The following is a 56699-nucleotide window of genomic DNA, read 5'->3' on the forward strand; positions in this document are numbered from 1 at the left end:
GGGCTTCGATGAACTGAAGCAACTCGCTGTCGAATTCTGCGTAACTCTTTGTTTACCAAGGAGTTTTCCGTTTCGACTGCGCCGGAAGTGGGGCGAATTATAGACTTCCAGAATCTGCCGTCAACCCTTAATTTTGCTTTTCTATCAATTAGTTACGATCGTTTAAAAAACAACCAGCCTTTATATATAGAACCCCCCTCTATATAGAAGAAACACCTCAAATGACCCCCGCCTCCTTTAAAGCCGCCACATGGGCCGCCCCCAATCCCAGCACCTGGCTTAGCACCTGAGCCGTATGTTCGCCCAGCAGAGGCGGCGCACTGCGATACTCCACCGGCGTCTTGGACAGCCGCATAGGGCTGCCCACCTGCGGCACCTTGCCTGCCAGCGGATGCGGCAACTCGATAGCCAACCCGCGCGCCTGCACTTGAGGATCGGCAAACACCTGCGCCAGATCATTGATCGGCCCACAGGGCACACCGACCTGCTCCAGCTGGCTCACCCACTCGGCAGTGGTCTTGAACACTGTGGCCTGGCGAATCAATGGAATGAGCACCGCCCGATTGGCCACCCGCAGCTTATTAGTAGCAAACCGCGGATCATCAGCCCACTGTGGCTGCCCGGCAACCTGGGCAAACTTGCGAAACTGACTGTCGTTACCCACGGTCAGGATGAAATCGCCGTCAGCGGTGGGAAAGTCCTGATACGGCACGATATTCGGATGCGCATTGCCCAACCGCTTGGGCGATACACCCGTCGTCAGGTAATTCATCGCCTGATTAGCCAGGCAAGCCACCTGGACATCCAGCAACGCCATATCAATATGCTGGCCGCCACCATCATGGTCGCGGTGCGCCAACGCCGCCAGAATCGCCACCGTAGAGTAAAGCCCGGTCAAAATGTCGGTCAGTGCCACACCCACCTTGACCGGACCTTCGCCCTCATCACCCTCGGGACGCCCCGTCAGACTCATCAGCCCGCCCAACCCCTGGATCATAAAGTCATAGCCCGCGCGCGCCGCATACGGCCCGGTCTGGCCAAACCCTGTGATAGAGCAGTAGATCAGCTCCGGGTTGAGCTCCTTGAGCGACTCATAGTCCAGGCCATACGCCGCCAAACCGCCAACCTTGAAATTCTCGATCAAGATATCCGACTTCGCCGCGAGGTCCCGGACCAGCTTCTGCCCCTCCGGCCGTGTGAAGTCGATAGTCACCGACTCCTTATTACGGTTGGCCGATAAGTAGTAGGACGCCTCAGTGGTGTTCTCACCATAAGCATCCTTAAGGAACGGCGGCCCCCAGGCGCGCGTATCGTCGCCACTGCCAGGTCGCTCGACCTTGACCACCTCGGCCCCAAGATCCGCAAGAATCTGCCCGGCCCAGGGCCCTGCCAGCACCCGTGACAAATCCAGTACCCGCAGATGCGATAGCGCGCCCATGGTCACACTCCTATTAATAGAACGCCTGGATACCAGTCTGTGCACGTCCGAGGATCAGCGCATGGACGTCATGCGTGCCTTCGTAGGTATTCACCACTTCCAGGTTGACCAGGTGCCGGGCGATCCCGAACTCATCGGAGATACCGTTGCCACCCAGCATGTCACGAGCCATACGGGCGATATCCAGGGATTTGCCGCAGGAGTTACGCTTCATGATCGAAGTGATCTCCACCGCCGCCGTTCCTTCATCCTTCATCCGCCCCAGACGCAGGCAACCCTGCAGGGCGAGAGTGATCTCGGTCTGCATATCGGCGAGCTTTTTCTGGATCAATTGTGTGGCAGCCAATGGACGCCCGAACTGCTGGCGATCAAGGGTGTACTGGCGCGCCGTGTGCCAGCAGAACTCCGCTGCCCCCAACGCGCCCCAGGAGATGCCGTAGCGCGCCGAGTTCAAGCAGGTGAACGGCCCTTTCAAGCCGCGCACATCGGGGAAGATGTTTTCTTCGGGAACGAACACGTTATCCATGACGATTTCGCCGGTGATCGAAGCGCGCAGGCCGACCTTGCCGTGAATCGCCGGGGCACTCAGGCCTTTCCAGCCCTTCTCCAGGACAAAACCACGGATATCGCCGGCGTCGTCCTTACCCCAGACCACAAACACATCGGCAATCGGGCTGTTGGTGATCCACATCTTGCTGCCGGTAAGGCTGTAGCCGCCATCCACCTTGCGCGCACGGGTAATCATCGCGCCCGGGTCCGAACCGTGGTTGGGCTCGGTCAGGCCGAAACAACCAATCCACTCACCCGAGGCCAGCTTGGGCAGGTACTTCTGTTTTTGCGCCTCAGTACCGAACTCATTGATCGGCACCATGACGAGGGACGACTGCACGCTCATCATCGAGCGGTAGCCGGAGTCGACACGCTCCACTTCACGGGCAATCAAGCCGTAGCTGACGTAGTTCAAGCCACTGCCACCGTACTGCTCGGGGATCATCGCGCCGAGCAGGCCGGTCTCGCCCATTTCACGGAAAATTGCGGGATCGGTCTTTTCATGACGGAAGGCTTCCAGCACACGCGGCGCCAGCTTGTCCTGGGCAAATTGCTCAGCGCTGTCGCGCACCATGCGCTCTTCTTCTGTGAGCTGTTGATCCAGCAGCAGTGGATCGATCCAGTTGAAGCTTGCCTTACCGCCCATGAGTGAGTCCTCGCGAAGTAAATCAAAAGTCGTGCATGGAGCCTAGGCCGGACAGGCGAGGAGGGCAAACGAGGTTTTTGCATAGGCTTGTGCTAATTTCTCACTTCGTAATGATCGAAAAGGGCAAAACTGCTCTTTATTAGTGAGGCGACGGTACATGCGCAGGAAGATCCCCAGCACCACGGCCCTGGTCAGTTTTGAAGCGGCAGCCCGCCACGAGAGCTTTACCAAGGCCGCGCAGGAGCTATCCATTACCCAGGGCGCAATCTGCCGACAGATCGCCAGCCTCGAGGAGTTTTTGAGTGTCGAACTGTTTCGACGCTCGCGACGTGGGGTAAAGCTCACGGAAGCCGGGCTTTCCTATAGCCGGCGGGTCGCGACGCAACTAGATGCCGTGGAGCGCGACACTCTCTCAGTGATGGGCCAGCAGGGCGCTAATGTCATCGAGCTGGCAGTAGTGCCCACGTTCGGCACGCAGTGGCTGATCCCGCGCCTCAAGGACTTCCAGCAACAACACCCCGAAGTCACGGTGAACCTGACCAACCGCACTCGCCCATTCCTGTTTGCCGATACGCAATTCGATGCCGCGGTCTATTTCGGCGATGCCGACTGGTCCGGGACCGAATCCCACCGACTGATGGGCGAAAACCCGGTTCCCGTTTGTAGCCCGCGATTGCTGGAGAACCGCTCGCACTTCAGCGCAGAGGAAATCGCCGAACTGCCGCTGCTACAGCAAACCACAAGGCCCTACGCCTGGCGCCAGTGGTTCAATGCCCAGCAACTGAATATCCCCCGGGACATGACAGGCCCGCGTTACGAACTATTCTCCATGCTGTCCCAGGCAGCCATGCATGACATGGGCATTGCGCTGATCCCACCGTTCCTTATTCAACGCGAACTGGGCGAGAAACAGTTGGTGATCGCCAACCCGCAGGCGCTGACCAGCAGCAAGGCTTATTACTTGATGATTCCCGAGAGAAAGGTCGAATCCGCGTCGCTGCGCGCCTTTCGAGACTGGCTGGTTGATCAGGCACAACGCTACAGCCACCAGTTCTAGACGCCTGCGATATTTACTGACCTTGTAGTCAGATAATTTATAGCACTACAGATATAAATATATGTCGCCTTTAGACAGACTGTACCGATCAATGCAAAAATGACCTGAAAGCCAATAGCTATCAGCGCTACAGGGGTTATTCACCCCCCATGACCCGCTATTCATGACGACAATTGCAAAAATTGTCTTTTTCCGCCGGAAGCCTTTAAACACCTGTATTCAAAGAGGTTATTTCGGCACGTTGCGACAATCAGTCACAGGGTGACTTGTAGTTAATTTTTCGTCACCCGTCATAATCCCTTGAAGGCCGTAAAGTTCGCCTGCAAAATGCCGCGCCCTGCTGTCATTTCAGCGGGGTCGTGCTGATCGGCCGCCCCAGTTGCGCCACTCGCGGTGCACTGGCCTTTTTACAAAAATCAAAAGCAAAAAGATCATGCAGGAGATTTGACGTGCACATTGGTGTTCCTCTCGAAACCCAGACCGGTGAAACGCGGGTTGCTGCAACCCCGGAAACCATCAAGAAGCTGATCGGCCAGGGCCATAAGGTCACTGTACAAAGCGGCGCAGGCATCAATGCCAGCGTCGTCGACAGTGCCTATGAAGCGGCAGGCGCAACCATTGGCAGTGCCAGCGACGCGTTTGGCGCCGAGCTGATTCTCAAGGTGGTCGCCCCCAGCGACAGCGAACTGACGCTGATTAAAAGCGGCACCGTGTTGGTGGGCATGCTCAATCCGTTCAGCAACGAAACCATCACCCGCCTGGCCGAACATGGCATCACTGCCTTCGCCCTGGAGGCCGCCCCGCGCACCTCCCGTGCGCAGAGCCTGGATGTGCTGTCGTCCCAGGCCAACATTGCCGGCTACAAGGCGGTGTTGCTCGCGGCCCATCACTACCCGCGCTTCATGCCGATGCTGATGACTGCCGCCGGTACGGTGAAAGCCGCCCGTGTGCTGATCCTCGGTGCTGGTGTGGCCGGCCTGCAGGCCATCGCTACGGCGAAACGCCTGGGTGCCGTCATCGAAGCGTCCGACGTCCGTCCGGCCGTGAAGGAACAGATCGAATCCCTCGGCGCCAAGTTCGTCGACGTGCCCTACGAGACCGATGAAGAGCGCGAATGCGCCGTCGGTGTCGGCGGCTACGCACGCCCCATGCCCACCAGTTGGATGCAGCGTCAGGCCCTGGCCGTGCATGAGCGCGCCAAGCAAGCCGACATCGTCATCACCACCGCCCTGATCCCGGGTCGCAAGGCCCCGACGTTGCTGAGCGCCGAAACCGTCGCCCAGATGAAGCCAGGCTCCGTGGTGATCGACCTGGCCGCCGCCCAAGGTGGCAACTGCCCACTGACCGTCGCCGACCAGGTGGTGGTGGAGAACGGCGTGACCATTTGCGGCCCGACCAACCTTGCCGGTGCCGTCGCTGCCGACGCTTCAGCCCTTTATGCGCGCAACCTGCTGGACTTCCTGAAGCTGGTCTTCACCAAGGAAGGGCAGTTTGAAATCAACCTCGAAGACGACATCGTCGCCGCGTGCCTGATGTGCCGCGACGGCCAAGTCATCCGCAAAAACGCCTAAGCAGGGATTCAGACGATGGAAGAGCTTATCTCCCCCGGTATCTACAACCTGATCATCTTCGTGCTGGCGATTTATGTCGGTTACCACGTGGTCTGGAACGTCACCCCCGCGCTGCATACGCCGTTGATGGCCGTGACCAATGCAATCTCGGCGATTGTGATCGTCGGCGCCATGCTCGCCGCCGCACTCACCGTCACGCCACTGGGCAAGACCATGGGCACCCTGGCCGTGGCCCTGGCTGCCGTTAACGTGTTCGGCGGTTTCCTAGTTACCCGTAGGATGCTTGAGATGTTCAAGAAGAAAGCGCCCAAGGCTAAAGAAGAGGTGCAGAAGTAATGAGCATGAACCTCGTGACGACGCTCTACCTGATCGCGTCGATCTGCTTCATCCAGGCCCTCAAAGGCCTGTCGCACCCAACCACGTCCCGACGCGGCAACCTGTTCGGCATGCTGGGCATGGCGCTGGCGGTACTCACCACCGTTGGCCTCATCTATAAGCTCGGTGCAGAACTTGCCACTGCCGGCATCGGCTACGTGATTGTCGGCCTGCTGGTCGGCGGTACCGCCGGCTCGATCATGGCCAAGCGCGTAGAAATGACCAAGATGCCGGAGCTGGTCGCCTTCATGCACAGCATGATCGGCCTGGCAGCGGTGTTTATTGCGATCGCCGCAGTGGTCGAGCCGCAATCCCTGGGGATCGTCAAGCAACTGGGCGATGCGATTCCTGCGGGCAACCGCCTGGAGCTGTTCCTCGGTGCCGCTATCGGTGCCATTACCTTCTCCGGTTCGGTGATTGCCTTCGGCAAGCTGTCAGGCAAGTACAAGTTCCGTCTATTCCAGGGCGCACCGGTACAGTTTGGCGGCCAGCATAAATTGAACCTGGTGTTGGGCCTGACCACCCTGGGTCTGGGCCTGGTGTTTATGTTCACCGGCAACCTCAGCGCCTTTGCCCTGATGCTGGCCCTGGCCTTCGTGCTGGGCGTGCTGATCATCATCCCGATTGGCGGCGCGGATATGCCGGTAGTCGTGTCGATGCTCAACAGCTACTCCGGCTGGGCTGCGGCGGGTATCGGCTTCTCGCTGAACAACTCGATGCTGATCATTGCCGGCTCCCTGGTAGGTTCGAGCGGCGCGATCCTCTCGTACATCATGTGCAAGGCGATGAACCGCTCGTTCTTCAACGTGCTGCTCGGCGGTTTCGGCAATACGCCGGATGCGGCAGGGCCGGCCGGTTCGAAAGAGGCACGCCCGGTGAAGTCCGGTTCGGCTGACGACGCCACCTTCCTGCTGACCAACGCCGACACCGTGATCATCGTCCCAGGCTATGGCCTGGCGGTAGCGCGGGCGCAGCATGCACTTAAAGAACTGACCGAGAAGCTGACCCATCGCGGCGTCACCGTGAAATACGCGATCCACCCGGTCGCCGGGCGCATGCCTGGTCACATGAACGTGCTGCTGGCCGAGGCCGAAGTGCCGTATGACCAGGTGTTCGAGATGGAAGACATCAACTCCGAGTTCGGCCAGGCCGACGTGGTGCTGGTGCTCGGCGCCAACGACGTGGTCAACCCGGCCGCCAAGAACGATCCGAAATCGCCGATCGCCGGCATGCCGATTCTCGAAGCCTTCAAGGCCAAGACGATCATCGTCAACAAGCGCTCGATGGCCAGTGGTTATGCCGGCCTGGATAACGAACTGTTCTACCTGGACAAGACCATGATGGTCTTCGGCGACGCGAAGAAGGTCATTGAAGACATGGTCAAGGCTGTCGAATAAACACTGCTCCAGCGCAATACCCAAAACCCCGGCCTCCCGTAGGCTGGGGTTTTTTATTAACGGGAAAAACCCGACCAAAGGCTCTAAATCGCCACCTGGCATTCGACCATGGTAGCGGGACGAACGCCTTTGAAATCACTAGACTGCCCACCTTGCCTCCGTTGCCCGAGATAACAATCCATGTACCGTGATCGTATTCGCTTGCCTTCGCTGTTGAACAAGGTCATGAGCGCCGCCGATGCTGCCGCCCTGATCGAGGACGGCATGACCGTCGGCATGAGCGGCTTTACCCGCGCCGGTGAAGCCAAGGCTGTGCCCCACGCCCTGGCAGAACGCGCCAAGACCTCGCCCCTGAAAATCACCCTGATGACCGGCGCCAGCCTGGGCAACGACCTGGACAAGCAACTTACCGAAGCCGGCGTGCTGTCGCGCCGCATGCCGTTCCAGGTCGATAGCACGCTGCGCAAGGCGATCAATGCCGGCGAAGTAATGTTTATCGACCAGCATCTGTCGGAAACCGTCGAGCAGTTGCGTAACAACCAGCTCAAGCTGCCGGACATCGCAGTGATTGAAGCCGTGGCCATCACCGAGCAAGGCCATATCGTGCCCACCACCTCCGTGGGCAACTCGGCCAGCTTCGCGATTTTTGCCAAGCAAGTGATCATCGAGATCAACCTGGCACACAATCCGAACCTCGAAGGCCTGCACGACATCTATATCCCGACCTACCGCCCGACCCGCACCCCGATCCCGCTGGTCAAGGTGGATGATCGCATCGGCAGCACCGCGATCCCGATCCCGCCAGAGAAGATCGTCGCCATCGTCATCACCAACCAGGCCGATTCCGCCTCCACGGTTACGCCGCCCGACAGCGACACCCAGTGGATCGCCAATCACCTGATCAACTTCCTCAAGCAGGAAGTGGACGCCGGGCGCATGACCAACAAACTCGGCCCACTGCAGGCCGGTATCGGCAATATCGCCAACGCGGTGATGTGCGGCCTGATCGAATCACCGTTCGAAGACCTGACCATGTACTCCGAAGTCCTCCAGGACTCGACCTTCGACCTGATTGATGCCGGCAAGCTGAGCTTTGCCTCCGGCAGTTCGATCACCTTGTCAGAGCGGCGCAATGCCGACGTGTTCGGCAACCTGGAGCACTACAAGGACAAGCTGGTGCTGCGCCCGCAGGAAATCTCCAACCACCCGGAAGTGGTGCGCCGCCTGGGCATCATCGCCATCAACACCGCGCTGGAGTTCGATATTTACGGCAACGTCAACTCCACCCACATCTGCGGCACGCGGATGATGAATGGCATTGGCGGCTCGGGGGATTTCGCCCGCAACGCGCACCTGGCGATCTTTGTTACCAAATCCATTGCCAAGGGCGGGGCGATTTCCAGCGTGGTGCCGATGGTCAGCCATGTCGACCATACCGAGCATGACGTCGATATCCTCGTGACCGAGATCGGCCTGGCTGACCTGCGCGGCCTGGCGCCACGGGAGCGGGCACGGGTGATCATCGATAACTGCGTGCACCCAGACTACCGTGACGCCCTCAATAAATACTTCAACGCCGCCTGCGCCATCGGCGGGCATACCCCGCACATCCTGCGCGAAGCCTTGAGCTGGCACATCAACCTGGAAGAAACCGGGCACATGCTCAAAGGTTGATCAATACAGATCCGGGCGGATGCAAACACAGTTGCATTCGCTCGGAACTGAGCGCGGCACCTTTTAAAAAAACTGTACTACTGTACCGGTCATTTCCTACCGAAAAACCCTACGCCCTCTCTCCAAAATGCCTAAAACGCACCAAATAAGTGCCGACAGGTACAGTTGCCCCATTTCCGTACAGTACAGCCGCTATAAACAGTTAACTGGCCCCTCACAATACAGGTGAACTGTATCTAGAGAGTCTTGCGCCGGAGGAGGATCATTGGCATCAGTTAAACCACTACCTAATCCCGCCACAAGCGGAAGGATGTCATCATGGAACGTACACTCAGTTCCGAACTGTTCTTCGAAGATAAAGCTGTAAACACCCAGGCTTCCCTGCCTCTGCGCGTTATCGCCAACCTGATGTTGTGGCAGCGCCGCATCTCCAGCCGCCATCAACTGGCTCGTCTGGACTCGCGTCTGCTGGCCGATGCCGGGATCAGCGAAGCTCAACGCTACGAAGAGCTGAGCAAGCCGTTCTGGCGCTGATTTAGCGCCCGCTGGCCCTGACCTAACAGGTCCACAGCCAGCAACCCGAATTGTTGTAGCAGAACCCGCCCCGGGTAACCGGAGGCGGGTTTTGTGGTTTCTGGGAGGCTGAAAAGTCAGTGCTCAGCCTCGCAACAAGTACAGTTTCATTGGTTTAAGAGTCGACCAGTACAATTTTATAACGATCGTTTTGTACTACCCCAATAGCCTTTCCGGGCAACGACTTCTCACTGCGTACTACCCGAACAGATAGGCGCCCGCTACTATCGCGTCATTAGTTCGTCCCATACACAGGAGTCACCCCATGTCCCGTCTTCGTTTGCTGAGCGCTGCAGCCCTGCTTGCCGTCGCCGCCAATGCCAGCGCCACCAGCCTGATTGTGACCACCGACTCGATTGTGGGCGCGCTTAAAGCCACGTCCGATGCCAGCTCCGATGCCACATCGTCCCTGCGCGACAACAAGGTCGTACGTGCTGCCCGTGACGATGCCGCCAGCTTCGTCGCCAGTGAAGGCGCGATCCGTGGCGTGAAGCTGGAAAGCGCCCTGGCGCAGATCCGCCAACAGGCGCCACAACTCAATGCGGCCACGGATGTGCAACTGGCCCAGGCGATCCTGGCCATCTGAGCCGGAGCTGTTTTGTAGGAGCCGGCAAGCCAGCTCCTACATAGAGGTGCCCGCGCTGGCTCTCGCCCAGGCATTACGCTAGCCTTGGCGCTCGTTTTCAGTTGTCGAGTCCCATGGCTTTTTCATACCGTTTGTTGATTGTTCCTACAGTGCTTGCCGTGTGCGGGGCCGGGCCTGCCCAGGCCTTTGATGTGTCCACGCAAGGCCTCGTCGCCAGTGCCTATGCCACCAGCAAAGTGACCTCGGCGCCGTTCGACCGTAAATTGCTACTGGCCGCCCAGGATGACGCTGCCGCGTTTATTGCCACTGACGGCCAATGGCGGGGCGCCCGACTGGAAAGTGCACTGGATTATCTGCGTCGCACCCAACCAAAACTTAAGTCCAGTGACCTTGAACTGGCCCAGGCAATTCTCGTCCAATAATCATCCTTTCTCTTTGGAGTCATTCCATGCGTCGCCCGTTGATCGCTGCTGTTCTCGGCCTGTTCCTGCTGGCCGATATCGCCCAGGCTCAAACCCTCGTGGCTACTAGTAACATCATTGTTCGTGCCTTCGGCCGCACCATTGATTTCACCTCGGACACAACCACCTCCATCCGTGACTCCAAAGTCGTGCGCGAAGCCCACGACGATGCCGCCAGCTTTGTCGCCAGCAATGGCGATATCCGTGGCGCGCAACTGGAAGCCGCCTTCGACACCCTGCGCACCCGCGTGCCAGAAGCCCGCGACGCCAGCGACCAGGTCCTCGCCGAAGCCATCCTCGCATTGTGAGGCGCTTCACCGCCTGGCTATTGGCTGCGACGGTACTGCTGGCAGGCAGCGCCGCCCAGGCCAGCCTGCAACTACGGCTCAAGACCGACGGCTTGAGCCCAGCCCAACAGCAGGCCAGCCAGGCATTGCTTGATGAAGCCATGCAGGCGCTGCCGCCGCGCTTCATCGAGCAACTGGACCGGCGCATCGACGTCGGCTGGACCGACGAGATGCCCGCCAATGCCTATGGCCAGGCGTCACTGGTCTCGGAGCTGGACCTCAACCGCAAGCTACTGGCCAGCCTCACGGACGGCACCGCCGCCACCCAGCAGACTCAGCGCCCCCATGGCACCGTGCGCCGGGAACTGCTCGCCACTGTGCTACATGAGCTGACCCACATCTATGACCGTGCGCGCCTGTGGCCCAAGGACCAGCGCTCGCTGATCCAGCGCTGCAGCCGCCAGAACAACATCACCGGCCTGATTGGCCTGCCCGATCAATGCCGTGGCCAGAATGACCGCCGTTTCACCCTCAGCGACGACCCGCGCTTGCTCGACCTGGCCGGCTGGCCGCAATACGTCGGCCGCCGTGGCGAGCGCGAGCAACACAATCGGCAAGTGGCTCGTAGTCCGGACCTGTACGAAATCACCAACCCCAAGGAGTTCGTCGCGGTCAACATGGAGTACTTCCTCCTCGACCCGAGCTACGCCTGCCGCCGTCCTGCGCTGTATCGCTACTACCAGGCACACTTCGGCTGGGCCCCGCCGGCCAAGGACACCTGCGCCAACACTTTCGCCTTCCTCAATGCCGGTAACGATTTTGCCAAGACGCCTTTGGGCCAGGTCGATCCCGAGCGCGTGTACGCCATCGACTACCTGCTGGCCGAGGCCAACCAGAACCTGGTGAGCCGCTGGGGCCACAGCATGCTGCGCCTGGTGATCTGCGCCCCGGGCCGCCCTCGTGGCCCGGATTGCCGCCTGGACCTGGACCAGCACTTGGTGTTGTCCTACCGCGCATTCGTGGGCGACGTGCAGCTATCGAGTTGGGACGGACTGGTAGGCAAGTACCCCTCACGCCTGTTTGTACTGCCCCTGGCCCAGGTGATCGACGAATACACCAAGACCGAACTGCGCGGCCTGGCATCGGTGCCCTTGATCCTCACGCGCCAGGAGATCAACGACACCGTCGAACACGCCGCCGAAATGCACTGGAGCTACGATGGCAATTATTACTTCCTCTCCAACAACTGCGCGGTCGAAGGCCTGAAACTGCTGCGCAGCGGCAGCGCCAACCCGCAACTGACCACCCTGGACAACATCACCCCCAACGGTTTGCTCGAAGTGCTCAAGGCCCGTGGGCTGGCCGACACCAGCGTGCTGGATGACCGCCGCGAAGCCTTGCGCCTGGGCTATCACTTCGACTCCTTCCGCGAGCGCTACCAGGCGATGTTCGAGGTGCTGAAGAAACACCTGCCGATCCCGCAGACCCAGGTCGAAGACTGGCTGGCCTTGAGCGCCGAGCAACGCAGGACCTGGTTCGACAAGGCTGACCTGCGCACCAGCGCCGCCTTGCTGCTGCTGGAACAGGCCAGCTTTCGCAAACAGCTGATGCTCGCCCAGGACGAGGTCAAGCAACGCTACCTCGGTGCCCGTGAGCTGAAGAACGGCGGCATGGCCAAGGCCGATGCCACCTTGCAGCAGATCCTCGCCAACAGCGGCTTCCTCAGCCGCCCGGCGGAGCTGCTCGGCAGCGGCGGCTATGGATTGCCCCAACCCAAGGAGTGGCAACGCCTGGAGTCGGAAAGCGCATCACGCCAGAAACAGCTGCAATCGTTGACCGGCGACCTGGACAAAGAGGTGAGGGCACTGCTGGAGCCTTCGCGGGCTGCAGAGATTGCCGCCTGCGAGGCCAATCTCAAGCAGGTGGGCGAACATCTGCGGGCCTTGCACAAGGCGGCCGGTGGCCTGCAACTGCCTTAAGGTCAACAGCATCGCGGGCAAGCCCGCGATAGCGCCCTTACAGACATCAAAACCAGACCAATCCCACGAAGCATCTGTTCATCGCCTGTTTACCCAGCGAAAGCTGGCTGAAAGCTTTCGCGATTAGGATCGCCCTCACTACCGGCAATAGACCGGTTGGCCAACCTGAGCTTTTCTACGCCCAGGGGCCCAATTAACAACAACAATGGTGATTCTGATGTCCGCTCCTACCCGCCTGTTTTTCCCGACTCCCCCCGTACGCCTCGCGCTTTTCGTTCTGCGCTGACCCCAACCCGGTTCGCCATTCCCTAGCCGCGCTACGCCTGGAGTATTCCTATGCTGACTTTCCTTGGCTTTGCCATGGTCATCACGTTCATGTTCCTGATCATGACCAAGCGCCTGTCGGCGCTGATCGCCCTGATCATCGTGCCGATCCTGTTCGCGCTGTTCGGTGGCTTTGCGCCAAAGATCGGCCCGATGATGCTCGAAGGCATCACCAAGCTCGCGCCCACCGGCGTGATGCTGATGTTTGCCATCCTCTACTTTGCCTTGATGATCGACTCTGGCCTGTTTGACCCGGCCGTGCGCAAGATCCTCAAGCTGGTCAAGGGCGACCCGCTTAAAGTCGCCGTCGGTACTGCCGTACTGGCACTGGTGGTGTCCCTGGATGGCGACGGTGCCACCACTTACATGATCTGCGTGGCCGCCATGCTGCCGCTGTACAAGCGCATTGGCATGAGCCCGCGGATCATGGCCGGCCTGATCATCCTCGCCGGTGGCGTGATGAACATGACGCCCTGGGGCGGCCCGACCGCCCGCGCCGCCAGTGCGCTGCACGTGGACCCCTCGGATATTTTCGTACCGATGATCCCGGCCATGGCCGCCGGCGTGGTCGCCATTCTGGTAATCGCCTATATGTACGGCCTGCGCGAGCGTGCTCGTCTGGGTGTGCTGCACTTGCAAGGCGATGAAGTCGACCATAGCGAAATCAGCGTCTCGCAGTTCCCCGATGCCCGTCGCCCGAAACTGATCTGGTTCAACGGCGCCCTGACCCTGGCCCTGATGTGCACCCTGATCGCCGGCCTGTTGCCGCTGCCTGTGCTGTTCATGGTGGCCTTCAGTATCGCGATGATCGTCAACTACCCGTGCCTGCAGCAGCAGAAAGACCGCGTTGCCGCCCACTCGGGCAGCGTGCTGGCAGTGGTCGGCCTGATCTTCGCCGCGGGTATCTTCACCGGCATCCTGTCGGGCACTGGCATGGTCGACGCCATGTCCAAGAGCCTGCTGGCGGTCATCCCTGAGGCTCTGGGCCCGTACCTGGCGGTGATCACCGCGCTGGTGAGCATGCCGTTCACCTTCTTCATGTCCAACGATGCGTTCTACTACGGCGTACTGCCGGTATTGGCCGAAGCCGCCAGCCACTACGGAATCACCGCCGCAGAAATGGGCCGTGCCTCAATCGTTGGCCAGCCGGTACACTTGCTCAGCCCGCTGGTGCCCTCGACTTACCTGTTGGTCGCCCTGGCCGGTATCGAATTTGGCGATCACCAACGCTTCACCCTGAAGTGGGCAGTATTGGTATGCCTGTGCATAATGTTCGCTGCATTGTTGTTGGGCACATTCCCGCTGTTCAGCACTCTATAATCGTAACAACCCACTGCGCCGGTCCTACTGCCGGCGCGGTCTAACACTCGCGCAAAGGAACACATATGGAATGGCTGACCAATCCGGAGATCTGGATTGCCTTCTTCACCTTGACGGCTCTCGAGATCGTCCTGGGCATCGATAACATCATCATGATTTCGATCCTGGTCAGCCGTATGCCCAAGCATATGCAGGCGCGCACCCGGATCTTCGGCCTGGCCCTGGCCATGGTCACGCGGATCCTGTTGCTGCTGTCGATCACCTGGGTCATGCAATTGACCGCCGACTTGTTCACCATTGCAGGCCAGGGTATTTCCGGTCGCGACCTGATCCTGTTCTTCGGCGGCCTGTTCCTCCTGTGGAAAAGCTCCCAGGAGATGTACCACGCCCTGGAAGGTGAAGACGAAACCCACGAAGAGCCGAAAGGCAAGGGTGGCAAGTTCATCTACACCATCATCCAGATCGCGATCATCGACATCGTGTTCTCCCTGGATTCGGTGATTACCGCCGTGGGTATGGTTTCCCACGTTCCGGTCATGGTCGCGGCGATCATCGTAGCGGTACTGGTGATGATGCTGGCAGCTGGCACCATCAGTGAGTTCATCGACAAGCACCCGTCGCTGAAAATGCTCGCGCTGTCGTTCCTGTTGATCGTGGGTACCGTGCTGATCGCTGAATCCTTCGACGTCCACGTGCCAAAAGGCTACGTGTACTTCGCCATGGCGTTCTCCCTGGCGGTAGAAGCGGTCAACATCAAGATGCGTAGCGCCATCGCGAAGAAGAAAAAGCAGCAGGATCCAGTGAAACTGCGCAAGGACATTCCGGGCCAGTAAACCTGCGATGACCGAATGAGGGGCCCCATGCGGGCCCCTTTTTTTCGCCTGCAAAAAGCTGATTTCATGACAGTTTTGTTTCAAAGCCGACTTTAGCTATGCGATGCTGGCGCACAGGCCGTTCGCCAACTACAGCTTAAGTACACAACCCAAAACGGCACACGGCACTTTTTGCTCCACTTCGAGCACGACTCAATACAGGGGGCCGAGTATGCTGACCCTGCTCAATCTTCTTTCTGCGGTAACCCTGCTGATCTGGGGCACGCATATCGTCCGTACTGGCATCCTGCGGGTCTACGGTTCCAACCTGCGCCAAGTCATCGGGCAGAACATGGCCAGGCGCTGGCTGGCGTTCATTGCCGGGATCCTGGTGACCGCCATGGTGCAAAGCAGCAACGCCACGGCGATGCTGGTGACCTCGTTTGTCGGCCAGGGCCTGATGGGCCTGACCCCCGCCCTGGCGACCATGCTCGGTGCCGACGTCGGGACCGCATTGATGGCGCGGGTGCTGACCCTGGATCTGTCGTGGCTGTCGCCGCTGCTGATCTTTCTCGGGGTGATCTTCTTCCTGTCGCGCAAGCAGACACGCGCCGGGCAGATGGGGCGGGTGGGGATCGGCCTGGGCCTGATCATTCTCGCCCTGCAACTGATCGTTGAAGCCGCCGGGCCGATTACCCAGGCCCAGGGCGTCAAAGTGCTGTTCGCCTCGCTGACCGGCGACATTCTGCTCGATGCCCTGGTGGGCGCGCTGTTTGCGATGATTTCCTACTCCAGCCTGGCCGCCGTGCTGCTGACCGCGACCCTGGCCGGCGCCGGGGTGATTGGCCTGCATGTGGCAATCGGCCTGGTGATCGGCGCCAATATCGGCAGCGGCGTGCTGGCCTTCCTCAGCACCAGCATGCAAAACGCCGCCGGCCGCCAAGTGGCCCTGGGCAGCCTGCTGTACAAGCTGATCGGCCTGTTGCTGATCATTCCCGTGCTTGACCCGCTGGTGCAGTGGATGGACACCCTGGACTACAGCGCCCAGGGCATGGTCATCACCTTTCACCTGCTCTACAACGTCACCCGCTGCCTGATCCTGCTGCCGACTATCGGCCCCATGGCACGCCTGTGTGCCTGGCTGCTGCCGGAGCGCCCAGAGGCCAATGGCCTGGCCAAACCCCGCCATCTCGACCCCACGGCGTTGACCACGCCGAGCCTGGCCCTGGCCAATGCCGCGCGGGAAACCCTGCGCCTGGGCGACCTGATCGACAACATGCTGACCGCCACGCTGGAAGTGCTGCGCGGCAAACAAACCGCGATCACCCAGGAAATGCGCAGCCTCAGCGATGATGTCGAGGCGCTCTACAGCGCGATCAAGCTGTACCTGGCGCAAATGCCTCGGGAGGACCTCAGCGAGCACGACAGCCGGCGCTGGGCCGAAATCATCGAGCTGTCGATCAACCTGAAGCTGGCCGGCGACTTGATCGAGCGCATGCTGCGCAAGGTCCAGCAGCAGAAAACCTCCCAGCGTCGCTCGTTTTCCGAAGTCGGGCTGGAGGAACTGGCCGACCTGCACAGCCAGTTGATCTCCAACCTGCGCCTGGGCCTGTCGGTATTCCTCAGCGCCGACCCGGAAAGCGCCCGCCAATTACTGCGCGAGAAGCGCCGCTTTCGCGCCCAGGAACGGCGCCTGGCCCACGCCCACGTCAGCCGCCTGCAACGCAAGATCGTGCAAAGTATCGAGACCAGCTCCCTGCACCTGGAGCTGATTGCCGACATGAAACGCCTGAACTCGTTGTTTTGCAGCAGTGCTTATGTAGTGTTGGAAACCTCCGAGACCGGCGCGCTGGCAGCGGACAATATTGCCGACATCACCCATTCGCCCTGAACGAACCGCACGCCCGGGGAGTCAGTTAAAAACACCGCCCAACCAATGTGGGAGCGGGCTTGCCCGCGATAGCGGTGTGTCAGCAGAAAAATGCATGCCTGACACACTGGCTGCTCCCAAAGTCATCACCCGCCAGGAACCCCGTTATGCGTCGCCTGTTATTCGCCTGCCTGCTCATAGGCTCGGCCCACGCCTTTGCCTTTGACCGCTTGCAGGTCGAAGGCTATCTGTTGCCCAACGGCCTGCAGTTGCTGCTCAAGCCGGGCACCGAACGTGGGCACGTGGCGATCCGCCTGGTGGTCGGTGTAGGCCTGGACGACTTCAGTTGCGCGGACAAGGAACTGCCGCACCTGCTGGAGCACCTGCTATTCAGCGGCATCAATGGCGGCGGCGAGGGCGAGCTGGAAGAACAGATGCAGGCCCTGGGCGGGGAGTGGAACGCCTACACCAGCAATGCCGACACCACCTTCGTCATCGAAGCCCCGGCGCGCAACCAGCGCAAGGTGCTGGACCTGCTGATGGCAATCGTGACCCGTACCGAGCTGAGCGACGCCGCAATCAACGCGGCCAAACAGGTGGTGGAGCGCGAAGACGGCGGCCACTCTTCGCACCTGCAACGCCTGCTGGATCGCCAGGACCTGGGCCACAACGCCAGCAATCAACTGGCAGTGGAACTGGGCCTCAAATGCGCCGAGCGTGCCGAAGTCGAGCACCTGACCCGCGCCCAGTTGGAAAAGGTACGCCAGGACTGGTACGCCCCCAACAACATGACCCTGATCATCGTCGGCGACCTCGACAAACTGCTCCCGGCCTATCTGGAACGCACCTATGGCCAGCTCGAGCCGGTAGACCCCAGTGAACACCGGGCCTTACCGCAAACCCTTAAGGCCGCAGCGACCCAGCGTGACCTGGTCCGTGGCTGGGTCGGCGATGGCGCCAAGCTGCACTGGCTGTTTCCCGAGCCGATACTGGACGACCAGCACGACGCGACCTACGACCTGCTCAAGGACTATCTGGATTGGACGTTGTATCGCCAGTTGCGCCTGCAGCATGGCCTGTCCTACGGCCCGCGGAGCGAGCGCGAAGTGCTGGGCGGCGTGGGGTTCATGAGCCTGAACGCCGACCTGGACCGCGACAACCTGCCTGAAGCCGAACACGTCCTCGAAAACCTCAAGGCCAAGCTGCTTGAGGATGGCCTCGACCGAGTCACCTTTAGCCGCCTGCAACAAGCCGCCATCGACCGCCAGGCCTGGGCCGTGCAGGGCAACAGTGGCCTGGCCGACTATTACTGGGGCGCCTTGGCCGACTACGCCGATGGCCGCTTCAGCGACCCGGCCAAGCGCATCAAGGCCGTAAGCCTGGCGCAAACCAACCAGGCCATGCGCCAGTTGCTCAACCAGCCCGGCTACTGGCGCATCGAAAAGCCGTTGCTCAGTTACGACGCCCTGGGCTGGATCGCCGCAGGCGTGCTGGGGCTGATTGCCATTGGGCTGATTGGCGTGCTCCGTTATCGCAAAGCAGTTGCGTAATCGCACGCCACTCAGAGGGCTAAGACGTTATTCTGTCTGGGATTTTTTCCTACAAAGACTGCGAACCGCCGAATGCCAAACCTGACCCATCTCATCCAGCGCATCCTCGAACTGATGAAGCGCTACCCAGGGGTGATCGCACTCGGCGGTTTTATCTCGGGGGTGGGCAGCTTTATCCTGGTGGACCGCCAGCAAGGCATGGCCAGCTGGATCGCGATCATCATGCTGGTGAGCTGGCTATGGCTGATGCTGGAGAACAGCTTCACCCAGTTGTTCAGCAAGGTCTTCAAGCGGGAAATCCCCGAGCCGCTGCTGCGCTACGCCACGCAAATGATCCACCAGGAAAGCCTGTTTTTTGTCCTGCCGTTCTTTTTTGTCACCACCACCTGGAACAGCAGCCAGGCAATTTTCACCGGTTTGCTGGGCGCCGCCGCACTCGTCTCGATCACCGACCCGCTGTACTACAAATGGCTGGCACCCAAGCGCTCGCTGTTTCTGGCGCTGCACACCCTGACCCTGTTTGCCGCCTTGCTCACCGCGTTGCCGATCATCCTGCACCTGACCACCGCCGAAAGTTACAAACTGGCCCTGGGCGTGGCGATGGTCTTGTCGATCCCCAGCCTGGCAGTAAGCCTGCCACTGCGCAGCGTCAAGGGGTGGCTGATGCTGCTGGGCGTGACGGCGGCGATCGGTTGTGCGGGCTGGTTCCTGCGCAGTTGGGTGCCGCCGGCGACCCTGTGGATGACCGAAGTGGCAATCAGCACCCAATTGCAGGACCGTACCCCCGGCGATGACCTCAAGGAAGTCAGCGCCAGCCAACTGCGCAGCAGCGGCCTGTACGCCTACACCGCGATCAACGCACCGCGCGGGCTGGACGAGCGCATCTACCATGTGTGGAAGTTCAACGGCAAAGAGGTCGACCGCATTGCCCTGGACATCCATGGCGGGCGCAAGGAAGGCTATCGGGCCTGGACGCACAAGCAGAACTTCCCGGCGAATGCCGCGGGCCGCTGGCAAGTGCGGGTGCTGACCGAAGATGGCCAGGTGATCGGCGTGTTGCGCTTTAAAGTCACGGACACAGCACCAACGGACACGCCAAAGTAGGATGGATCGTGCTATTACATAGCAATTGTGGAATAGCCAAACAAGCTCGGAGCTTATGACCAGTAGCACAACGGCAGGCAATGCCCACCTGGACGCGTCCACCCAACCGCCCCAACTCAGGGTCACCGGGGACTGGACGCTGGCCCACTACAGCGCCCTCAAGCGGTTGTCGGCGAGCCTCGACGGCCAGTACGACGCTAGCACCCGCGTCGACCTCAACGGCCTGGGCGCGCTGGACACTGCCGGCGCCTCGCTGCTGGTGGAACTGTTGGGGCCCGAGCGCATCGAGCACTCCGCCGAACAATCCGACTGCAGTCTGCCCGCCGCCGACCGCGCGCTGCTCAAGACCGTCTACCGCTCCCTGAATGATTTCTGTGTGCCAGTCAAAGAGCCGCAGGAAAGCGCCGGCATCCAACTGCTGGCGCGCATCGGCGGCGCGGTGGATACCGTCTGGCAAGATGCCATGAAGCTGCTCGGCTTTATCGGCCTAATCCTCGAAACCCTCGCCCGTGGCGTGTTCCGGCCCAAGCGCTGGCGCCTGACGCCGATGGTGGCGCATATCGAACAGACCGGGCTCGACGCCGCGCCTATCGTCGCCTTGCTGACCTTTCTGGTGGGCGCCGTGGTTGCGTTTCTCGGCGCCACGGTGCTGGAAAGTTTCGGCGCAAGTATTTTCACCGTGGACCTGGTGGCGTTCTCCTTCCTGCGGGAGTTTGGCGTCCTTCTCACGGCAATCCTGATGGCCGGCCGTACCGCCAGTGCCTTCACCGCGCAGATCGGCTCGATGAAGGCCAACGAAGAAATCGACGCCATCCGCACGCTGGGCCTGGACCCCATGGAGTTGCTGGTGCTGCCCCGCGTTCTCGCGTTGCTGGTGGCGCTGCCGATGCTGACCTTCCTCGCCATGATCTCCGGAATTATCGGCGGCGGCGTGGTGTGCGCCGTGGCCCTGGATATTTCGCCGGCGATGTTCCTCTCGCTGCTGCAATCGGACATTGGCGTCCAGCATTTGCTGGTGGGCCTGGTCAAAGCGCCGTTCTTCGCCTTCCTGATCGCCGCCATTGGCTGCCTGGAAGGCTTCAAGGTCAGCGGCAGCGCCGAATCGGTCGGTGCCCACACCACCTCTGCGGTGGTGCAATCAATTTTTGTGGTGATCGTGCTCGACGCAGTGGCCGCATTGTTCTTTATGGAGACGGGCTGGTGAGCCGTTTACAGCGAGCGCCCAGCGAGGCGGTGATCGAAGTCCGTGGCCTGTGCAACCGCTTTGGCCCGCAAAGCGTGCATGAAAACCTCGACCTGGACCTGTACAAGGGCGAGATCCTCGCCGTGGTCGGCGGCTCGGGCAGCGGCAAGTCGGTGCTGTTGCGCAGCATCGTCGGCCTGCGCCAGCCCAGTGAAGGCCAGGTGCGGGTCTTCGGGCAGAACCTGCCGAGCCTGGCGGAGCACGAGCGCTCCCTGGTGGAGCGGCGTTTCGGCGTGCTGTTCCAGAAGGGCGCGCTGTTTTCTTCGCTGACGGTCACGGAGAACGTCGCCCTGCCATTGATCGAACACGCCGGCCTCAGCCGTGCCGATGCCGAGCACCTGGCAGCGGTGAAGCTGGCCCTGGCCGGGCTGCCGTTGTCGGCGGCCGACAAATACCCGTCGTCACTCTCGGGCGGGATGATCAAGCGTGCGGCCCTGGCCCGCGCCCTGGCCCTGGACCCGGACATTCTGTTTCTCGATGAACCGACTGCCGGCCTCGACCCCATTGGCGCAGCAGCCTTCGACCAGTTGATCCTGACCCTGCGCGATGCCTTGGGCCTGAGTGTGCTGCTGATCACCCATGACCTGGACACGCTCTACACCATCACCGACCGTGTGGCGGTGCTGGCGCAGAAAAAGGTATTGGTGGCCGGAGCCATAGATGTTGTTTCGGAAACGGACGACGCCTGGATTCACGAATACTTTCATGGCCCACGGGGCCGTGCGGCACTGGATGCCGCTCAACAGCTTAACGAGGTATGACATGGAAACCCGAGCCCATCATGTGATGATCGGTCTGTTCAGCGTGATCGTTGTGGTCGGCGCCATGCTGTTCGGCTTGTGGCTGGCCAAGTCCAGCGTCGACAGCGCGTTCCAGGATTACGAAGTGATCTTCAACGAAGCGGTCAGCGGCCTGTCCCAGGGCAGCGCGGTGCAGTACAGCGGGATCAAGGTCGGTGATGTCACCAGCCTGCGCCTGGACCCGAAAGACCCACGTCGCGTCCTGGCACGCATCCGCCTGGCCGGGCAGACGCCGATCAAGGAAGACACCCAGGCCAAGCTGGCGCTGACTGGCATCACCGGCACCTCGATCATTCAACTGAGCGGCGGCACTCCGCAAAGCCCCGAACTCAAGGGCAAGAACGGCAACCTGCCGCAGATCACCGCCTCGCCATCGCCCATCGCCCGGCTGCTGAACAACAGCAATGACCTGATGACCAGCATCAACCTGCTGCTGCACAACGCCAACCGCATGTTCTCGCCCGCCAACGTCGATCGCCTGAGCGGCACCCTGGCACACCTGGAGCAGACCACCGGGGCCATCGCCGAGCAACGGGGCGATATCAAGGTGGTGATGCAGCAACTGGCCCAGGTCAGCAAACAGGCGGGCGCCACCCTGGAGCAGACCACCGCGCTGATGCGCAACGCCAACGGCCTGCTCAACGACCAGGGCAAACAGATGTTCGGCAGCGCCGAAGGGGCCATGCGCTCCCTGGAGCAAAGCACCGCGACCATCAACACCTTGTTGAGCGACAACAAAGAATCCCTGAACAGCGGCATGCAGGGCCTCAATGAACTGGCGCCGGCCGTGCGCGAACTGCGCGATACCCTCGGCTCCCTGCGGGCCATTTCCCGTCGCCTGGAAGCCAACCCCAGCGGGTACCTGCTGGGCAGTGACAAGAACAAGGAGTTCACGCCATGAAGCGTGCTTACCAAATGATCCTGCCAGTGGCCCTGGCCCTGGTCAGCGCCTGCTCGATCCTGCCCAAGGCCGATCCATCCAACGTCTATCGGCTACCGGCAGCCCAGGCCTCAGCCCATGGCAACCCGGGCACCTGGTCATTGCGCCTGGCCAAGCCGCAGGCCAGTGAATTCCTCGACAGCCCGCGCATTGCCGTGGTCCCCGAGGGCAACTTGATCAGCAGCTATGCCCAGTCGCGCTGGAGCGATCCGGCGCCGGTGTTGTTGCGCAACCGTCTGTTGGACGGTTTCCAGCGCGATGGCCGGGTGGCGTTCCTGAGCACCGATGACACCAACCTGCAGGCGGACTTCGATCTGGGCGGGCAGTTGCAGGCCTTCCAGAGCGAGTACCGGGGCGGGGCAGTGGAGGTGGTGATACGCCTGGACGCGCGACTGGTGCGCGGCAGTGACCAGCGGATCGTGGCGGCCAAGCGCTTTGAAGTGCGCCAGCCGGTGAGTGATACCCAGGTGCCAGCGGTGGTCGCCGGGTTTGGGTTGGCGGGGGATCAGTTGAACAAGCAGGTGGTGGATTGGGTGGTGGCGCAGGGCAATGCAGCGCCGAAACGCTGAGGGCCTCATCGCAGGCAAGCCAGCGCCCACATTCTGATGTGTGGGCTTGCCTGCGATAGCGATCTAAGCCTTAGCCAAAGAACCAGTAGCAAACGGTAATCGCCGCCACCACACCGGCCAACTCCGCGAGCAACGCACACCCCACCGCATGCCGCGCCCGCTGGATACCCACCGAGCCAAAGTACACCGCCAGCACATAGAAGGTGGTCTCGGTACTGCCCTGGATCGTCGCCGCCACCAGCGCCGCGAAGCTGTCCACCCCTTGGGTCTGCATGGTCTCGATCAGCATCGCCCGCGCCGCGCTGCCGGAGAAGGGCTTGACCATCGCCGTAGGCAAGGCGTCGACAAAACGCGTGTCCAGGCCGGTCCAGGCCACCAGATGGCGAATGCCTTCCAGGCCAAACTCCAGCGCCCCGGAAGCGCGCAGCACGCCGACTGCACACAGCATCGCCACCAGGTACGGCAGCAGGTTCTTGGCAACGTCGAAGCCCTCTTTGGCACCTTCGACAAACGCTTCGTAGACCTTGACCTTGCGCAGCGCGCCGATCAGCAAGAACAGCATGATCAGGCCAAACAGCGTGAGGTTGCCGAGGATCGAGGACAAGCCTGCCAGGGCCGTCGCCGACATCGTGGCCAGCAAGGCCATAAAGCCACCCAGCACCAGCGCACCGGGGATCAGGTACGCCAGCACCACCGGGTCCCACAGGCGCAGGCGTTGCATCAGTGCTACCGACAGCAGGCCCACCAGGGTCGAGGCGCTGGTGGCCAACAGGATCGGCAGGAACACCAGGGTCGGGTCGGGCGCGCCTTGCTGGGCGCGGTACATGAAGATCGTCACCGGCAGCAGGGTCAGGGAGGACGCGTTGAGCACCAGGAACAGGATCTGCGCGTTGGTCGCGGTGTTGGGGATCGGGTTGAGCTCTTGCAGCGCCTTCATGGCCTTGAGACCGATCGGCGTCGCCGCGTTATCCAGGCCCAGGCCGTTGGCGGCAAAGTTGAGGGTGATCAGGCCGATGGCCGGGTGACCGGCCGGCACTTCCGGCATCAGCCGCAGGAACAGCGGGCCCAGAGCCTTGGCCAGCCACTCGACGATCCCGGCCTTCTCGGCGATGCGCAGAAAGCCCAGCCAGAGGGTCAGGGTACCGAACAGCAGCACCATCACTTCGACCGACAGCTTGGCCATGGCGAAGATACTCTCCACCATCGCCGCAAAGATCCCGGCGTTGCCGCCCACCAGCCATTGCGCCAGCGCCGATACCATTGCCACGACAAAGAAGCCAAGCCACAGGCCATTAAGCATCAGTCACACCCCTTTAAATATGTGGCGAATGATAGCGGGGCTGGCAGAAACGACAAACCCCGGATTTACCGGGGTTTGTGCGAATCAAGCAGGGATCAGCCCTGGCTGGTCTCGCCAGCCGGCAGCGCGGTCTTGGTCCGCCAGTGTGGCAGGGAGTTCCAGTAGCGCTCGCCCTTGGCATCGTCGTACATGCCTTCCCAACGCGCGATAACCAACACGGCCAGGGCGTTGCCGATCACGTTCAGGGCGGTACGCGCCATGTCCATGATGCGGTCGACACCGGCGATGAACGCCAGGCCTTCCAATGGAATGCCCACGCTGCCCAGGGTTGCCAGCAGTACCACGAAGGACACGCCCGGCACACCGGCGATGCCTTTGGAGGTGACCATCAGGGTCAGTACCAACATCAGTTGCTGGCCAACCGACAGGTCGATGCCATACAGCTGAGCAATGAAGATTGCCGCGATGCTCTGGTACAGGGTCGAACCGTCGAGGTTGAACGAGTAACCGGTAGGTACCACAAAGCTGCAAATGGCTTTCGGCGCACCGTAGGCTTCCATCTTCTCGATCACGCGCGGCAGCACGGTCTCGGAGCTGGCGGTGGAGTAGGCCAGTACCAACTCATCTTTGAAGATGCGCATCAGCTTGATCACCGAGAAGCCAAACAGGCGAGCGATCAGGCCAAGAATCACAAAGGCAAAGAACAGGATGGCGACGTAAACCAGGATCACCAGCTTGGCCAATGGCAGCAGCGAGGCGAAGCCGAAGTTGGCCACGGTCACCGCGATCAGGGCGAATACACCGATAGGGGCGTACTTCATGATCATGTGGGTGACTTTGAACATGCTCTCGGACACGCCCTGGAACATGGTCACCAGGGGTTCGCGCAGGTCTGGCTTGAGGCTCGACAAGCCCAGGCCGAACAGCACGGAGAAGAAGATGATCGGCAGCATCTCGCCACGGGCTACGGCGGCAAAGATGTTAGACGGAATCAGGTTGAGGATGGTCTCGATGAACGCATGTTCATGCTGCACCTCGGCGGCGGTCGCCTGGTACTTGGAGATATCCACGGTACCCAGGGTACTCATGTCGATCCCGGCACCGGGGTGGAACAGGTTGGCCAGCAGCAGACCGACCACAATCGCAATGGTAGTGACCACTTCGAAGTAAACGATGGTCTTCACACCGATCCGACCGAGCTTTTTCGCATCCCCTACACCGGCGATTCCGACAATCAGCGACGAAATCACGATCGGGATCACGATCATCTTGATCAGGCGGATAAAGATATCGCCCGCCGGCTGCAACACGTTGCTGATCCACCAGGCTTTTTCGGCACTGAAGTGGTTGAGTACAGCACCGATTGCAATCCCTAGCACCAGACCGATGAGGATCTGCCAGGCGAGGCTTAGTTTTGCCTTCTTCATGTCATTACCCTTGTTTCAAGTGGACTCAGGCAGATGCGCCAGCTGGAACGCCCGGGAGCGAAAAAGTGTGAGCATCAGCCTCCGTAGAAGGTCACCGCAGATGGCCGATATGGCTTACTGGCAAGCGAAAAAAGGCGCAACTATTCCGATGCGGGGGGGCATAGTCTAATGCCGTAAACGCCTACCCTATGCCGAATCGGCATGGGTTTTTGCAAATAAAACTGTCTGTTTGGTCAGTTCGAATGCGACATTCTGTCAGGCATACATGCCGTGAACCGGCCATTTCAGGCTCGCTCAGGGATTTTCGGTTTTTTTGCCGGGAGGGAAAAACTCTTGAAAATTCCTACGCATACCATCGAAAAACCAGTCTGGCCGAGGCCAAACTTTCTCGATAGATGGTCGCGCAGTAACACCATGAAATGGTTGTGATGTAGCAGAAGGGAATTTTACAGCTATGGGCGGCATAAGCGCCTAGCGATCACTCTCAAGCCCGCCGCAAGTCCATCAGGCCATAACGGCCTGCGGACCTGCGTCGCAGCTTTTCTCCTGACCCGGCCCTTGCGCAGGCACTCCCTGTACCCGTAGGTCACGCCGATCCACCTTGATCAGAGCAACCCGGCCCCCTGGTCATGCATCGCCGTCAGGTGGCGGTGCAAACGGAAACAGGCAGTTGGCCGGCTTCCATGTTGGTGAGGCCCGCAGACGGACCTAGTACCAATTCGGATCTTTCTTCAGTTGCTCCATCAGCAACTTCTGCATGCCTTCATCCGGCTTGCCAAGAAAACGGTAGTCCGCATGCCGTGTCGGTGACTTGTCCGCCGGAAGCCCCGCAGGCACTTCGACCAACATCGCGTAGGCATCGTCCTTATCCATGCTGAAAGCCACGATCAGACGTTTATTCAGGCAGGTATCGGCCGTTTCACACAGCGGCCCGACCAAATAACCATCACCGTCTTCCGTCACCGCATTCATTTGCTCGGCGGTGCCCGAAAGATTGATCACCCATTCAGGCAAACGCTCTTCCTGCTTGACCACGCCCTGCCAGGTTTCGCGATATTGCGGGTCGGTATTGAGCAGGTCATTGGCCCGCGCCTGGCCGTCATTAGCGGCCATGGCCAAGCCACTGCCGCCCAACAGCAGGGCGGCAGCCAGGGTTTTAAAAGACAAGTTGGCCATGTTCAGCCTCGACCGCGACGGCCAAAGAAGAAAGAAGCGATGAACATCACCAGGAAAACGACAAAGAGAATCTTGGCGATACCCGTGGCGGTGCCCGCGATACCACCGAAGCCCAGGACTGCAGCCACAATGGCAATGATCAGGAATGTGATTGCCCAACTCAACATGGTGATTCTCCTTTTGCGTCTATAGAAGTGACTGCTGTGTAGCCATCCTGTCGCGACCCAACGGGGCGGCAGGTTCGTGCCTAGAACACCCAGCGTTCCTGGACAGGTTCGTCGTACAGGGCGATGTCCTGTTCAACGGCCATCATGCGTGGGGTTGTCACGTCGGCGCTGTGGCTGCCAACGGAACGGAAATGGGGCTGCGTCATGGGTACGCGTTCGAACTGCGGGGTGGACGCCTGGCTCTGCTGCCAATGCTGTAACTGCTGGCCACCGATCAAGGTCACCATCAACGCAAGGCTGGCGAACAGACCCTGTTGAAGGCGCAGCGGCGATACACGCAATGGCTTGAGGCTTTGGCGAGTCATCCTGAATCTCTCCCGCATTTGTTTTGTTCGTTAATCACGCTTGTAAGAGAGATATTGCAGAGTGCGTGCCAGTTTTTTCGCCGAATAAAAACCAATAAAATCAGTAGCTTATAAGATCATTGGTTTTCTTATCAGCAGCATCCTGCACGATGCGCCTATCCTCACCGTGCGAAATGCACGATGGTCGTTGGTCGGATCAAGGGATCAGAACGGGCTGTGGGGCTGCCGAAGCATCAAGAAGGGTCAAAACCCACTGCCCAGGCATATAAGTAGGAAGGGTCTTAGATAGCTGCGCGATAGGGCCTTGAATCAATCAGAATAAACCATGCAACTTGCCCGATTATTCCGGGACTAACCAAGATCAATCATTCTTAATTTAAGGAGCGCGGGACAGATGGAATCAGCCAAGGAACTTCAAGGCCGCATTCTTTTAGTGGACGACGAGTCCGCGATCCTCCGCACCTTCCGCTACTGCCTGGAAGATGAAGGCTATACCGTCGCCACCGCCAACAGCGCGGCCCAGGCCGATGCCTTGTTGCAGCGCCAGGTGTTCGACCTGTGCTTCCTGGACCTGCGCCTGGGCGAAGACAACGGCCTGGATGTGCTGGCGCAAATGCGGATCCAGGCGCCCTGGATGCGCGTGGTGATCGTCACCGCCCACTCAGCCGTCGATACTGCCGTGGATGCGATCCAGGCGGGCGCGGCCGATTACCTGGTCAAGCCGTGCAGCCCGGACCAATTGCGCCTGGCCACCGCCAAGCAACTGGAAGTGCGCCAGCTGTCGGCACGCCTCGAAGCGCTGGAAGGCGAAGTACGCCAGCCCAAGGATGGCCTCGACTCCCATAGCCCGTCGATGATGGTGGTGCTCGAAACCGCCCGCCAAGTGGCCGGCACCGATGCCAATATCCTGATCCTCGGTGAATCCGGTACGGGTAAAGGTGAGCTGGCCAGGGCCATTCATGGCTGGAGTAAAAGGGCGAAAAAATCCTGCGTCACGATCAACTGCCCATCCCTGACCGCCGAACTGATGGAAAGCGAGCTGTTCGGCCACAGTCGCGGGGCCTTTACCGGCGCCAGCGAAAGCACCTTGGGGCGGGTCAATCAGGCGGACGGCGGTACGCTGTTTCTCGACGAGATCGGCGACTTTCCCCTGACGTTGCAACCCAAGTTGCTGCGTTTCATCCAGGACAAGGAATATGAACGGGTCGGCGACCCAGTCACTCGGCGCGCCGATGTGCGCATCCTGGCAGCGACCAACCTGAACCTGGAAGACATGGTGCGCGACGGGCGTTTTCGCGAAGACTTACTGTATCGGCTGAACGTCATCACCTTGCATCTGCCGCCCCTGCGCGAGCGCAGCGAAGATATCCTCGCCCTTGCCGACCGCTTCCTGGCGCGCTTCGTCAAAGAGTATGCGCGACCGGCTCGCGGCTTCAGCGATGAGGCCCGTGAAGCCCTGCTCAACTACCGTTGGCCGGGCAATATCCGCGAACTGCGCAACGTCGTAGAGCGCGCGAGCATCATCTGCGCCCAGGAGAAAGTCGAAATCAGCCATCTGGGGATGGCCGAGCAACCGACCAACAATTCCCCGCGTATTGGTGCGGCGTTGAGCCTGGATGAATTGGAAAAGGCCCACATCGGCGCCGTCCTGGCCACCAGCGATACCCTGGACCAGGCGGCCAAGACCCTGGGCATTGATGCATCGACGCTGTATCGCAAACGCAAGCAATACAACCTGTGAGCTGCACCTTATGAAGTTGGCGATGAAACTGCGCACGCGGCTGTTCCTGAGTATCTCTGCGCTGATCACCGTGGCCCTGCTTGGGTTGCTGCTGGGGCTGGTGAGTGTCATGCAAATGGCCAAGACCCAGGAGTCCCTGATCCGCAGCAACTTCATTACCCTGGACCTGGGACTCAAGCTGCGCCAGACCCTGGGCGACCAGTTGATCCTGATGCTCAACGACACCCCGGACCCGGTCGCGCTGAATACATCCAAGCAGGAGTATTTCAAGCTGCTGGACCAAGGCATCGCCCATGAGAGAAGTGTGGACCGGATCGGCGGTCTCACTCAGGCCAAGGCCGATTACCTGAGGTTTATCGAAGCCTTCGACGAAAATGAAAGTACGCCGCCGTCCCTGCGCAATAACGCAAAACTTACCGCCAGCTTCAACGCCTTGCGCAATGGGCTGATCAGCGAACACAAAACCGCGCTGGAAAACATCAGCGACACCGTGCGGCAATCGCGTGAGCGAGCCTTGTGGATCGCCGGCCTGCTCGGGCTGGTGGGGCTGGCAGTGCTGATCATCGGGTTCATCACCGCCCATGGCATCGCCCGGCGCTTTGGCGGGCCGATCGAGGCGCTGGCCAAGGCTGCCGATAAAATCGGCCAAGGCAATTTCGATGTCACGCTGCCTATTTCTTCAGTTGCAGAAATGAACCTGTTGACCCGGCGCTTTGGCATCATGGCCGAAGCCCTGCGTCAGCATCAGGCCACGAACGTCGATGAACTGCTCGCCGGCCAGCAACGCTTGCAGGCCGTGCTCGACAGCATCGACGACGGTTTGCTGATGATCGACCGCCAAGGCCGTCTTGAACACCTCAACCCGGTCGCCCAGCGCCAGTTGGGTTGGGACGAGACCCGCCTGGGAGAGGGCTTGGGCGAAGCGTTACAGCGCCCGGAACTGGATGAGCAACTGCATCTGGTGCTGCGCGGCGGCAACCTGGAGCGCGCGCCTGACGACCTGGAAGTGGAAGTCGAAGGCGAATCACGCCTGCTGACCTACAGCATGACGCCGGTCAGCCACCACCAGGGGCACATCCTCGGCGCGGTGATGGTGTTGCATGACGTGACCGAGCAGCGGGCCTTCGAGCGTGTGCGTAGCGAATTCGTGCTGCGCGCCTCCCATGAACTGCGCACGCCGGTCACCGGTATGCACATGGCATTCGGGCTGTTCCAGGAACGGGCGAAGTTCCCCGCCGAGTCGCGCGAAGCCGACCTGCTGAATACGGTCAATGAAGAAATGCAGCGCTTGATGCAACTGATCAACGACTTGCTTAACTTTTCCCGCTATCAGAACGGTCTGCAAAAACTCACCCTGGCGCCCTGCGACACCAACGATCTGCTCGAACATGCCCGCGCGCGTTTTGCCGAACTGGCGAATGCGCAAAACATCGACCTGGTGATAGAGGCACAGGCGCAACTACCCAGGCTACACGCCGACCGGGCGCAATTGGAGCGAGTCCTCGACAATCTGCTGGGCAATGCCCTGCGCCATACCAGCGAAGGCGGGCAGATTCGCCTGCAAGCGCGGCGCCATGGCGAACGGCTGATCATCAGCGTGGAGGACAACGGCGAAGGCATCGCCTATGGCCAGCAGGGCAGGATTTTCGAACCTTTTGTTCAGGTAGGCCGCAAGAAAGGCGGCGCCGGCCTGGGGCTGGCGCTGTGCAAGGAGATCGTGCAGCTGCACGGCGGCAGGATGGGGGTCTATTCCCGGCCGGGGCAGGGCACGCAGTTCTATATGGCGTTGCCGCTGTAACTATCAGTCAGCGCGCTACTCAAAGGCTGCAACGATCAAAGGAGGGAGCTCGACGACTCCCACATCAATTGCGCGCAGCGCTTAAAGACCTTAGCGGTGGTTCAGTGCCCGCAGGATCGCTGCACTTTGCGCATCCGGCGTACCGTCGAACAACGCCGGCCGGAAGCGCATCTGGAAGGCGGCCAGTACACGCCGTGTCGCCACATCCAATTCACCGGTTTGCGGCGTGGCATACCCCAAGCGTGCCAACTCTTCCTGGAACCAGGTAATGCTCGGCAACTGCCCGGCGTACTCGGCCTGATACCGCGCAACCGCCTGGGCCTCGGGCCAGATCCCCAGACCTTCATCAGCCAGGCGCTTCCAGGGGAACAACGGACCCGGATCGAGTTTGCGGCCAGGCGCGATATCGCTATGACCAATAATGAATCGCGGGTTGATCCGGTTGCGCTGGCTGATGTCCTTGAGCAAGGTCACCAGGGACTGGACCTGCGCCTCGGAGTACGGATACCAGACCCGACCTGTTGGCGTGTCGCGATAACCCGGATTGACGATCTCGATGCCAATGGAGCTGGAGTTGAGCCAGGTACGCCCCATCCACTCGCTCTCTCCGGCGTGCCAGGAGCGCTTGTCTTCATCCACCAGCTTATAGATGGTTGCGCGGGCATCATCGCCAATCAGGTAATGGCTGCTGACCTGGCCTTTGGTCAATAGCGCCAACGAGCTTTGAAGGTTGGTAGCGGTGTAGTGCAGGACGACGAACTGGATACGATGATCGAAGTTCACCGATGGGTGGCTGGTATCCAGCCGCGGGCCACTCGCACAACCGGCGAGGGTGAGGAACAGCAGAGCAGTAACTAGAAATTTCATGGCAACGGGCATTACGCTAAAGACGATAATGCAACAGTGTAACGTACGGTTTGCCGGCCAGCGGCCGGCAATACAAAATGGAACAAATTTTCAGGCCGCCTGCACCTGGTTGCGTCCCGCCGCCTTGGCCCGATACAACGCCTCGTCAGCGCGCTTGAGTGCCAGGTCGCTGCGCTCGCCGGGCTGGAACTGCGCCATGCCGATGGACATCGTAATGGTCACCCGCTCGCCCTTGAAGTGAAACGGGCACGCCTCGATGGCCGCCCGCAGGCGTTCGCCGAGTTCCAGCGCACCGCCCAACGCCGAATCCGGCATCAGCAGCACAAACTCCTCACCGCCAAACCGTGCGATAAAGTCCGTCGGGCGCAGGTGCTTGCTCAATACAGTGGCGATGATTTTCAGCACCTTGTCGCCCGCCAGATGGCCGTAGCTGTCATTGATGCGCTTGAAGTGGTCGAGGTCGAGCATCGCGAGTGACAGGCTGTTGCCCTGTTGATGCCAGGTATTGACCTCGTACTCCAGGCGCTCGCTCCAGGCCGCACGGTTGGGCAATCCAGTGAGCGGGTCGATCAAGGCTTTCTGGCGCTGCACCTCAAGGTGGTCCCGATAGCCCTGGGCCTCCTGCTCCATGCTCGCCACCCGCTCGGCCAAACCCTGCAACCGCGCGGCGACTTCATGTTCACGCTGGTCACGCTGCCTTTGATGCTCATCCATGGCACCCAACAGCCCCTCAAGATGACTTTCCAGCACTTGCTTGAGGTCATCGAGGTCGGCCGCTTCCTGGACACTGCTTTGCAAGCCATCCATCTGTTCACGGATTTGCGTGTCCATCTCGCGCGCGGCGCTGCGGCTGTCGGCGTGCCCGTCGCTGGCCGCCTGCAGGTTGCTCTGGAAGGCTTCCAGCCGCTCGTTGAGATGCTTGAGGTAGGCCTCGAACTCATGCTGGCCGCTATCGGTGATGGCCAGCATCAATACCGCCAGGTCATCGAGGATCGGTAGCAGTTCGTACCAATTCAGCCCCTGGGCCAGGCGTTCGCGCATGGCTTGCGCCTGGGGCCGGTGCCGCTCGGGCAGAGCGAGGTCGCCCAGCAGGCCGAGCAGGGTGTCTTCGATATGTTTGGCGACAGAGCTGTAGGACGGCTCGGGCGAATCGGGCAAGGCGTACAGCGCCTCAGGATCAACTTCAGCCGATTCGTCGTCCAGCACAGGCGGCAATGACAGACTGCCGATCTCGGTCGGTTGCGGCACCAGGGGCAGGACCTCGGGCGCAACTACCACCGCAGCGACAGCCCGTTCAGGCAGCGGGGCAAGGCTCACTTCGACAGGTCGGGGCGGTTCCGGGGTTTCGATGGCGACCGCGAGCGTCTCGACGGGTGATAAGCGAGGAGCGCCAACCTCAGGCACTGATGCCACACACTCATCCACATCAACCCGAGGCGCCACAGGCTGAGGTGCAGGCGCAGGCGCAACTTCAAGTACCGGCTGCTGCGGGGCCTGGGCTTGTGGCGCGAAGGCACGCAGGGCCTGGGCCAGCTCGGGCGCATCCTCAACCACCGGGGTGGCCGGGCTTGCTGCTACCGCAGGGGGTTGCCGGGAAGGCGGAGAAACAGCGGGCTCAACCGGCGCAACCTCTGTACCCGCCTCCTTGCCACCAAACAGGCGCTGCAACAAACCTGGACGAGCAGGTTCGTCATCCGACTCAAGATTACTCAGGGCCTGCCCTTGCAGACCGCTCAACTCACTGAGCAGCAGGGGAATTTCCCGCGCCTGGCCGACTCGGCTATCCAACTGCTTGGCAAAGCTCTTCAGCGGGCGACTGACTTCCCGGGGCAAGGGCAAGGCCTGTAATTGCGAGACCAAGGCGGTCAGCGCCGTACTGATCTGATCCACCCGCGTTTCACGGCGTTGCTCGGAGTCCAGCACGGCCTTTTCCAGGCGTGGCAACAAGGCAGCGAGCGCGGCGTCCATGTCATCGGTGCGCACCACATCGCGCATCTCTTTCATACACTGGTCCACGGCCCGATCCGTGCCTTCGGCCGCCAGCGTGCTGCGCACCAGCCCACGACGCAGCAAGTCGAGGCGCGCAGCCCAACGACGTTCGAGCTTTTCTTGTTGCTCGATGCTTAACAGGTATTTTTCTTTCCAGCGCTGGGCGTCGTCGCTCATGCAAGGGGTCCGCGAGGGCCGGGGCTCAACGCGGGTAATGCATCAGCCGTGAGCGAACCCGGCAGACGAATCTCTACCGCGACCGGCAGGTGATCGGAAATGGGCTGCGCCAGCACCTGCACGCGTTCCAGCGTCAGGGTCGGGCTTAACAGAATGTGATCTAGACAGCGTTGCGGACGCCAACTGGGGAACGTGGCTTCGACCTGCGGCGCCAGCAGCCCGAGGTCGCGCAGCGGAGAATTCTGCAACAGGTCGCTGGCGTGGGTGTTCATGTCCCCCATTAGCACCTGGTGTTTGTAATCGCCAATCAGCTCACGGATGTAGGCCAACTGCAGGGTCCGGGTACGTGCCCCCAGCGCCAGGTGCATCATGACCACCACCAGCGCCTCGGGCCCTTCGCCGAAGCGCACCAGAATCGCCCCACGCCCTTTCGGGCCCGGCAGTGGATGGTCTTCGATCACCGAGGGCTTCAACCGGCTGAGCACGCCATTGCTGTGCTGGCCCAGTCGGCCGAGGTTGCGATTGAGTTGTTGGTACCAGTAGGGGAAAGCACCGAGCTGGGCCAGGTGTTCGACCTGATTGACGTAGCCTGAACGCAGGCTGCCACCGTCGGCCTCCTGCAGGGCCACCAGGTCGAAATCGCCCAGCAGGTCGCCAATCTTCTGCAGATTGCCGGCCCGACCGTTGTGGGGCAGCAGATGCTGCCAGCCCCGGGTCAGGTAGTGGCGGTACTTTTCGGTACTGATGCCTACCTGGATATTGAAGCTCAGTAAGCGCAGCCGGCTATCCGCCGGCAGGCCGGTGGACGTCAGGTGGTGTTCGTTGACCTGCGGATCATGCAGGCCAACCACTCGTTCAGTACCCCAGCGACGCATGGCGAGCCCCTTACTTGGCTGCGCGCTCTTTGGCGATCAACTGGTCGGCAACGTTCAGGGTCGCTTCAGGACCACCTGTGGAGCCCAGGTCAAAGCGGTACTTGCCGTTGACGATCAGGGTTGGAACGCCTTGCACGCCGTACTTCTGCGCAAGATCCTTGGCCTGTTTGATCTGGCCCTTGATGGCAAAGGAATTAAAGGTGGTCAGGAACTTGTCCTTGTCCACGCCCTGGGTGGCGAGGAAGTCAGCCATTTCCTCAGGCTTGGTCAGGCGCTTGCCTTGTTTCTGGATTGCCTCGAACACCGCGTTGTGGACCTTATGCTCCACACCCATGGCTTCCAGGGTCAGGAACATCTGGCCGTGGGCATCCCAAGGGCCGCCGAACATGGCCGGGAGGCGCTTGAAGTTCACGTCCGAAGGCAGCTTCTCGGCCCAAGGGTTGATGGTCGGCTCAAAAGAGTAGCAATGCGGGCAGCCATACCAGAACAGCTCTACGACTTCGATCTTGCCCGGCACGGAAACCGGCACCGGATTGGCCAATTCAACATAAGTCTTGCCCGCTTCAAGCGGCACATCGGCGGCTTGGGCGGTCATGCCGAACAGGCTGGCAGTGACGAGAGCGGCGCTGAGGATCAATTTACGCATGCTTTACTCCTGGACAAATAAAGTCGCCTCGCGCGACCTTTTTTATGACAGGTCTACACGGGCATGAGTTCGTTAGTGTAACGGTAGCGGCCACAAAAAAGGGCGGCCTCAGCCACCCTTTTTATGCTTGCATCGACGGATTAATCGAGCGTTAACGTTACCGCTGATGTACCCCCGGTCTTGCGCACCTTACTTGTGCAGGCCCTGGATGTAGCTGGCTACCGCTGCAATGTCTTCGTCACTCAGTTTGCGCGCAATCGTACGCATGGTCATTGCATCGCCATCGTTGGCACGGCCGGCTTCTTCCTTGCGGAAATCAGTCAGTTGCTTGGCAATGTACTGGGCGTGCTGGCCACCCAGGTGCGGGAAGCCTGCTGCGGCGTTACCCGAGCCATCCGGAGAGTGGCAGCCGGTACAGGCCGGCAGGCCTTTGTCGAGGTCGCCGCCACGGAACAGCTTTTCACCACGTTCGACCAGTTTTGGATCCGCCGCCCCCACGCTGCCTGCCTGGCTGGCGAAATACGCCGCGATATCCGACAGGTCCTGATCGTTGAGATTGGTCAGCATGCCGGTCATTTCCAATACCGTTCGCTTGCCGTCCTTGATGTCGTGCATCTGCTTGGTCAGGTATTTCTCACCCTGGCCCGCCAGTTTTGGAAAGTTGGGTAACGGACTGTTGCCATCCGCTCCATGGCAGGCACCACATACAGCGGCCTTTGTCTGGCCAGCAGTAGCGTCACCTGCAGCATGGGCAACACCAGTGATGCCCAAGGTCAACAGCAGACTCACGATCAATTTGTTCATCAGCTAATCCAATTACGGCTAAAGGTTATAGAGTTATGGACCGGGTCTACTCGCTCATCAAAACAATGATGGCCTGGTAATCCTCGGCACGGCATTCCATGCACAAACCACGCGGCGGCATCGCCTTGAAACCCTGGGTCACATGCTGCACCAGCGTATCCATGCCTTGCGCCAGCCTCGGCGCCCAGGCTGCCTGGTCACCCCGCTTGGGGGCCATTGGCAACTGCCCGGCATGACAAGCCGCACAAACGCGGTTGTACACAGCTTCCGGATCCTGTGTAGCCTGCGCACTGTAAAGTGGTATCAGGACACCGACAGCTAGCAGCCACTGGGTCATACGTCGACCTTTTCAGGGTTTGGAAGCGTTTTGCGTTCTAATGCGCAATAAAGGTCTATCGCTCCCGTGAACTTCATCCTTCGCTGGGACAAAGCACACACAAAATCTGCGGCATTATATACTGGCGCCACTGAAACGGGAACGACACTACTTGCCGCACCCATTCCCGGCACCGCCCACATCGGAAATCCCATGCAACTCAAGAACCCCATCCTCGGTCTGTGCCAACAGTCCACGTTCATGCTCAGCGCCGCCAAAGTCGACCAATGCCCCGACGACGAAGGCTTTGAAGTGGCCTTCGCCGGGCGCTCCAACGCCGGTAAGTCCAGCGCGCTCAACACCCTGACCCATGCCAGCCTGGCTCGCACCTCGAAAACCCCGGGCCGCACACAGCTGCTCAACTTCTTCAAGCTAGACGATGATCGGCGTCTGGTCGACCTGCCGGGCTACGGTTACGCAAAAGTACCTATCCCATTGAAGCTGCACTGGCAGCGTCACCTGGAAGCCTATCTGGGTGGCCGCGAGAGTCTGAAAGGGCTGATCCTGATGATGGATATCCGTCATCCAATGACCGATTTCGACCTGTTGATGCTCGATTGGGCGGTCGCCAGTGGCATGCCAATGCATATTTTGCTGACCAAGGCCGACAAATTGACCTACGGCGCAGCCAAGAACACCTTGCTCAAAGTGCAGGCCGAAATCCGTAAGGGTTGGGGTGATGCGATCACTATCCAGCTGTTCTCGGCGCCCAAGCGCATGGGCCTGGAAGACGCCTATACCGTGCTGGCAGGCTGGATGGAGCTGGCGGACAAGGGCGCGGAAATCGCCGAGTAACTTTTCTGCAGGCAAAAAAAACCCCGGACTTCGTATGGGGAGGGGAAGTTCGGGGTCCAAGTTCCGGACCGCTAGGGCGGGGTCCAGATATCTGCCAACACTTAACACAACATAGGAGCATTGAAGGGCTTCACCACCCATTCAGTAACTCTGAGTGACTTTTCATGGGTTAAGTTCCGGCGCCCGGAAAAACTATTGGAAATAACCCTCGGAGCTTTCCGATCTATAGGCAGTGCTGCGACGTCATGCCGCAGCACTGCCAGATGATCAGTGCGCCTGGTCCCAGTTATCGCCCACCCCGACTTCCACCAGCAGCGGCACATCCAGGCTCGCCGCACCGCTCATGTGCTCGCGAATCTTCTCGCTGACCTCAGCCACCAGGTCTTCGCGGACCTCCAGTACCAATTCATCGTGTACCTGCAGGATGACCTTGGCGTCCAACCCCGACTCCGTCAGCCAGTTGTCGACCTTGACCATGGCTTTCTTGATGATATCGGCGGCAGTGCCCTGCATCGGCGCGTTGATCGCGGTACGCTCTGCGCCCGCGCGCTCCTGGGGCTTGTTGGAGTGGATATCCGGCAGATACAGGCGGCGCCCGAACAGGGTTTCCACATAGCCCTGGTCGGATGCCTGGGCACGGGTGCGCTCCATGTACTCGCGCACCCCTGGGTAGCGGGCAAAGTACACATCGATGTAGGCCTTGGCCGTCTTGGTATCGACGCCAATATCCTTGCCCAGCTTCTGCGCGCCCATGCCGTAGATCAGGCCGAAGTTGATCGCCTTGGCGCTACGGCGCTGGTCGGACGTGACCTCACCCAGCTCGACCTTGAACACCTCGGCCGCCGTGGCCGTGTGTACATCCAGGTTGTCGCGGAAGGCGTTGAGCAAGCCCTCGTCCTTGGACAGGTGCGCCATGATCCGCAGCTCGATCTGCGAGTAGTCCGCCGCCAGCAGCTTGTAGCCCTTGGGCGCAACGAACGCCTGGCGGATCCGCCGGCCTTCGGCGGTGCGCACCGGGATGTTCTGCAGGTTCGGATCACTGGACGACAAACGCCCGGTAGCGGCCACGGCCTGATGATAAGAGGTGTGGATCCGCCCCGTGCGCGGGTTGATCTGCTCGGGCAAACGGTCGGTGTAGGTGCTTTTGAGTTTGCTCATGCTGCGGTACTGCATCAGCACCTTAGGCAATGGATAGTCATCTTCGGCCAGCTTGGCCAGCACTTCCTCGGCGGTAGAGGCCTGGCCCTTGCCAGTCTTCTTCAACACCGGCAGCCCGAGTTTTTCGTAGAGGATTGCCCCCAATTGCTTGGGCGAACCCAGGTTGAACTCCTCGCCGGCGATCTCATACGCCTGACGCTCCAGTTCCACCATCTTGTTGCCCAGCTCGATGCTCTGCACGCCGAGCAGCGCGGCATCTACCAGGGCACCCTGGCGCTCGATCCGCGCCAGTACCGGCACCAATGGCATCTCGATATCCGTCAGCACACTGGCCAGGCTCGGCAGGGCGCAGAGTTGTTCGTACAGGGCCAGGTGCAGGCGCAGGGTCACATCGGCATCTTCAGCAGCGTAGGGACCGGCCTGCTCCAGGGCAATCTGGTCGAAGGTCAGCTGTTTGGCGCCTTTGCCGGCGATGTCCTGGAAGCTGACGGTGTCATGCTCCAGGTACTTCTTCGCCAGGCTGTCCATGTCGTGCCGGGTCGCGGTGGAGTTCAGCACGTAGGATTCGAGCATGGTGTCGAAGGCGATGCCGCGCACGGTGATGCCGTGCGCCGGGTCGCCGCCAATGGCGCAATTGGCCAGGATGTTCATGTCGAACTTGGCGTGCTGACCGACCTTGAGCTTGTTCGGGTCTTCCAGCAGCGGCTTGAGAGCCAACAACACCGTATCGCGGTCCAGTTGCTCGGGCACGCCGATGTAGGAATGGGTGAGCGGGATGTAGGCCGCTTCATTGGCCTGCACCGCAAATGAAACCCCCACCAGTTGCGCCTGCTGGGCGTCGACACCGGTGGTTTCGGTATCAAAGGCAAACAACTTCGCGTCATTGAGTTTTTTCAACCAGACGTCAAAGCGGGCCTGGTCGAGGATGGTCTCGTACTGCGCTTCGACCGGGGCCACAGGCGCTTGGGCCGCAACTGCAACCTGAGCCGGTGCAACGTCAGCGGCAGCCTTGAGCTCGACCCGCTTGGCATCACGCTGAATCTCATCGATCCAGCTCTTGAACTCCAGCAGGGTGTACAGCTCAAGCAGCTTCTCGCGATCCGGCTCGATCAGGTGCAAGTCTTCCAGGCCAACATCCAGGGGCACATCGACCTTGATGGTCGCCAACTGGTAGGACAGGAACGCCATCTCTTTGTGCTCTTCCAGCTTGGCCGGCAGGGTCTTGGCCCCACGGATCGGCAAGCTCGGGACAATATCGAGCTGCTCGTAGAGCTCTTTCAAACCGCCGTTCACACCGACCAGCAGTCCCGAAGCGGTCTTAGGACCGATACCGGGAACACCCGGGATGTTGTCGGAGGAATCGCCCATCAGCGCCAGGTAGTCGATGATCTGCTCGGGAGCGACACCAAATTTCTCCTTTACGCCGTCCACATCCATGGCGCTACCGGTCATGGTGTTGACCAAGGTAATGTGCCCATCGACCAACTGCGCCATGTCCTTGTCACCCGTGGAGATCACCACCGGGCGGTCGGCAGCCGCACTGCTGCGGGCCAGGGTGCCGATCACGTCGTCGGCCTCGACCCCTTCGACACACAGCAGCGGGAAGCCCAGGGCGATCACGCTCTGGTGCAGCGGCTCGATCTGCACGCGCATGTCATCGGGCATGCTCGGGCGGTTGGCCTTGTATTCGGCGTACATGTCATCGCGAAATGTCCCGCCCTTGGCGTCGAACACTACCGCGAACGGACTGTCCGGGTACTGCTTGCGCAGGCTTTTGAGCATGTTCAACACGCCCTTGACCGCACCGGTCGGCAGGCCTTTGGACGTAGTCAGCGGCGGCAGCGCGTGGAAGGCGCGGTACAGATATGAAGAACCGTCCACCAGGACGAGGGGGGCTTGGCTCATGAGCAGGATCAACCTTTTCGGCGGGTCTGGCGCTAGAATAGCCGGACCATTGACAACAAAGGGACAAGGTTATCATGCGCACATTCAATCGCCTGCTGTTGACCGGCCTGATTGCACTCGCTCCGATGGCTGCCATAGCGGCAGACGATGCTCCTTCGGGCGATCCGGAAGTCACCATTCGCACGGAAGGCGACAAGACCATCCAGGAATTCCGCCAAAACGGCTTCCTGTACGCAATCAAGGTAACGCCCAAGGGCGGCAAACCGTATTTTCTGGTGCGCGCGGACGGAACCGATGCGAACTTCATCCGCTCGGACCAGCCGGATATGCTGATCCCGTCATGGAAGATCTTCGAATGGAAATGATTTCTTAATTTTAATCGGCGCTGCGGCCCGCGGCGCCCGTACTGGCAGTTTTAACCATGTCTGTGTTCACCCCCCTGGCTCGGCCCGAGCTGGAAACCTTTCTCGCCCCTTACGGGCTCGGCCGCCTGCTCGATTTCCAGGGGATTGCCGCTGGTAGCGAAAACACCAACTTCTTTATCAGCCTGGAACAGGGCGAATTTGTCCTGACCCTGGTTGAACGCGGCCCCGTGGACGAAATGCCGTTCTTCATCGAACTGCTCGACGTACTCCACGACGCCGACCTGCCCGTGCCTTACGCCCTGCGCACCACCGACGGCGTGGCCCTGCGCGAATTGGCAGGCAAGCCGGCGCTGCTGCAACCGCGTCTGGCGGGCAAGCACATCCAGGACGCCAACGCCCAGCATTGCGTGCAAGTAGGCGAGTTGCTTGGCCACTTGCACCTGGCCACCCAGGGCGACAAGGTGCTGGAGCGCAAGACCGATCGTGGGTTGGACTGGATGCTTGAGGAGGGCGCGCAGCTGATTTCGCACCTCGACGCCCACCAGCAGCAGCTGTTGCAAACGGCACTGGATGAAATCCAGCAACACAAGGAACAGATCCTCACGCTGCCCCGCGCCAACCTCCACGCCGACCTGTTTCGCGACAACGCGATGTTCGAAGGCACCCACCTGACCGGGTTGATCGACTTCTACAACGCGTGCTCCGGGCCGATGCTGTACGACGTGGCGATTGCCCTGAATGACTGGTGCTCGGACGCCGCCGGGGTGATCGACGGCCATCGCGCCCGCGCACTGCTGGGCGCCTACGCAGCACTGCGGCCGTTCAGCGCCAAGGAAGCCGAGCTGTGGCCGACCATGTTGCGCGTGGCGTGTGTGCGGTTTTGGCTGTCACGGCTGATTGCTGCCGAGTCATTTGCCGGGCAGGACGTGCTGATTCACGATCCAGTGGAGTTCCAGCAACGACTGGAGCAGCGCCAGCAGGCCACTCTCCAACTGCCGTTCGCCCTCTGACGCTGTGGGAGCGGGCTTGCCCGCGATGAGGGCGTGTCAGTCGCCTATCAGCGCCTGATACACCGCTATCGCGGGCAAGCCCGCTCCCACACAAACCTGCTCCCACAGGGGTTCTATGTCGTCGGTTACAGCGACTCCAGGCACCCTGCCAAATCAGTACCCAGTTTTTCCAGCAACTGCTCATACCCCTGGCCCGTGGCCGGGGTGTAGCCGCCCAGGGCATCCAATTCCGCCAGTTTCACCGGCAGGCCAGCCACCAGGGTCTCGGCCAGGCGCGGGCGCAAGGGTGGCTCGCTGAACACGCAGGTCTTGCCCACTTCCTGCAAGCGGGTGCGCATCGCCGCCACATGCTGGGCGCCGGGTTGTACCTCGGCGGCCACGCTGAACACGCCGGTGTGCTTGAGGCCGTAGGCATCTTCAAAGTAATCGAAGGCTTCGTGGAAGACGAAGTAAGGCTTGCCGGCGATCCCCGTCAGGCGCGCTTTCAAACGCAGGTCCAAGGCATCCAGGCGCCCGTTGAACGCTTGCAGGTTGCTCTGGTAGCGCTCTGCGTTGGCGGGGTCAGCCGCGCTCAAGTCCGCCGCCATCCTGGCCGCAATCACCCGCGCATTCACCGGCGACAACCACAAGTGGGCATCCAGGCTGCCGGGGCGATGATCGTGATCATGGTCGTCGGCTTCTTCGCCATGGGAGTGATGATCTTCGGCGAAATGCCGCAGCTTCAGGCCCGGCAGTTCCTGCACGGCCACTGTGGGCAAGTTGCGACCCTTGAGGACCCGTGGCAGGAAGCCTTCCATGTCCGGACCGATCCAATACAGCAGATCCACCGATTGCACACGCCGTACGTCGGATGGGCGTAATGCGTAGTTATGCGGCGAGGCTCCCGGAGGCAACAACACCTCTGGAACCGCCACGCCGTCCTGCACAGCGGCGGCAATCAGCTGTAAGGGTTTGATGCTGGTGAGCACCCGAACCTCGGCCTGGGCAGCCCCGGCAATCAATAAACTGGTGACAAATACGACAAAAACGGCAAAAAGTCGGGACACGATAAGCACTCAAGTCAGCAGGAACGGGTAACATAATAACGTCTCTCACAAATATCTGTCGCCGCTCATGCCTAAAACACCGCTTGCCAGCCGTCCCCACGACCACTCTCACTGCGTGCACAACGCACTGTCGGAGGCCGATGCCCTGTGCGCACGCCAAGGCCTGCGCCTGACCGCCCTGCGTCGGCGGGTGCTGGAACTGGTGTGGCAGAGCCACAAGCCACTGGGTGCCTACGACATTCTCGGCGTGCTCAGCGAGCAGGACGGCCGCCGCGCCGCGCCGCCCACGGTGTACCGTGCGCTGGACTTCCTGCTGGAAAATGGCCTGGTGCACCGCATCGCCTCGTTGAACGCGTTTGTCGGCTGCAACCACCCGGAACACGCGCATCAGGGCCAGTTCCTGATCTGCCGCGAATGCCACTCCGCCATCGAACTTGAACAAAAAAGCATCAGCGACGCGATTATCAAGAGTGCCGGCGATGTCGGCTTCCGAGTCGAAGGGCAGACCGTCGAAGTGGTTGGCATCTGCTCGGGCTGCCAGGGGGCTTGATGAGCACTGCGCTGATCCGCCTGGAACAGGTCGGCGTCACGTTCGCCGACCAGAACGTGCTGGACAACATTGACCTGAGCGTCGAGCCGGGGCAGATCGTCACCCTGATCGGCCCTAACGGCGCCGGCAAGACCACCCTCGTACGCGCGGTACTGGGGCTGCTCAAGCCCGATAGCGGCAGTGTCTGGCGCAAGCCCAAGCTGCGCATCGGCTACATGCCGCAAAAACTGCACGTCGATCCGACCTTGCCGCTCTCGGTGCTGCGTTTCCTGCGCCTGGTACCGGGCGTGGACCGCACTCGCGCCCAGGCTGCGCTCAAGGAAGTGGGTGCCGAGCAGGTCATCGACAGCCCGGTCCAAAGCATCTCCGGCGGCGAAATGCAGCGCGTGCTGCTGGCCCGCGCCCTGCTGCGCGAACCCGAATTGCTGGTGCTCGATGAACCGGTGCAGGGCGTCGACGTCGCCGGCCAGGCCGAGCTCTACAGCCTGATCACCCGCCTGCGCGACCGGCATGGCTGCGGCGTGCTGATGGTGTCCCATGACCTGCACCTGGTGATGAGCACCACCGACCAAGTAGTCTGCCTCAATCGCCACGTCTGCTGCTCCGGCCACCCGGAGCAGGTCAGCGGCGACCCGGCGTTCGTCGAGCTGTTCGGCAAAAACGCCCAGAGCCTGGCGATCTACCACCACCGTCACGACCATGCCCACGACCTGCATGGCGCCGTGGTCGCCGATCCGACTGCCCCTCATACCCACGTCCACGGAGATGGCTGCAAGCATGGCTGATTTTCTGCTCTATGCCCTGCTTGCAGGCTTGGCTCTGGCGCTGGTGGCGGGCCCGCTGGGTTCGTTCGTGGTCTGGCGACGCATGGCCTACTTTGGCGACACCTTGTCCCACGCCGCCTTGCTCGGCGTGGCCCTGGGCTTTTTGCTGGACGTCAGCCCGACCATTGCCGTGACCGTCGGCTGCCTGCTGCTGGCGGTGCTGCTGGTGACCCTGCAACAGCGCCAGCCACTGGCATCGGACACGCTGCTGGGGATCCTTGCGCCGAGCACCCTGTCCCTGGGCCTGGTGGTGCTGAGCTTTATGCATGAAGTGCGGATCGACCTGATGGCCTATCTGTTCGGCGACCTGCTGGCCATCAGCCCCACGGACCTCGCCTGGATTCTCGGCGGCAGCGCTGCGGTGCTGATTCTGCTGGTAGCCCTGTGGCGACCGCTGCTGGCAATTACCGTCCACGAACAGCTGGCCACTGTCGAAGGCCTGCCCGTACCAGCGCTGCGCATGACCCTGATGTTGCTGATCGCGGTGGTGATTGCTGTCGCAATGAAGATAGTCGGCGTATTGTTGATCACGTCGCTATTGATCATCCCCGCCGCCGCCGCCCAGCGTCATGCACGCTCGCCGGAACAGATGGCGGTTGGCGCCAGTTTGCTGGGGATGCTTGCCGTGTGTGGTGGCCTGGCACTGTCCTGGTTCAAGGACACCCCGGCCGGGCCGTCGATTGTGGTCACGGCCGCCGCACTGTTTCTGCTGAGTTTTGTCCTGCCCCGTCGAGGGGTGTAGACTTGCTCGCTTTTTGCGCAATTAGAGAGTCGCAGGAATGAAGCCGTTCACCTCCCGTTATCTGCTCCTTGCCGCATTTTCCCTGCTGCTGGGCGCCTGCCAAAGCACCCCGCCCGTCGCCCCCGAGGTGCCGGATGCGCGCGCTGTGGCCATTGCACAGCTGGAACAAAACCTGGCCAGCAGTGAGCTGGCCACCGCCGAGGACCAACTCGCCGCGTTGCAGGCCCAATCGCCCGACGACCCGGCACTCGAGCCGTATCAGCGCCAACTGGCCGAGGCCTATTTGCAGCGCAGCCAGATCGTCCTGCAAAAAGGCGATGTCAACGCCGCCGCTACGGCCTTGAGCCGCGCCCGGGCGTTGATGCCCAAGGCTCCCGCGCTGACCGGTGGGGTCAACAACGCCATCGCCCACGCGCGCAAGGCCGAGCTGGATAAAGCCGAGGCCGCCCTGAAAGCCGCCGAAGCCAAGCCGCCAGCCAAGGTCATCGACCCCACCGCCGAAAGCACCACGGTGGCGCTGAACCTCACGGATATCCAGGAATTGCGCCATCAACTGGATGCCATCGCCACCGATGTGGTGAATTACCAGTGTGATGTGAGCATCCAGGTGCCGCGCACCGAGGATTACCCGTGGCTGAACACGCTGCTGACTAAACGGGTGAAGCGGATTGATTCAGGGTACGACCTGAAGATTCATCGGCAGATCCTCAGGCATATTCCGGCGCAGGTTGTGTTGATTCCGCGTAAAGCCGACTGAAGCCAGTCGCGGGCAGTGCGACGATTCGACTTGCCCGCGATGGCGCCCTATCAAACTACCAATGACTTAAGCCGGAACCGCCTTGGCCCTAGGCTCGCGTTCCCAGACCCGATGCTGGGCAATCGCCGCAATAAACGCCTTCAACGCCTTGGCATCCCCGCCGACAATCAGTCCCGCATCCGCCTCCAGCTTGAGCACCTGCAGCAACTGCTTCGCCTCACCCGCCAAGGCAATCGCCTTCAAATGCTTGTACGCCTCCAGCAGGTAATGCAACGCCACACCGTCGCCGCTCAACGCCTGGGTCGACTTCGCCCCACCCGGCACAAACACCGCATCGAACGCGACTGACGGCAGGCCTTCCATCGAGGCATCCACCGCCAGGCTCTTGCCATCGGCGGTGGTCACCGGCGCCGAGGTCGGCCCAAGCAACTTGGCATGGGCGCCTTCTGCGGCCAGCGCCTTTTTCAGCGCGGCAATCGCGGCACCATCCACACCATTGGCCGCCAGGATCGCCACCTTGCGCGTCTTGATATCCCCCGACAGCAGGTTGGCCTGGCTCAAGGCCGGCGAACGCTCCGGTGCGGTCTTGCGCACCGGCACGGTGCCTTTTTTCGGCGCCGGCAGGCCCAGGTTCTCGGCCACGCGCTTGGCCAGGCCCAGGTCGATATTGGCCAGGATCTCATTGACCTGACGCGCGCGGATAAACTCACGCTCGACCTTGCCCAGCTCAAAGCTGTAGGCCGCGATGATGTGCTCCTGCTCGTGCGTGCTCATGCTGTTGAAGAACAGGCGCGCCTGGGAGAAATGGTCGCTGAACGATTCACTGCGCTCACGGATCTTGTGCGCGTCGATGCGCTCCGGGTACGACTCGAAACCGCCGTCCTGTGCTGCCGGCGGGGTTTCTTTCGGCCAGCCGCCATCAATAGAGTTCGGCTCATAGGACGCGCGGCCTTTATCGACGGTGCTGCGGTGCATGGCATCGCGCTGGTTGTTATGCAGGGGCGTCAGCGGCTGGTTGATCGGCAACTGGTGAAAGTTCGGGCCACCTAGACGGCTGATCTGTGTGTCGGTGTAGGAAAACAACCGACCTTGCAGCAGCGGGTCATTGGAGAAGTCGATACCCGGCACGATATGGCCTGGGCAGAACGCGACCTGTTCAACTTCAGCGAAGAAGTTGTCCGGGTTGCGATTGAGCACCATCTTGCCTAGCGGGGTGATGGGCACCAACTCTTCCGGAATCAACTTGGTCGGGTCGAGGATATCGAAATCGAACGCGTGCTCCTTATCTTCCGGAATCACCTGTACGCCCAATTCCCACTCCGGGTAATCGCCCATCTCGATCGCATCCCACAGATCGCGACGGTGGTAGTCGGTATCTTTACCGGCCAACTTTTGCGCTTCGTCCCACACCAGGGAGCAGGTACCCGCTGTCGGGCGCCAGTGGAATTTGACGAAGTTGGATTGACCCTCGGCATTCACCAGACGGAACGTGTGCACCCCAAAACCCTGCATGCTGCGCAGGCTTTTTGGAATGGCGCGGTCGGACATCGCCCAGATCACCATGTGCGCCGATTCCGGCTGCAGCGAGACAAAATCCCAGAACGTGTCGTGAGCCGAGCCGCCGGTAGGAATTTCGTTGTGCGGCTCAGGCTTTACCGCATGCACGAAGTCAGGAAACTTGATCGCGTCCTGAATGAAAAATACCGGCATGTTGTTGCCCACCAGGTCGAAGTTGCCTTCGTCGGTGAAGAACTTCACGGCAAAGCCGCGCACGTCACGCACCGTATCGCCTGAACCACGCGGGCCCTGCACTGTGGAAAAACGCGTGAACACCGGGGTTTTACGGCCTGGGTCACGCAGGAAACCCGCCTTGGTCAGCGCCGAATGGTTTTCATAGGTCTGGAAGTAGCCATGGGCGCCAGTGCCGCGGGCGTGCACGATGCGCTCCGGGATACGTTCATGGTCAAAGTGCGTGATTTTTTCACGCATGATGAAATCTTCCAGCAGCGAAGGCCCCCGGGCGCCGGCTTTCAGGGTGTTCTGGTTATCGGAGATTTTCACCCCCTGGTTGGTGCGCAGCGCCTGGCCAGTGGCGTCGGAACGGAATTTTTCCAGGCTTTGCAGCTTGGCATTGGTGTTGCCACGGTCCAGGGTATCGGTGCCTGCAAGCTCGCTCTTGGGCGGCGTAGCGGGTTTTTTGGTACTCATCAGACAAAACTCCTCGTTTGCGTAGGCCAGAGCGGTCCCTGGCTCGTGTGAGCAAAACCCCGGGCACGGCACCCGGGAAATCGAGTTGCTTAAGTAGTGACTGACGGGATTTTTTACCGTTCCTTTTTTATGACCTTTGATCGCCTTATTGCCAAATCGCTGGTTGAATACGAAATAAATGCTAAGAAACGCTATACGGACAGGCTAAAATGCGCGCCCGGCTAACCGCTGATCCCTTTTCAATGCGCCCCACAAGGTTCGCTACGTGATCGAGTTTCATAACGTCCATAAAACCTACCGGGTCGCCGGCAAGGATATTCCCGCACTGCACCCCACCAGCCTGCGCGTCGAGAACGGCCAGGTGTTTGGCCTCATTGGCCATTCCGGCGCGGGAAAAAGTACCCTGCTGCGCCTGATCAATCGTCTGGAAGAGCCTTCGGGCGGCCAGATCAAGGTCGATGACGAAGAAGTCACCGCCCTGGATGCCAACGGCCTGCGCCGTTTCCGGCAGCAGGTCGGGATGATCTTCCAGCACTTCAACCTGCTGGCCTCCAAGACCGTCGCCGACAACGTCGCGCTGCCACTGACCCTGGCGGGCGAACTGTCGCGCCGCGAGATTGATGCGCGCGTGGCCGAGCTGCTGGACCGGGTCGGCCTCGCAGACCATGCCAAGAAGTACCCGGCGCAGTTGTCCGGCGGCCAGAAGCAGCGCGTCGGTATCGCCCGCGCCCTGGCCACCAAACCGAAAATCCTGCTGTGCGACGAAGCCACCAGTGCCCTCGACCCGCAGACCACCGCCTCGGTCCTGCAACTGCTGGCCGAGATCAACCGCGAGTTGAAGCTGACCATCGTGTTGATCACCCATGAAATGGACGTGATCCGCCGTGTCTGCGACCAGGTCGCCGTGATGGACGCCGGGGTGATTGTCGAGCAAGGCCCGGTGGCCGACGTGTTCCTGCACCCCAAGCACCCGACCACCAAGCGCTTTGTGCAGGAAGCCGAGCAGGTCGATGAAGGCGAGCAGCGTGATGTGTTCGCCCATGTGCCAGGCCGCATCGTGCGCCTGACGTTCCAGGGCGAAGCGACCTACGCGCCACTGCTGGGTACCGTCGCCCGCGAAACGGGTGTGGACTACAGCATCCTCGCCGGTCGTATCGACCACATCAAAGATACCCCTTACGGGCAACTGACCCTGGCCATCACCGGCGGTGACATGGAAGCGGCGTTCGCGCGCTTTACCGCAGCCGATGTGCATATGGAGGTCCTGCGTTAATGGACGTGCTACTGCATTACTTCGACAACGTCGACTGGGCTGATATCTGGGTTGCCACCAGCGACACCATGCTGATGCTCAGCACCTCGCTGTTTTTCACCGTCCTGGTCGGCCTGCCACTGGGCATCCTGCTGTTTCTTTTCAGCCCACGGCAGTTGCTGGAGCAGAAAACCACTTATGCCGCCCTGGCATTCGTGGTCAACGCCATCCGCTCTCTGCCGTTTATCATTCTGTTGATCGTGATGATCCCCACCACGGTGTTCCTCACCGGCACTTCGCTGGGCGTGGCCGGTGCGATTCCACCGCTGGTGGTAGGCGCTTCGACGTTCTTCGCACGGCTGGTGGAAACCGCCCTGCGCGAGGTCGATCGCGGCATCATCGAGGCGACCCAGGCCATGGGCGCCACCACACGGCAGATCATCACCAAGGCGCTGCTGCCCGAGGCAAAGCCGGGCATCATTGCTGCAATCACCGTGACCGCCATTGCCCTGGTGGGCTACACCGCCATGGCGGGTGTGGTGGGGGCCGGCGGTCTGGGCGACCTGGCGATCCGTTATGGCTACCAGCGCTTCCAGGATGACGTCATGGTCGTGACCGTGGTGATGTTGATTGTGCTGGTGCAGATTCTGCAAACCATCGGCGATAAGCTGGTGACACACTACTCTCGAAAATAAAGGCGATTGCCGGCCCCCGCCGGCAGATGCCCGAACAAGGAGCTTGTTGGATGAAAAAACTACTGGTTGCTTTCGCCGCGGTTGCCGCGTTTTCCGCCCACGCCGCCGAAACCCTGACGGTCGCCGCCACACCGGTGCCGCACGCGGAAATCCTTGAATTCGTGAAGCCGGCCCTGGCCGCGCAAGGCGTGGACCTGAAGGTCAAGGTGTTCACCGACTACGTGCAGCCGAACGTACAAGTGGCCGAGAAGCGCCTGGACGCCAACTTCTTCCAGCACCAGCCGTACCTGGATGAGTTCAACAAGGCCAAGGGCACCCACTTGGTCAGCGTCGCCGGCGTGCACCTGGAGCCACTGGGCGCGTACTCCAGCAAGTACAAGACCCTGGCCGAGCTGCCGAACGGTGCCAATGTAGTGATCCCTAACGACGCCACCAACGGCGGCCGCGCGCTGTTGCTGCTGGCCAACCAGGGCCTGATCACCTTGAAGAACCCGACCGATATCCTGTCGACCATCAAGGACATCACCGGCAACGAAAAAGGTCTGAAATTCCGCGAACTGGAAGCCGCCACCCTGCCGCGCGTGCTGACCCAGGTCGACCTGGCGCTGATCAACACCAACTACGCCCTGGAAGCCAAGCTGGACCCTTCCAAGGATGCCCTGGCGATCGAAGGCAACGACTCGCCTTACGTCAACATCCTGGTGACCCGCGAGGACAACAAGGATTCGGACGCGGTGCAGAAGCTGGTCAAAGCCCTGAAGACCCCGGAAGTGAAGAAATTCATCAACGAGAAGTACAAAGGGGCGATCCTGCCGGCGTTCTGATCGGGCTCCAACACACCGCAGTTCAGAATGTGGGAGCAGCTTTATGTGGGAGCGGGTTTGCTCGCGATGCAGGCGCCGCGGTGTATCAGTTACACCGCGGTGATGCTATCGCGAGCAAGCCCGCTCCCACATTTGTTTTGTATGGTCAGCAAAATAGCCGTTCGGCTCAGTTGCGCTGCAACAACCCCGGCAACTGCGCCACCAGCTTCTGGTTGTTCAACGGCGCACGAATAAACCCGCGCTGGGTGCCGTCCGGGCCGATCAACGCCAAGTTACCGCTATGGTCGACGGTGTAGTTCGGCTTGCTGGTATCCGCCGGAATAAACGGAATGCTCACGGCATTCGAGACCTTCTGCACCTCTTCCACATTCGCCCCGGTCAGGCCTGCAAATTGCGGATCGAAGTAGCTCAGGTATTGCTTGAGCTGAGTCGGCGTGTCGCGATGCGGGTCAACGCTGACCAGGATCACTTGCAGCTTATCCACCACGTCCTTGGGCAGCTCGCTCTTGATCTGCCGCAACTGGGCGAGGGTGGTCGGGCAAATGTCCGGGCAGAAGGTGTAGCCAAAGAACAGCACGCTCCACTTGCCCTTCAACTCATTGACCAGTACCGGCTGGCCGTCCTGGTTGGTCATGGTCACAGGCGGCAGCTGGCGGCTTTGCGGCAGCAGGATAATGCCCGCGTCGATCAATGCCGTGGGGTCGCCCTGGCCCTTGCCAGACAGCACTTTGTTGACGGTCAGGCCCATGATCAACGCCACCAGGGCCACCAGGATAAAGACAGTTTTTTGAGTTCGAGTCATAGGTTCAACAATAAGTAGTGGTCTACGAGCAGGGCGATAAATAGCAAAAACAGGTACCAGATAGAGTACTTGAAGGTATTGATCGCCGCGTGCGGCCGACTGCCACGGTACAGCACCCAGGCCCATTGCAGAAAGCGCGCGCCCAGAACCAGCGCACACCCCAGGTACAACAGCCCGCTCATATGGATCACATAGGGCATCAGGCTCACCGCCAGCAGCGCGAAGGTGTAGAGCAGGATATGCACCTTGGTGTAGTGCTCGCCGTGGGTCACCGGCAGCATCGGGATATCGGCCTTGGCGTACTCCTCCTTGCGATGGATGGCCAGGGCCCAGAAGTGCGGCGGGGTCCAGGCGAAGATAATCAGCACCAGCAACAACGGCTCGGCACTCACATGCCCGGTGACCGCCACCCAACCGAGCAACGGCGGCGCCGCGCCGGCCAGGCCGCCGATCACGATGTTCTGTGGCGTCGCCCGCTTGAGAAAACCGGTGTAGATCACCGCATAGCCCAGCAGTGAGGCCAAGGTCAGCCAGGCCGCCAGTGGGTTGGTAAACGCCAGTAACAAGCCCAGCCCGGCCACCGCCAGCGCCAGGGCAAATGTCAGCGCGGCGGCCGGCGACACCCGGCCTTCCGCCAGCGGCCGCTTATGGGTGCGCGCCATCAGCGCGTCGATGCGCCGGTCCACCACATGGTTGACCGCCGCTGCGCCGCCGGCACACAGGGCAATCCCCAGGTTGCCGAAGATCAGCACCGTCCACGGCACCCCGGCGCGGGTGGCGAGAAACATACCCACCAGCGAGGTGATCAACATCAGCACCACCACCTTGGGCTTGGTCAGCTCCAGGTAGTCGCGCCAGATCGCCTGGCTGTGACGCTCGCCAATCAAGGTCGCCATGGCATCTCTCCTTTAAGGGTAATCAGACCCGACACGTGCTTGCGCGGGCTGAAGCGCCAACCGAACGGCACTTGATGGCGGACCCGCACCAGGCTGGTACGGGCGTGGTAATTGACCAGCACCAGGGTCAGCAGCAACGCTGCACCGCCGGCGTTATGGGCGACCGCCACCGGCAGCGGCAAATGAAAGTACACATTGCTCAGGCCCAGGCCGATCTGCACGGCCAGGGCGACCAGCAGCAGGCCCGCCAGGCGGGTCATGCCCACCGCCTTGAGCTGCCAGGCCAGGCCCAGCAGCGCCACAGTCACCACCAGCGCGCCCAGGCGATGGGTCAGGTGAATCGCCGTACGCGCATCACTGTCCAGTTGCCCGCCCAGGTAGTTGGGGCCGATATGCTGGGTCAGGTGAAAGCCATTGGCAAAATCCGCCGCCGGCCACCACTCGCCATGGCAGGTCGGCAAGTCGATACAGGCCACCGCCGCATAGTTGGAACTGACCCAGCCGCCGAGGGCGATCTGCCCGATCACCAGCACCAGGCCGGCGGTGGCCCAATACTGCAAACGCCGGGGCACGATCAGCGCCGGCAACACCCCGGACAGACGCAGGGTCAACAGAAACAACAGGCTTAACGTCGCGAAGCCACCCAGCAAATGCCCAGTGACCACCTGCGGCCAGAGCTTGAGCGTCACCGTCCACATGCCAAAGGCTGCCTGGGCAAACACCACAACCAGCAGGAACAGCGGCAGCTTCAACGGCTGCCCCGGATGCCGGCGATGGGTCCAGGCGCGGGTGGCCAACAGCGCGATCAACAACCCCAGGGTGCCCGCCGCATAGCGATGGACCATCTCGTTCCAGCCTTTGTCGGCCTCCACCGGCGTGTCCGGGAAGTGCAACTCGGCATGGGCCAACTGGGCCTCGCTTTTCGGCACGCTGATAAAGCCATAGCAACCCGGCCAGTCCGGGCAACCGAGGCCGGCATGGGTCAGGCGCGTGTAGGCGCCCAGCAGCACCACAATCAGCGCCAGCAGGGTGGCAAACAGCGCGAGGCGAAATCCAGGTTTGGCCATGACGATGCCCTTATCCGATATTCGACAGTTTCAGCAGGTGGCGCAGGTCGTTGAGCAGATCCTTGCCCTTGACCCGCGCGTCATAGCGCAGCACCAGGTTGCCGTGGGGGTCAACGATCCACAGTTGCGCATCGCCCGGCGCGGCGGCATTTTGCTTGAAGGTCGGCAGGTCCAGGGGCAAGCGCCGCAATTGCGGGTATTCGGCTTTGAGCTTGGCCTCGTACGCGGCGCTGACCGGCTGCGCACTGGCCAGGGCATGGCTGGCACGGGACGCATCACGCCCCAGGCCGATCTGCAGTTGGCGCGCGAGGTAGACCAACTGCTGGCAATCGGCGGCGCAGGCCGCGGGTGCGGTCACCAGCAATTGCCAGCGCCCCTCGTCGGCCTGTACGCCGATATCGGCGCGGGTCTGGCCGTTGCCGATCATCTCGCCATGATCACTGCGGTTATCCGGCACCCAGAACTGCCACTTGTACATCAGGGTCGCCAGCACCATCGGGCCGATCACCATCAGCAGGATCAGAATCAGTTGCCAGCGCCCCTTGCTGCGATTGGGCGCCGCTGGCGTGTCAGACATGTTGAGTGGATTCATGGCCGCTCCCATGGTGCTTCTCCCTTGCGTTGTGCCAGCCGAGGTAGAGGTAAAGGCCCAGCAACGCCAGCGCCATGGCGAACCACTGCACGGCATACCCCACGTGTTTTTCCGGCCCCATGGCCACCACCGGCCATTGGGTTTCATAGGTCGCCGGGCCCGCTTCGGCCCGTAGTTCAAAGGCAAACCCGCTGCGCTCCAGCTCGGCCCACAGCGCCTGCGGGTGCAGCGCCGTCAGCAGGCGCGGCCATTGCGCGGCTGCCGGGTCGGCGTGTAGCTGGAACGTCTCGCCGGGGGCGACATACACCCAGGCGTTGATATTCAAAGGTTGGTCGGGGGTGGTGAAAGCTGGCGGCGTGCGCCGATCCGGCCACGGCAGCCAGCCGCGATTGAGCAACAGCCACTGGCCGCTGGCCTGGTCATGAAAGGGTTGCAGCAACTCGACGCCGGCCTTGCCGTCGCGCATGCGGTTATCCAGCAGCACGCTGTGCCCGGCATCGAACTCCCCGCGCAACTGCACCCGGCGAAAGGCCGGATCAGCCACCGCCGCCAGTTGCGCAACGCTGAGAGGCTGCGCCGCCCGGCGCTCGGCGTAACTCTGGAGCAGCGCCTGTTTTTCCTGGCCACGGGACAACTGCCAAAAACCCAGGAACACCATCAACGGCAGCAACACCAGCACCACCAGGGTCGGTGCAATCCCGGGGCGAAAGCGTTTCATGGCGTTACCGCGAAGGTCGATGCTGCGCTGGCTATACTGAATCTCATTGCCCGCCCCTCAAAATAAAGAGCCCTGGAGCCTGACCATGCTCAAAGCCGCTATTGCCCTGATGCTGATCGCTACTGTAGTGAGCCTGTTCAGTGGCTTGTTCTTTCTGGTCAAGGACGAAGGCCACTCCAATCGCCTCGTCACCGCCTTGACCGTGCGTGTGGTGCTGGCCGTGATCACCCTGGCGCTGATCACCTGGGGGTTCTTCAGCGGCCAGCTGGTTTCCCACGCCCCCTGGTAAGTCGCTACAGCACGTAGACGAAGAAAAACAACCCGATCCACACCACGTCGACAAAGTGCCAATACCAACTGGCCGCTTCGAAACCGAACTGGTGCTCGGCATTGAAATGCCCCTTGAGGATGCGCATCAGCATCACGAACAAAATGATCGTGCCGATGGTCACGTGGGCGCCGTGAAAGCCGGTGAGCATGAAGAACGTCGCGCCATACACCCCGGACCCCAGCGTCAGGCCCAGCTCTTTATAGGCGTGGATGTATTCCTCAGCCTGGAAGCCGAGGAACGCCACCCCCAACAACACGGTAATCGCCAGCCAGATCTTCAGCGCGCCGCGATGGCCCTTGCGCAGGGCGTGGTGGGCGATGGTGATGGTCACGCTGGAGCTCACCAGCAAGATGGTGTTGACCAACGGCAGGCCCCACGGGCTGATGGTGCCTTCCGGCGCCGGGAACAGCTTGGGATCCGGGTTGTTGAGCAGCGGCCAGGCGAACTCGAAGTTGGGCCACAGCATATGGGCAATGCCCTTGGAGCCCTCACCGGCGAGCCACGGCGCCGACATATGCCGCACATAGAACAGCGCGCCAAAGAACGCGATGAAAAACATCACCTCGGAGAAGATGAACCAGGTCATGCCCCAGCGGAACGAGCGGTCCATCTGCGCGCTGTACAAGCCGGCGCGGCTTTCTTTGATCACCGCGCCAAACCAGCCAAACATCATGTAGGCCAGCAGCAGGCTGCCAACGAAAAAGATCAGCGGGCCGTGGGATTCCGGGCGCGCCGCCTTAAGGTCGTTGAACCACATACCCAGGCCATACACGGTGATCAACAGCCCAAACGTGGCAATTATTGGCCATTTGCTTTGCGCTGGTACGTAGTACGTATCATGAGTCGACATGTATCCGTTCTCCTAATCGAGCCCGCAGGCACGCCTAGCCGCCGGTATGGACAGCCACGGGCGGTTGGCGCGCAGTGATATCGAACAGCGTGTACGCCAGGGTCAAATGCTTCACATCCTTGGGCATGTCGCGGTCGACAATGAAGCGCACCGGCATCTCGATGCGCTCTCCCGGCTGCAGCACTTGCTGGGTGAAGCAAAAACACTCGGTCTTGTGGAAGTACATCGCCGCTTCGGCCGGGGAAATACTCGGGATCGCCTGGGCTGTCATCGGCTTGTCGGTGGGGTTGAAGGCCACGAACACCATCTCGTTGACCGCACCGGGATGGACCACGATTTCGTCGGCCCTGGAGTGGAATTCCCAGACCATATCGATGGCATTGGTCGACAGGAACTGCACCCGTATCTGGCGCGAGGGGTCGACCACCTGCGAGCCCTCGTACTGCCCGGCGGTCTTGCCGTTGATGCCAAACGCTTTG

Annotated in this window: 55 protein-coding genes (1 of these 55 running past the window's edge); 32 read left to right on the forward strand and 23 right to left on the reverse strand. The window is 61.0% G+C overall.

Annotated elements, in window-relative coordinates; all coding sequences use genetic code 11:
- Positions 1 to 217: 217 nt before the first annotated feature.
- Positions 218 to 1438, reverse strand: a complete 1221-nt coding sequence (locus JFT44_RS24355) for a CaiB/BaiF CoA-transferase family protein (RefSeq protein ID WP_057957924.1) — start codon at positions 1436 to 1438, stop codon at positions 218 to 220.
- A gap of 13 nt (positions 1439 to 1451) precedes the next feature.
- Complete coding sequence (locus JFT44_RS24360; protein WP_029290432.1) at positions 1452 to 2633, reverse strand: acyl-CoA dehydrogenase; 1182 nt, start codon at positions 2631 to 2633, stop codon at positions 1452 to 1454.
- Positions 2634 to 2790: 157 nt separating this feature from the next.
- Between JFT44_RS24360 and JFT44_RS24365 the strand changes: the two genes are divergently transcribed.
- The 19 genes from JFT44_RS24365 (at position 2791) to JFT44_RS24455 (ending at position 23125) form a co-directional block, all read left to right on the forward strand.
- Positions 2791 to 3690 (forward strand): LysR family transcriptional regulator, encoded by a 900-nt coding sequence (locus tag JFT44_RS24365; RefSeq protein ID WP_057442148.1) that lies wholly within the window; start codon positions 2791 to 2793, stop codon positions 3688 to 3690.
- A gap of 449 nt (positions 3691 to 4139) precedes the next feature.
- A complete protein-coding gene (locus JFT44_RS24370) occupies positions 4140 to 5261 on the forward strand; it encodes a Re/Si-specific NAD(P)(+) transhydrogenase subunit alpha (protein ID WP_057957923.1) in 1122 nt (373 codons plus the stop codon).
- Positions 5262 to 5276: 15 nt separating this feature from the next.
- On the forward strand, positions 5277 to 5597 hold the full coding sequence (locus JFT44_RS24375) for an NAD(P) transhydrogenase subunit alpha (RefSeq protein WP_003233786.1): 321 nt from the start codon (positions 5277 to 5279) through the stop codon (positions 5595 to 5597).
- Positions 5597 to 7033, forward strand: a complete 1437-nt coding sequence (locus tag JFT44_RS24380; RefSeq protein WP_057957922.1) for an NAD(P)(+) transhydrogenase (Re/Si-specific) subunit beta — start codon at positions 5597 to 5599, stop codon at positions 7031 to 7033. Before JFT44_RS24375 ends, JFT44_RS24380 begins: the two co-directional genes overlap by 1 nt.
- Before the next feature lie 180 nt (positions 7034 to 7213).
- Positions 7214 to 8707: an acetyl-CoA hydrolase/transferase family protein gene (locus JFT44_RS24385; RefSeq protein WP_198831319.1), complete on the forward strand. Its 1494-nt coding sequence runs from the start codon at positions 7214 to 7216 to the stop codon at positions 8705 to 8707.
- A 318-nt stretch (positions 8708 to 9025) separates the two neighbouring features.
- The gene (locus JFT44_RS24390; protein WP_007911656.1) at positions 9026 to 9241 is read left to right on the forward strand and encodes a DUF1127 domain-containing protein; all 216 of its coding nucleotides are present in this window, start codon (positions 9026 to 9028) and stop codon (positions 9239 to 9241) included.
- Positions 9242 to 9545: 304 nt separating this feature from the next.
- Positions 9546 to 9866, forward strand: coding sequence for a DUF2388 domain-containing protein (locus JFT44_RS24395; protein ID WP_057442142.1), 321 nt, complete (start codon positions 9546 to 9548; stop codon positions 9864 to 9866).
- A 113-nt stretch (positions 9867 to 9979) separates the two neighbouring features.
- Positions 9980 to 10288 (forward strand): DUF2388 domain-containing protein, encoded by a 309-nt coding sequence (locus JFT44_RS24400; RefSeq protein ID WP_057442140.1) that lies wholly within the window; start codon positions 9980 to 9982, stop codon positions 10286 to 10288.
- A gap of 26 nt (positions 10289 to 10314) precedes the next feature.
- Positions 10315 to 10635, forward strand: a complete 321-nt coding sequence (locus tag JFT44_RS24405; RefSeq protein WP_057442137.1) for a DUF2388 domain-containing protein — start codon at positions 10315 to 10317, stop codon at positions 10633 to 10635.
- Positions 10632 to 12593 carry a DUF4105 domain-containing protein gene (locus JFT44_RS24410; protein WP_057442135.1) on the forward strand — a complete coding sequence of 654 codons (1962 nt, stop codon included), beginning with the start codon at positions 10632 to 10634 and terminating at the stop codon, positions 12591 to 12593. Before JFT44_RS24405 ends, JFT44_RS24410 begins: the two co-directional genes overlap by 4 nt.
- 336 nt (positions 12594 to 12929) lie before the next feature.
- Positions 12930 to 14237, forward strand: a complete 1308-nt coding sequence (locus JFT44_RS24415) for a CitMHS family transporter (RefSeq protein ID WP_057442133.1) — start codon at positions 12930 to 12932, stop codon at positions 14235 to 14237.
- Between the two features lie 65 nt (positions 14238 to 14302).
- On the forward strand, positions 14303 to 15070 hold the full coding sequence (locus JFT44_RS24420) for a TerC family protein (protein WP_057442131.1): 768 nt from the start codon (positions 14303 to 14305) through the stop codon (positions 15068 to 15070).
- A 211-nt stretch (positions 15071 to 15281) separates the two neighbouring features.
- Positions 15282 to 16940, forward strand: a complete 1659-nt coding sequence (locus JFT44_RS24425) for a Na/Pi cotransporter family protein (RefSeq protein ID WP_186625926.1) — start codon at positions 15282 to 15284, stop codon at positions 16938 to 16940.
- Between the two features lie 146 nt (positions 16941 to 17086).
- On the forward strand, positions 17087 to 18469 hold the full coding sequence (locus JFT44_RS24430; protein WP_198831320.1) for a pitrilysin family protein: 1383 nt from the start codon (positions 17087 to 17089) through the stop codon (positions 18467 to 18469).
- Positions 18470 to 18541: 72 nt separating this feature from the next.
- The gene (locus tag JFT44_RS24435; protein WP_057439236.1) at positions 18542 to 19573 is read left to right on the forward strand and encodes a DUF5924 family protein; all 1032 of its coding nucleotides are present in this window, start codon (positions 18542 to 18544) and stop codon (positions 19571 to 19573) included.
- 55 nt (positions 19574 to 19628) lie between these two features.
- Complete coding sequence (locus tag JFT44_RS24440) at positions 19629 to 20777, forward strand: ABC transporter permease (protein ID WP_198831321.1); 1149 nt, start codon at positions 19629 to 19631, stop codon at positions 20775 to 20777.
- Positions 20774 to 21577: an ABC transporter ATP-binding protein gene (locus JFT44_RS24445; RefSeq protein WP_057439238.1), complete on the forward strand. Its 804-nt coding sequence runs from the start codon at positions 20774 to 20776 to the stop codon at positions 21575 to 21577. Before JFT44_RS24440 ends, JFT44_RS24445 begins: the two co-directional genes overlap by 4 nt.
- Before the next feature lies 1 nt (position 21578).
- The gene (locus tag JFT44_RS24450; RefSeq protein WP_057439239.1) at positions 21579 to 22517 is read left to right on the forward strand and encodes an MlaD family protein; all 939 of its coding nucleotides are present in this window, start codon (positions 21579 to 21581) and stop codon (positions 22515 to 22517) included.
- Entirely contained in the window at positions 22514 to 23125 is a 612-nt protein-coding gene (locus JFT44_RS24455) for an ABC-type transport auxiliary lipoprotein family protein (protein WP_120731156.1), read from the forward strand. The genes JFT44_RS24450 and JFT44_RS24455 overlap by 4 nt, the downstream gene beginning before the upstream one ends.
- Before the next feature lie 70 nt (positions 23126 to 23195).
- Here the strand turns inward: JFT44_RS24455 and JFT44_RS24460 are convergent, their stop codons facing one another.
- From JFT44_RS24460 to JFT44_RS24480, 5 genes are all read right to left on the reverse strand, one after another.
- Positions 23196 to 24425, reverse strand: a complete 1230-nt coding sequence (locus JFT44_RS24460) for a nucleoside recognition domain-containing protein (RefSeq protein WP_115127098.1) — start codon at positions 24423 to 24425, stop codon at positions 23196 to 23198.
- A gap of 95 nt (positions 24426 to 24520) precedes the next feature.
- Positions 24521 to 25852 (reverse strand): glutamate/aspartate:proton symporter GltP, encoded by a 1332-nt coding sequence (gene gltP, locus JFT44_RS24465; RefSeq protein ID WP_057444842.1) that lies wholly within the window; start codon positions 25850 to 25852, stop codon positions 24521 to 24523.
- A gap of 708 nt (positions 25853 to 26560) precedes the next feature.
- Positions 26561 to 27028 (reverse strand): inhibitor of vertebrate lysozyme family protein, encoded by a 468-nt coding sequence (locus JFT44_RS24470; RefSeq protein ID WP_057957910.1) that lies wholly within the window; start codon positions 27026 to 27028, stop codon positions 26561 to 26563.
- A 2-nt stretch (positions 27029 to 27030) separates the two neighbouring features.
- Positions 27031 to 27195 carry a DUF1328 domain-containing protein gene (locus JFT44_RS24475; protein ID WP_003170804.1) on the reverse strand — a complete coding sequence of 55 codons (165 nt, stop codon included), beginning with the start codon at positions 27193 to 27195 and terminating at the stop codon, positions 27031 to 27033.
- An 80-nt stretch (positions 27196 to 27275) separates the two neighbouring features.
- Complete coding sequence (locus JFT44_RS24480; RefSeq protein ID WP_057957909.1) at positions 27276 to 27560, reverse strand: hypothetical protein; 285 nt, start codon at positions 27558 to 27560, stop codon at positions 27276 to 27278.
- 394 nt (positions 27561 to 27954) lie between these two features.
- On the opposite strand from JFT44_RS24480, the gene algB reads away from it, so the two are divergent.
- Positions 27955 to 29301: a sigma-54-dependent response regulator transcription factor AlgB gene (gene algB / locus JFT44_RS24485; RefSeq protein ID WP_032862658.1), complete on the forward strand. Its 1347-nt coding sequence runs from the start codon at positions 27955 to 27957 to the stop codon at positions 29299 to 29301.
- Positions 29302 to 29311: 10 nt separating this feature from the next.
- A complete protein-coding gene (locus JFT44_RS24490; protein ID WP_198831322.1) occupies positions 29312 to 31099 on the forward strand; it encodes a KinB sensor domain-containing domain in 1788 nt (595 codons plus the stop codon).
- A 90-nt stretch (positions 31100 to 31189) separates the two neighbouring features.
- Here the strand turns inward: JFT44_RS24490 and JFT44_RS24495 are convergent, their stop codons facing one another.
- The 6 genes from JFT44_RS24495 to JFT44_RS24520 all read right to left on the reverse strand — a co-directional run bounded on the left by JFT44_RS24495 (position 31190) and on the right by JFT44_RS24520 (position 36794).
- Positions 31190 to 31966, reverse strand: coding sequence for an N-acetylmuramoyl-L-alanine amidase (locus tag JFT44_RS24495; protein WP_057957907.1), 777 nt, complete (start codon positions 31964 to 31966; stop codon positions 31190 to 31192).
- Between the two features lie 90 nt (positions 31967 to 32056).
- Positions 32057 to 34132: a diguanylate cyclase gene (locus JFT44_RS24500; protein WP_057957906.1), complete on the reverse strand. Its 2076-nt coding sequence runs from the start codon at positions 34130 to 34132 to the stop codon at positions 32057 to 32059.
- A complete protein-coding gene (locus tag JFT44_RS24505; protein WP_057439246.1) occupies positions 34129 to 35007 on the reverse strand; it encodes an endonuclease/exonuclease/phosphatase family protein in 879 nt (292 codons plus the stop codon). Before JFT44_RS24505 ends, JFT44_RS24500 begins: the two co-directional genes overlap by 4 nt.
- A gap of 10 nt (positions 35008 to 35017) precedes the next feature.
- The gene (dsbA, locus tag JFT44_RS24510; protein ID WP_057439247.1) at positions 35018 to 35653 is read right to left on the reverse strand and encodes a thiol:disulfide interchange protein DsbA; all 636 of its coding nucleotides are present in this window, start codon (positions 35651 to 35653) and stop codon (positions 35018 to 35020) included.
- 189 nt (positions 35654 to 35842) lie between these two features.
- Positions 35843 to 36457, reverse strand: coding sequence for a cytochrome c4 (locus JFT44_RS24515; protein WP_057439248.1), 615 nt, complete (start codon positions 36455 to 36457; stop codon positions 35843 to 35845).
- A gap of 46 nt (positions 36458 to 36503) precedes the next feature.
- Positions 36504 to 36794 carry a cytochrome c5 family protein gene (locus JFT44_RS24520; protein ID WP_057439249.1) on the reverse strand — a complete coding sequence of 97 codons (291 nt, stop codon included), beginning with the start codon at positions 36792 to 36794 and terminating at the stop codon, positions 36504 to 36506.
- A 192-nt stretch (positions 36795 to 36986) separates the two neighbouring features.
- Between JFT44_RS24520 and yihA the strand changes: the two genes are divergently transcribed.
- Positions 36987 to 37628 (forward strand): ribosome biogenesis GTP-binding protein YihA/YsxC, encoded by a 642-nt coding sequence (yihA, locus tag JFT44_RS24525; RefSeq protein WP_032862650.1) that lies wholly within the window; start codon positions 36987 to 36989, stop codon positions 37626 to 37628.
- Positions 37629 to 37895: 267 nt separating this feature from the next.
- Here the strand turns inward: yihA and polA are convergent, their stop codons facing one another.
- Positions 37896 to 40691, reverse strand: coding sequence for a DNA polymerase I (polA, locus tag JFT44_RS24530; RefSeq protein WP_057957905.1), 2796 nt, complete (start codon positions 40689 to 40691; stop codon positions 37896 to 37898).
- A 74-nt stretch (positions 40692 to 40765) separates the two neighbouring features.
- On the opposite strand from polA, the gene JFT44_RS24535 reads away from it, so the two are divergent.
- Complete coding sequence (locus JFT44_RS24535; RefSeq protein ID WP_169960467.1) at positions 40766 to 41056, forward strand: DUF2782 domain-containing protein; 291 nt, start codon at positions 40766 to 40768, stop codon at positions 41054 to 41056.
- A 56-nt stretch (positions 41057 to 41112) separates the two neighbouring features.
- Positions 41113 to 42066, forward strand: coding sequence for a homoserine kinase (locus JFT44_RS24540; protein ID WP_057439250.1), 954 nt, complete (start codon positions 41113 to 41115; stop codon positions 42064 to 42066).
- A gap of 125 nt (positions 42067 to 42191) precedes the next feature.
- On the opposite strand, the gene JFT44_RS24545 is transcribed toward JFT44_RS24540, so the two are convergent.
- Entirely contained in the window at positions 42192 to 43121 is a 930-nt protein-coding gene (locus JFT44_RS24545) for a zinc ABC transporter substrate-binding protein ZnuA (protein ID WP_057957904.1), read from the reverse strand.
- Positions 43122 to 43179: 58 nt separating this feature from the next.
- Here JFT44_RS24545 and zur point away from each other — a divergent pair, with 58 nt between their 5' ends.
- From zur to JFT44_RS24565, 4 genes are read left to right on the forward strand one after another with little or no spacing between them, the layout of a single operon-like run.
- A complete protein-coding gene (gene zur, locus JFT44_RS24550) occupies positions 43180 to 43662 on the forward strand; it encodes a zinc uptake transcriptional repressor Zur (RefSeq protein WP_374068284.1) in 483 nt (160 codons plus the stop codon).
- Positions 43662 to 44447 (forward strand): zinc ABC transporter ATP-binding protein ZnuC, encoded by a 786-nt coding sequence (gene znuC, locus JFT44_RS24555; protein ID WP_057444838.1) that lies wholly within the window; start codon positions 43662 to 43664, stop codon positions 44445 to 44447. The genes zur and znuC overlap by 1 nt, the downstream gene beginning before the upstream one ends.
- Positions 44440 to 45228, forward strand: coding sequence for a zinc ABC transporter permease subunit ZnuB (gene znuB / locus JFT44_RS24560; protein WP_029290341.1), 789 nt, complete (start codon positions 44440 to 44442; stop codon positions 45226 to 45228). The genes znuC and znuB overlap by 8 nt, the downstream gene beginning before the upstream one ends.
- Positions 45229 to 45265: 37 nt before the next feature.
- Positions 45266 to 45985, forward strand: coding sequence for a PA5502 family lipoprotein (locus JFT44_RS24565; protein ID WP_057439252.1), 720 nt, complete (start codon positions 45266 to 45268; stop codon positions 45983 to 45985).
- Positions 45986 to 46051: 66 nt separating this feature from the next.
- On the opposite strand, the gene katE is transcribed toward JFT44_RS24565, so the two are convergent.
- Positions 46052 to 48223: a catalase HPII gene (katE, locus tag JFT44_RS24570; protein ID WP_269835615.1), complete on the reverse strand. Its 2172-nt coding sequence runs from the start codon at positions 48221 to 48223 to the stop codon at positions 46052 to 46054.
- Between the two features lie 235 nt (positions 48224 to 48458).
- Between katE and JFT44_RS24575 the strand changes: the two genes are divergently transcribed.
- The 3 genes from JFT44_RS24575 to JFT44_RS24585 are packed head-to-tail and all read left to right on the forward strand — an operon-like array spanning position 48459 to position 50964.
- Complete coding sequence (locus tag JFT44_RS24575; RefSeq protein ID WP_057439253.1) at positions 48459 to 49466, forward strand: methionine ABC transporter ATP-binding protein; 1008 nt, start codon at positions 48459 to 48461, stop codon at positions 49464 to 49466.
- Complete coding sequence (locus JFT44_RS24580; protein WP_029290333.1) at positions 49466 to 50140, forward strand: methionine ABC transporter permease; 675 nt, start codon at positions 49466 to 49468, stop codon at positions 50138 to 50140. Before JFT44_RS24575 ends, JFT44_RS24580 begins: the two co-directional genes overlap by 1 nt.
- 50 nt (positions 50141 to 50190) lie before the next feature.
- The gene (locus JFT44_RS24585) at positions 50191 to 50964 is read left to right on the forward strand and encodes a MetQ/NlpA family ABC transporter substrate-binding protein (protein WP_057444837.1); all 774 of its coding nucleotides are present in this window, start codon (positions 50191 to 50193) and stop codon (positions 50962 to 50964) included.
- A 166-nt stretch (positions 50965 to 51130) separates the two neighbouring features.
- Here JFT44_RS24585 and JFT44_RS24590 read toward each other — a convergent pair whose 3' ends face one another.
- From JFT44_RS24590 to JFT44_RS24610, 5 genes are read right to left on the reverse strand one after another with little or no spacing between them, the layout of a single operon-like run.
- Complete coding sequence (locus tag JFT44_RS24590) at positions 51131 to 51766, reverse strand: SCO family protein (protein WP_057439255.1); 636 nt, start codon at positions 51764 to 51766, stop codon at positions 51131 to 51133.
- Positions 51763 to 52662, reverse strand: coding sequence for a heme o synthase (gene cyoE, locus JFT44_RS24595; RefSeq protein WP_057444836.1), 900 nt, complete (start codon positions 52660 to 52662; stop codon positions 51763 to 51765). The genes JFT44_RS24590 and cyoE overlap by 4 nt, the downstream gene beginning before the upstream one ends.
- Positions 52650 to 53729 (reverse strand): heme A synthase, encoded by a 1080-nt coding sequence (locus JFT44_RS24600; protein ID WP_128593083.1) that lies wholly within the window; start codon positions 53727 to 53729, stop codon positions 52650 to 52652. The genes cyoE and JFT44_RS24600 overlap by 13 nt, the downstream gene beginning before the upstream one ends.
- A 10-nt stretch (positions 53730 to 53739) precedes the next feature.
- Positions 53740 to 54333 carry a hypothetical protein gene (locus JFT44_RS24605; RefSeq protein ID WP_115129339.1) on the reverse strand — a complete coding sequence of 198 codons (594 nt, stop codon included), beginning with the start codon at positions 54331 to 54333 and terminating at the stop codon, positions 53740 to 53742.
- Positions 54299 to 55039 (reverse strand): SURF1 family protein, encoded by a 741-nt coding sequence (locus tag JFT44_RS24610; protein WP_057439256.1) that lies wholly within the window; start codon positions 55037 to 55039, stop codon positions 54299 to 54301. The genes JFT44_RS24605 and JFT44_RS24610 overlap by 35 nt, the downstream gene beginning before the upstream one ends.
- Before the next feature lie 85 nt (positions 55040 to 55124).
- Here JFT44_RS24610 and JFT44_RS24615 point away from each other — a divergent pair, with 85 nt between their 5' ends.
- Positions 55125 to 55328 carry a twin transmembrane helix small protein gene (locus JFT44_RS24615; RefSeq protein ID WP_017528731.1) on the forward strand — a complete coding sequence of 68 codons (204 nt, stop codon included), beginning with the start codon at positions 55125 to 55127 and terminating at the stop codon, positions 55326 to 55328.
- A gap of 4 nt (positions 55329 to 55332) precedes the next feature.
- On the opposite strand, the gene JFT44_RS24620 is transcribed toward JFT44_RS24615, so the two are convergent.
- Both JFT44_RS24620 and JFT44_RS24625 read right to left on the reverse strand, forming a co-directional pair.
- Positions 55333 to 56220, reverse strand: coding sequence for a cytochrome c oxidase subunit 3 (locus JFT44_RS24620; protein WP_198791847.1), 888 nt, complete (start codon positions 56218 to 56220; stop codon positions 55333 to 55335).
- A 34-nt stretch (positions 56221 to 56254) separates the two neighbouring features.
- Positions 56255 to 56699: the 3' portion of a cytochrome c oxidase assembly protein gene (locus JFT44_RS24625; RefSeq protein WP_057439257.1), read on the reverse strand. Its footprint extends 107 nt past the window's final position; only the last 445 of its 552 coding nucleotides appear in the window; its start codon lies beyond the right edge, outside the window; its stop codon occupies positions 56255 to 56257.

Source organism: Pseudomonas sp. MF5691 (assembly GCF_016405645.1).
In the GTDB taxonomy this organism is placed as follows: Bacteria; Pseudomonadota; Gammaproteobacteria; order Pseudomonadales; family Pseudomonadaceae; genus Aquipseudomonas; species Aquipseudomonas shahriarae.

What these genes read in the sequence shown, in the direction of transcription:
- JFT44_RS24355 (WP_057957924.1), bottom strand. Translation starts at nt 1,438, where the DNA reads ATGGGCGCGCTATCGCATCTGCGGGTACTGGATTTGTCACGGGTGCTG.
- JFT44_RS24360 (WP_029290432.1), bottom strand. Translation starts at nt 2,633, where the DNA reads ATGGGCGGTAAGGCAAGCTTCAACTGGATCGATCCACTGCTGCTGGAT.
- JFT44_RS24365 (WP_057442148.1), top strand. Translation starts at nt 2,791, where the DNA reads ATGCGCAGGAAGATCCCCAGCACCACGGCCCTGGTCAGTTTTGAAGCG.
- JFT44_RS24375 (WP_003233786.1), top strand. Translation starts at nt 5,277, where the DNA reads ATGGAAGAGCTTATCTCCCCCGGTATCTACAACCTGATCATCTTCGTG.
- JFT44_RS24380 (WP_057957922.1), top strand. Translation starts at nt 5,597, where the DNA reads ATGAGCATGAACCTCGTGACGACGCTCTACCTGATCGCGTCGATCTGC.
- JFT44_RS24385 (WP_198831319.1), top strand. Translation starts at nt 7,214, where the DNA reads ATGTACCGTGATCGTATTCGCTTGCCTTCGCTGTTGAACAAGGTCATG.
- JFT44_RS24390 (WP_007911656.1), top strand. Translation starts at nt 9,026, where the DNA reads ATGGAACGTACACTCAGTTCCGAACTGTTCTTCGAAGATAAAGCTGTA.
- JFT44_RS24395 (WP_057442142.1), top strand. Translation starts at nt 9,546, where the DNA reads ATGTCCCGTCTTCGTTTGCTGAGCGCTGCAGCCCTGCTTGCCGTCGCC.
- JFT44_RS24400 (WP_057442140.1), top strand. Translation starts at nt 9,980, where the DNA reads ATGGCTTTTTCATACCGTTTGTTGATTGTTCCTACAGTGCTTGCCGTG.
- JFT44_RS24405 (WP_057442137.1), top strand. Translation starts at nt 10,315, where the DNA reads ATGCGTCGCCCGTTGATCGCTGCTGTTCTCGGCCTGTTCCTGCTGGCC.
- JFT44_RS24415 (WP_057442133.1), top strand. Translation starts at nt 12,930, where the DNA reads ATGCTGACTTTCCTTGGCTTTGCCATGGTCATCACGTTCATGTTCCTG.
- JFT44_RS24420 (WP_057442131.1), top strand. Translation starts at nt 14,303, where the DNA reads ATGGAATGGCTGACCAATCCGGAGATCTGGATTGCCTTCTTCACCTTG.
- JFT44_RS24425 (WP_186625926.1), top strand. Translation starts at nt 15,282, where the DNA reads ATGCTGACCCTGCTCAATCTTCTTTCTGCGGTAACCCTGCTGATCTGG.
- JFT44_RS24430 (WP_198831320.1), top strand. Translation starts at nt 17,087, where the DNA reads ATGCGTCGCCTGTTATTCGCCTGCCTGCTCATAGGCTCGGCCCACGCC.
- JFT44_RS24435 (WP_057439236.1), top strand. Translation starts at nt 18,542, where the DNA reads ATGCCAAACCTGACCCATCTCATCCAGCGCATCCTCGAACTGATGAAG.
- JFT44_RS24440 (WP_198831321.1), top strand. Translation starts at nt 19,629, where the DNA reads ATGACCAGTAGCACAACGGCAGGCAATGCCCACCTGGACGCGTCCACC.
- JFT44_RS24450 (WP_057439239.1), top strand. Translation starts at nt 21,579, where the DNA reads ATGGAAACCCGAGCCCATCATGTGATGATCGGTCTGTTCAGCGTGATC.
- JFT44_RS24455 (WP_120731156.1), top strand. Translation starts at nt 22,514, where the DNA reads ATGAAGCGTGCTTACCAAATGATCCTGCCAGTGGCCCTGGCCCTGGTC.
- JFT44_RS24460 (WP_115127098.1), bottom strand. Translation starts at nt 24,425, where the DNA reads ATGCTTAATGGCCTGTGGCTTGGCTTCTTTGTCGTGGCAATGGTATCG.
- gltP (WP_057444842.1), bottom strand. Translation starts at nt 25,852, where the DNA reads ATGAAGAAGGCAAAACTAAGCCTCGCCTGGCAGATCCTCATCGGTCTG.
- JFT44_RS24470 (WP_057957910.1), bottom strand. Translation starts at nt 27,028, where the DNA reads ATGGCCAACTTGTCTTTTAAAACCCTGGCTGCCGCCCTGCTGTTGGGC.
- JFT44_RS24475 (WP_003170804.1), bottom strand. Translation starts at nt 27,195, where the DNA reads ATGTTGAGTTGGGCAATCACATTCCTGATCATTGCCATTGTGGCTGCA.
- JFT44_RS24480 (WP_057957909.1), bottom strand. Translation starts at nt 27,560, where the DNA reads ATGACTCGCCAAAGCCTCAAGCCATTGCGTGTATCGCCGCTGCGCCTT.
- algB (WP_032862658.1), top strand. Translation starts at nt 27,955, where the DNA reads ATGGAATCAGCCAAGGAACTTCAAGGCCGCATTCTTTTAGTGGACGAC.
- JFT44_RS24490 (WP_198831322.1), top strand. Translation starts at nt 29,312, where the DNA reads ATGAAGTTGGCGATGAAACTGCGCACGCGGCTGTTCCTGAGTATCTCT.
- JFT44_RS24495 (WP_057957907.1), bottom strand. Translation starts at nt 31,966, where the DNA reads ATGAAATTTCTAGTTACTGCTCTGCTGTTCCTCACCCTCGCCGGTTGT.
- JFT44_RS24500 (WP_057957906.1), bottom strand. Translation starts at nt 34,132, where the DNA reads ATGAGCGACGACGCCCAGCGCTGGAAAGAAAAATACCTGTTAAGCATC.
- JFT44_RS24505 (WP_057439246.1), bottom strand. Translation starts at nt 35,007, where the DNA reads ATGCGTCGCTGGGGTACTGAACGAGTGGTTGGCCTGCATGATCCGCAG.
- dsbA (WP_057439247.1), bottom strand. Translation starts at nt 35,653, where the DNA reads ATGCGTAAATTGATCCTCAGCGCCGCTCTCGTCACTGCCAGCCTGTTC.
- JFT44_RS24515 (WP_057439248.1), bottom strand. Translation starts at nt 36,457, where the DNA reads ATGAACAAATTGATCGTGAGTCTGCTGTTGACCTTGGGCATCACTGGT.
- JFT44_RS24520 (WP_057439249.1), bottom strand. Translation starts at nt 36,794, where the DNA reads ATGACCCAGTGGCTGCTAGCTGTCGGTGTCCTGATACCACTTTACAGT.
- yihA (WP_032862650.1), top strand. Translation starts at nt 36,987, where the DNA reads ATGCAACTCAAGAACCCCATCCTCGGTCTGTGCCAACAGTCCACGTTC.
- polA (WP_057957905.1), bottom strand. Translation starts at nt 40,691, where the DNA reads ATGAGCCAAGCCCCCCTCGTCCTGGTGGACGGTTCTTCATATCTGTAC.
- JFT44_RS24535 (WP_169960467.1), top strand. Translation starts at nt 40,766, where the DNA reads ATGCGCACATTCAATCGCCTGCTGTTGACCGGCCTGATTGCACTCGCT.
- JFT44_RS24540 (WP_057439250.1), top strand. Translation starts at nt 41,113, where the DNA reads ATGTCTGTGTTCACCCCCCTGGCTCGGCCCGAGCTGGAAACCTTTCTC.
- zur (WP_374068284.1), top strand. Translation starts at nt 43,180, where the DNA reads ATGCCTAAAACACCGCTTGCCAGCCGTCCCCACGACCACTCTCACTGC.
- znuC (WP_057444838.1), top strand. Translation starts at nt 43,662, where the DNA reads ATGAGCACTGCGCTGATCCGCCTGGAACAGGTCGGCGTCACGTTCGCC.
- znuB (WP_029290341.1), top strand. Translation starts at nt 44,440, where the DNA reads ATGGCTGATTTTCTGCTCTATGCCCTGCTTGCAGGCTTGGCTCTGGCG.
- JFT44_RS24565 (WP_057439252.1), top strand. Translation starts at nt 45,266, where the DNA reads ATGAAGCCGTTCACCTCCCGTTATCTGCTCCTTGCCGCATTTTCCCTG.
- JFT44_RS24580 (WP_029290333.1), top strand. Translation starts at nt 49,466, where the DNA reads ATGGACGTGCTACTGCATTACTTCGACAACGTCGACTGGGCTGATATC.
- JFT44_RS24585 (WP_057444837.1), top strand. Translation starts at nt 50,191, where the DNA reads ATGAAAAAACTACTGGTTGCTTTCGCCGCGGTTGCCGCGTTTTCCGCC.
- JFT44_RS24590 (WP_057439255.1), bottom strand. Translation starts at nt 51,766, where the DNA reads ATGACTCGAACTCAAAAAACTGTCTTTATCCTGGTGGCCCTGGTGGCG.
- cyoE (WP_057444836.1), bottom strand. Translation starts at nt 52,662, where the DNA reads ATGGCGACCTTGATTGGCGAGCGTCACAGCCAGGCGATCTGGCGCGAC.
- JFT44_RS24600 (WP_128593083.1), bottom strand. Translation starts at nt 53,729, where the DNA reads ATGGCCAAACCTGGATTTCGCCTCGCGCTGTTTGCCACCCTGCTGGCG.
- JFT44_RS24605 (WP_115129339.1), bottom strand. Translation starts at nt 54,333, where the DNA reads ATGGGAGCGGCCATGAATCCACTCAACATGTCTGACACGCCAGCGGCG.
- JFT44_RS24610 (WP_057439256.1), bottom strand. Translation starts at nt 55,039, where the DNA reads ATGAAACGCTTTCGCCCCGGGATTGCACCGACCCTGGTGGTGCTGGTG.
- JFT44_RS24615 (WP_017528731.1), top strand. Translation starts at nt 55,125, where the DNA reads ATGCTCAAAGCCGCTATTGCCCTGATGCTGATCGCTACTGTAGTGAGC.
- JFT44_RS24620 (WP_198791847.1), bottom strand. Translation starts at nt 56,220, where the DNA reads ATGTCGACTCATGATACGTACTACGTACCAGCGCAAAGCAAATGGCCA.